The organism is Crenalkalicoccus roseus, from assembly GCF_004761865.1.
Lineage (GTDB): Bacteria > Pseudomonadota > Alphaproteobacteria > Acetobacterales > Acetobacteraceae > Crenalkalicoccus > Crenalkalicoccus roseus.
In genome coordinates this window covers 1-53,739 of the sequence record NZ_SJDM01000011.1, presented here as the reverse complement: position 1 = coordinate 53,739, position 53,739 = coordinate 1, and the positions used below count along the sequence as shown (strand labels likewise).

Here is a 53,739-nt window from a genome sequence, read left to right as displayed (position 1 = left end):
GGTCACGCCGCGGCGCGCAGCGTCTCCGCGCGTTCCGTGCGCACGCTGCGCACGCCGATCACCTGGCCAAGATTGCCGGCGACGAGATGGACCATGCCGGCCGGCATGGCGTGCAGCACGAGTTCGGCCCGCATCGCCTCGCCCTCGCGCACGGCCTGCACGGCATCGGGCGTCAGGTCGCGCTTGGCCAGGGGTTCGAGGAGGCGGCTCAACAGGCCGGGGAAGGCATCGGCGTGCACGAGGAAGCGGACGGGGACGAGGTCGGCATCGGTCATGGCGGCGGCTCCGGCGAGAGGCGGGGGTTTCGGGAAGGAACCCGGCAGCGCGGCGCGCGCCGCCAGCCCGCGGCGCGGCTCAGGCGGCCGGGCCGGTAATTCGCGCGGTGAGGAGCCGATCACGCAGCATGAGCGGAGTATAGGTGCCCGCCGCGGGGGAGGGAACCCCCGGCGTCACGGCCGCCCCGGCCAGCGCCATTCCGGCAGCCGGGCGAGGGGAAGGCGGGCGAGGCTCAGCACCCCCCCTTCCAGGGTCAGCGGCACCTCGGCCTGCGGCGGCCCGCCCTCGGGCGAGGGGCGCTGGATCAGGCGCAGCGCCATCCGCGCCGTGGCGGCGCCGGAAGGAGACAGCAGCCCCGAGGCGGCGGCGGCCTCGATCACCTGCGTCCCGCCGGCCAGGCGCAGCAGGCCCGCCCCCATCGGCTGCAGCGCCTCGTCGAGCGTCAGGGTGGCGGCGGCGGTGGCGGTGGCGGGGCCCCAGCGCAGGACAAGGCTGCGCAGCTCCAGCGTGCCGCCGCCGTCGCGCCAGGCCCCGGCGCGGTCGGCGGGGTGGCGGCCCGGCGGCACCGGCCCGCTCAGCGCCAGGTCGAGCTCCGCCCCCTGCACCACGCGCCCGAGCGCCGCGACGCCCGCGGGGGCGAGGCCGGGGGGCAGCGCCACCTCCTCGGCGGTGCCGCGCAGCGCGAGGGCGGGCTCGCCCTCGATCGCGGTGCTGCGCGTCTCCACCTCGAGCCAGGCGCGGCGCAGCTCCAGCGGCCCGGCGGCGGTGGCGAGGCGCAGCCGCTCCGCCTCCAGCGCCGCCTCGCGCGGCAGCACGTGGCGCTCGATGGGCATCGTCGCCCGCAGCCGGTCGGCGGCGAAGGGGATCTCGGCATCGCCGAGCCGCAGGCGGTGCCGGCCCGGCATCTCCACCACCAGCCGGTCGAGCCGAGGCAGGGTGAGGCGCAGGACGATGCCCTCGCTGCGCCAGTCCATCCCCCCCGGCAGGGTGGCGGCGGCGCCCTGCATGCGGAAGCCGGGCAGGGCGAGGGTGGCGCTGAACGGCCAGCCGCCGCGCTCCGCAGGGCCGTGCTCGATGCGCCAGCCCTGGGCGCGGCGCGCTTCGGCCCAGGCGGCGAAGCCCCGCTCCAGGCTGGTGGCCATGTGCCGCCACAGCACGGCATGGCCGGCGGCGGCGAGGGCGAGCAGCAGGGCGAGGCCGGTCAGGGCGCGGAGGGCCAGGCGGCCGGCGCGGCCCCGCGATGGCGGCTTGGCGGGCATGGTCGGCGGCGGTATAGGCCGGCCCGCGGACGGACGCGAATGCGCGGGGCGCGCCTCCGCTCCTCCCCCTTCGGGTCCGGGAAGGAGGCGGATCGGCGTTCATGCTTCATGAACGCGGCCCGGCGCAGCCTGCCCGCCCGAGATGCCCGACGCCACGCCCCTCCTGTCTGCCGACACGCTGCTGCCCCCGGCCGCGCCCGAGCTGGAGGCGGACGGGCACCTCTACGTGTTCGGCTACGGCTCGCTGATCTGGAAGCCGGGCTTCCCCTACACGGAGATGCACCCGGCCCTGCTGCGGGGCTGGCACCGCCGCTTCTGCCTGTGGAGCCGCCTCTATCGCGGCACGCCGGAGGCGCCCGGCCTGGTGCTCGGCCTCGACCGCGGCGGCGCCTGCCGCGGCGTCGCCTTCCGGGTGCCGGGGGCGGCCGCCGAGGCAGTGCTCGCCTACCTGCAGGAGCGGGAGATGCCGACGGCCGAGGCGGTGTACGAGCGACGCCTGCTGCCGGTGCGGCTGCTCGACAGCGGGCGGGAGGTGCGCGCCGTCGCCTTCGTCGCCAACCGGCGGCATCCCAGCTACTGCCGGCTCTGCCCGCAGGCCGCCGCGGCGGCGATCGCCCGCGGCGTGGGGCAGGCGGGGCCGAACCGCGACTATCTGTTGAATACGGTTGCGCATCTTCGCGCAATGGGGGTAAGAGATGCGGGCCTGGATCGCGTCGCGGCCCTGCTTCCGCCCGCGTAACCACCGGGTTTTTCCGACAATTTGTCCACAACCGGTCCGCCATGGCTGGGGACGCCGCCGGCGCGCCCTGTTGCGGCTTCCCTGCCTGCCTGGGCATGTTGCGCCGCCACAAGGGCCGCCCGAGGCAAATCTTTTGTATTCAATGACTTGTGTGCGGCGCGCGGCTGTGGATAGATTCCATCCCGCCCCTTCCGGCGGTGCGGAGTCCAGGGAATCGCAGGGACTTGCGGCCTGCCTCTCGCATGTGGACAAAGCCGCCGCGCGGCCTCATCCACGGATTTATCCACAGGCCTCGCCCCCCTTCGCGGCGGGCCCGGCGAGCAGGCGCTGCGATTCCTCCTCGATCGCCTGCTCGAGCCGCGTCATCAGCGCCTCCCGCGGCAGGCCGGGGGGCAGCGGAGGCAGGATCGACAGGGTGATGACCCCGGGGCGCCTGAGGAAGGCGCGCCGGGCCCAGTACAGGCCGCTGTCGGTGGCGGCCGGGATCACCGGCAGGCCGGTCGCCGCGGCCAGGGCGGCGATTCCCGGCTGGTAGCGCACCCGGGCACCGGGCGCGACCCGCGTGCCCTCGGGGAAGATGACGATCTGCCGCCCCTCCGCCGCCGCCTCCCGCCCGGCGCGGATCAGGTGGCGCATGGCGGCGGGCCCGGCCCGACGGTCCACCGCGATCATTCGCGCCTTGCGCGCGAGCCAGCCATAGACGGGCAGGTGCAGCAATTCGCGCTTGAGCACGTAGGCGGCGTCGGGCAGCAGGCCGAGCCAGACGATGGTGTCGAAGGCCGACTGGTGCTTGGCCGCGATCAGCGCCGCGCCGGTGCGTGGCAGGTGCTCCGCCCCCACCACCCGTACGCGGATGCCGCAGACCGCGCGCAGCAGCGCCAGCACCGCCCGCGACCACAGCCGCATCACCGCCACCACCGCCCGGCGCGGCGCCAGCAGCAGCGGCAGCGCCAGCACCGCGAGCGCGGCGCTGCCGAGATAGAAGGCCAGGTTGAACAGCGCCGAGCGGAGCCAGATCATCGCCGCAGGTTCCGGAAAAGCGCCCGCCGCGGGGCGAGGCATGGCAGGGGCGGGGCCGCCCGGGGGCGTGATATCGGCGCCGCGGGCTCCGGCACAGGGGGCCTCAGGCCGCGGGCGGCGGCGTGGGGAGGCGGCTCATCCCCGCCCAGGCGCCGAGCAGCTTCAGATACTCCCCCACCAGCAGCGACCAGGTGCGGGAGCGACCGACCGCCGCCGCCTCGCGCAGCGGCGGCGGCACCACCGGATGCGGCACCAGCACCGCCTCGGGCAGCGCGCGGCGCAGCTCCAGCATGGCGCGCGGCATGTGGTAGCCCGCCGTCACCACGCGGATCGAGCCCATCCCCTCGCGCCGCGCCCAGGCGGCGATCTCCGCCGCGTTGCCCCGGGTGCTGCGCGCCTCCCGCCCGAGCGCGACGCGTCCGGCCAGCGCCGCCGCCTCCATCCCGTGCGCGCGGGCGAGGTCGGCGAGGGTGGCGTCCGGATGCGCGCCCGAGACCAGCAGCCGCCGCGCCCGGCCCTCGGCGAGCAGGCGCAGCCCGGTCTGCACCCGCTCCGCGCCGCCGGTGAGCACGGCGATGCCGTCCGTCGGGCGCAGCGGGCTTTCCGGCGTCGCCGCGGCGGCGTCGAGGAACCAGAGGAAGCCGAGGCCGAGCAGCAGCAGGCCGAGCGCCCCCGCCCCCGCCAGCGCCCGCAGCGCGCGGCCGAGCGCGCCCCGGCGCCTCACGGCAGGCGTCGCAGCCACAGCCGCAGCGTCGCCTGCGCGGTCAGCCAGCCGAGCGCGGCGGAAAGGGGCGGCAGCAGGGCAAGCCAGGCCCAGGGCAGGCTGCCCCAGGGCAGGGTCCACAGCGAGGTCGCCGCCCGCCCGCCGAGCAGCGGCGCCGCCAGGTCGGCGAAGCCGAGCAGCAGCGGCACCGCCGCCAGCGTGCCGAGCAGCCCGCCCGTGCCCACGAGCAGCGCCGTCCGCGCCGCGAAGCGCCCGGCGATGTCGGCATCGGTGGCGCCGAGCTCGTGCAGGACGCCGATCGCCTGCCGCCGCGCCGCGATGCCGGCGCGTACCGCCACCGTCACCACCGCCACCGCGAGGCCGCCCACCAGCGTCAGCGCCGCGAGCGCCACCGCCTGCAGGCTGCGCGCCAGCGTCACCAGCCGCGCCACCCAGACGCCGTGCGCCTCCACCGCCCCCTCCGGCACCGCCTCGGCGATGCGCGCCGCCAGCGCCTCCGGCACGGCGGGCAGGGCGGCGAGGCGGAGCTCGATCACCACCGGCAGCGGCAGCGCCGGTGCCTCGCCGAGCCAGGGGCGGAGCAGGGCGGCGAGGCGCGCCTCGTCCATCGCCCGCGCCTCCGCCACCTCGGGCAGGGCGTCGAGCGCGGCGAGGGCGGCGCGGATCCGCGCCGCGGGCGTGCCGGCGGGAAGCTGCACCGTCATCGCCGCCGCCGCCCCCGCCTCCCAGCGCGCCGCGACCGCCGAGGCGCCCTGCGCGCCGGCCAGGGTCAGCGCCGCCAGCAGCACCATCGCCGCCACCAGCGCCGGCAGCACGCGGTCGGCGAGCGCGCGGCGCAGCCCGAGCGGATCGCGTCCGCGGCTGCGCCGTGGCGGCGCCAGGCGGCGCGGCGCCGCCGCGCCCGGGGGGAGGTGGCCGTCAGCCATGCTCGACGAGCCTTCCCGATTCGAGGCGCAGGCACGGCGCCGGGTAGGCGTCCACCAGCATCTCGGAATGGGTGGCGACGACGACGGTGGTGCCGAGCCGGTGCATCTCCCTCAGCAGCGCCAGCACGCGGTGCGCCTGCACCGCGTCGAGGTTTCCCGTCGGCTCGTCGGCGACCAGCAGGGCGGGGCGGATCACCACGGCGCGCGCGATCGCCACCCGCTGCTGCTCCCCGCCCGACAGGCGCGCGGGCAGCGCCTCCGCCCGTCCCTCCAGGCCGACCCAGCGGATCATCTCCGTCACGTCGGCGCGGATCTGCGCCTCCTGGTAGCCGGCGATGCGCAGCGGCAGGGCGATGTTGTCGAAGCAGGAGAGGTGCGGCAGCAGGCGGAAATCCTGGTGCACCACGCCGATGCGGCGCCTCAGGCGCGGCAGGGTGGCCCGCCGCGCCGAGGCGACGCGGAAGCCGAGCACCTCCACCTCGCCGCGCGTCGGGCGCAGCGCAAGCTGCATCAGCCGCAGCAGCGAGGATTTGCCCGCCCCCGAGGGGCCGAGCAGCCAGTGGAAGCTGCCCTCGGGCAGGGTGAAGGAGAGGTCGCGCAGCACCTCCGGCTCCCTCTCGTGCAGGCCAGTCGTGCCCGGGGCCGCGTAGCGCAGCCCGACGCCGGTGAAGCGCACCATGGGCGCGGACAATGACGCCGCGCGCGCGCCGCGCCAACCGGGTTCGGGGCGCTTGTCGCCGTTGCATGGCCGCCGCAGAGTGATGGCGCATGCGCATCACCTGCCCCGCCTGCGCCGCCGCCTACGAGGTGCCCGACCGGCTGGTCGGCCCCGGGCGGCGGCTGCGCTGCGCCCGCTGCGGCCACGAATGGGCGGCGCGGCCCGAGGCGCCGCGCCCGCCCGCGCCGGCGGAGCCGCCCCAGGCGCCGGCGCCGGACCGGCCCCGCCCGCCGCCGCACCCGCTGGCGCGGCGCGCGCCGCAGCCGATCGAGCCGCCCCTGCCGCCGCTCGGCGATGCGCCGCCGCGCGACCGGACGCTGGTGGTCGCCTGGGTGACGACGGTGCTGGTGGTGCTCGGCGCCGTGGTGGCGATCCTGCTGTTCCGCGCCGAGATCGTGACGCTGTGGCCGCCGGCCGGCCGGCTCCTGCGGTTCTGAGCGGGAAGACCCTGGCGTCGCCGTCGCATCCGGGGCAGAGGCTGCGGCCATGCGCCGGCTGCTGCGAACCCTCTGCCTCGGCCTGCTGCTGCCCGCCCTGGCGGCGGCGCAGGACCTCGCCGGCCATGGCGGCCCGGTGCGCGCCCTGCTGCCCCTGGCGGAGGGCGGGCGCCTCGCCTCGGCCGGATTCGACCATGCGGTGATCCTGTGGGACCCGGTCTCCGGCCGGGCGCTGCGCGTGCTGCGCTGGCACGGGGGGGCGGTGAACGCCCTCGCTCCCCGTCCCGGCGGCGGCTTCGCGAGCGGCGCCGAGGACGGGCGGATCGCCCTCTGGCCGCCCGGTGGGGCGGAGGCGCCGGAGCGGGTGCTGGAGGGGCACGCCGCCCCTGTCGCCGCCCTCGCCGCGGGACCGGACGGGATGCTGGCCTCCGCGGGGTGGGATGCGACGGTCCGCCTCTGGCGCCCGGACGGGACGGCGCGGGTGCTGGCGGGCCATGCCGGGCCGGTGAACGCGCTGGCCTGGCGCGCCGACGGGCGGCTGGCCAGCGCCGGCTACGACGGCACGCTGCGGCTGTGGGATCCGCGCCGGGAGGAGGATGCGGGCGAGGTGCTGGCCGCGCTCGGCCTGCCGCAGAACGCGCTCGCCGCCCTTCCGGACGGCAGCCTGGCGAGCGCCGGGGCGGACGGGACCATCCGCCTGGTCTCGCCGGAGGGAACGGTGCGCGACCTCGCCGCCGGCACGCGGCCGGTGGTGGCGCTGGCCGTGGCGCCGGACGGGCGGATGCTGGCCGCGGCGACGCTCGGCGGCACCGTGACGCTCTGGGCGCTGCCGGAGGGGCGGCCGCACCGCGCGCTGGAGGGGCCGGGCTTCCCGGTCTGGTCGGTGGCCTTCGCCCCCGATGGGCGCACGCTCTGGACGGGCGGGCAGGACCGGCTGGTGCGGCGCTGGGAGGCGGCGACGGGCGCGCCGCTCGGCCCGCTCGCCCCAGCGGCGGAGGAGGCGGCGCGGGAGGGGCTCGACCCGCATGGCGCGCATGTGTTCCGCGCCTGCGCCGCCTGCCACGCGCTGACCCCGGATGCCGGGCCGATGGCCGGGCCGCACCTGCACCGCCTGTTCGGGCGGCGCATGGGCAGCGTGCCCGGCTATCCCTATTCCGAGCGGCTGGCGCGGGGCGACATCGTCTGGACCCCGGAGACGGTGGCCGACCTCTTCACCCGTGGCCCGGACGTGGTGACGCCGGGCACCAAGATGCCGGTGCAGACGGTGGGCGAGGCGGAGGATCTGGCGGCGCTGCTCCGCTTCCTGGAGCAGGCGACGCGGTAGGGCCGGATCCCGCCCGCGCGACCTGCGCGCCCGCCGCTTCGCCGCTCCCACCTCTACGGATCAGGCGCCCTTGCCGGGCGGCTGAGTCACCGCTCCGGCGAGGAACGCCTCCGCGGATCAGGCGCTCGTGCGGCGAAGCCGGGCACGCGCCGGCGCCCGGGAGCGGATCGGCCGCATCCGCGGAGCCGCGCCACGGCGATGCGAGGCGGGGAACGCAGGCGCCGGGATGGGGAGGGGACTCAGCGCCGCTCCTGCCGGCCCTGGTAGCGCCCCTGCGCGTCGTAGCGGTGCGCGGTGCCGTCGCGCCGCTCCGTCCGGCCCTGGTAGCGGCCCAGGGAGTCGTAGTGGCGGGTGGTGCCGTCCCGCGTCTCGGACCGGCCCTGGTAGCGGCCCATGGCGTCATAATGGCGGGTGGTGCCCTGCCGTTCCTCGGCGCGACCCTGGTAGCGGCCCGTGGCATCGTAGAAGCGCGTGGTGCCGCCGCTCTGCGCCGCGGCGGGCGCGGCCAGGGCCAGCAGCAGCAGGGCGAGGCACGGGCGGGGCATGGCGGCAGGGTCGCGCCGCATCGTGGCGGCGCCATGGCGGCGGGGTCGCGCCGCATCGTGGCGGCGCCATGGCGGCGGGGTCAGGGCAGCAGGCGGTAGAGGGTGACCTCGCGCTCCTCGCGGTCCTCGAGTTCGCGGGTGGTCGGCACGCGGAAGCGGGCGAGCGGCTCCAGCCCCTCGCGCGGCAGGTAGGCGCGGCCGGGATCGGCCAGCCACACCTCGGCCCCGGCGGCCGCCAGGGCGCGCAGCCAGGGCAGGATGTGGCGGGCCATCGGCGCCTCATAGCAGACATCGCCGGCCAGCACCCGGTCCCAGCGGCAGGGGGCGCCCACCAGGTCGCCCTCCAGCACCGCGACGGAAGCGCCGTTCAGCGCCGCGTTCAGCCGGATGGCGGCGCAGGCCAGCGGATCTATCTCCGCCGCCTCCACCGCCGCCGCGCCGGCCCGCGCCGCGGCGATGGCGGCGAGGCCGCAGCCGGCGGCGAAGTCCAGCACGCGGTGGCCGGCGACGCGCCCCGGCGCGTCCAGGATCAGCCGGGCCATGGCCTGGCTACCCGGCCAGGCGAAGGCCCAGAAGGGCGGCGCCACCCCCTCCCGCGCCAGCCAGCCCTCGGTTGCCTGCCAGATCGGGGTGATCTCGGTGGCGAGGTGCAGCGCGAGTTCGGGCACCAGGGGGGCGCGGGCGATGGCGGTGTGCGCCCTGATGAACTCCGCCGCGCGGTCAGGGCCGGTGTGGCGGCTGTCCGCGCCGCGGGTCAAAGCCTGCCGACCAGGATCGCCAGCGCCGCCGCCAGCCCGACCTCGCGGTTGGCCTTGAACAGGCGCAGGCAGTGCGCGGGGTCGTGGATGTCGAGCGCGCGCACCTGCCGGGCCAGCAGCGCCGCCGGCAGCAGGAGCGCCAGGTAGAACCAGCCGTTCAGCCCCGCCACCCAGCCGGCAAGGGCGAGCAGCGCGACCGCCGTGGCGTAGCAGGCCGCGAGGAAGGGCCGCGTCCGCTCCCCGAAGCGCCGCGCGGTGGAGCGGATGCCGACCAGCGCGTCGTCCTCCCGGTCCTGGTGCGCGTAGATCGTGTCGTAGCCGAGGATCCAGGCGAAGGAGGCGGCGTAGAGCAGGGCCGCCTCCCAGCCCAGCGTGCCGGTCGCCGCGGCGGAGCCGAGCAGCGCCCCCCAGCCGAAGGTGATGCCGAGCACCGCCTGGGGGAAGTCGGTCACCCGCTTCGCCAGCGGGTAGAGCACCACCGGCACCAGCGCGGCCAGCCCGACCAGGATGGCGACGGCGTTGAGCTGGAACAGGATGGCGAGGGAGACCGCCCCGAGCGCGGCGAGGAAGGCCAGCGCCTGGCGCGGCGTGACGGCGCCGGAGGCGAGCGGGCGGCCCCGCGTGCGCTCCACCCGCCGGTCCAGCTCCCGGTCCCACAAATCGTTCACCACGCAGCCCGCGCCGCGCGTCACCACCGCGCCGAGGGCGAAGAGGAGGACGAGGCGCAGCCCCTCCGCCCAGGAGGGGGCGACGAGGGCGATGGCCCAGAGCCCAGGCAGGAACAGCAGCCAGGCGCCGATCGGGCGGTCGAGCCGCATCAGCAGCGCGTAGGGCCGCCAGCCCCGCGGCAGGCGGGCGAGGACGCCCTCGCGGATGTCGGTGTAGCCCTGCACGCGGTGTATAGAGCGGGCGGAAGCCGCCATGTCCATCCCGCGCCTCTACACCGACCAGCCGCTGGAGGCGGGCCGCGAGCTGCCCGCCTCGCCGGCCCAGGCCCACTACCTCGGCGGCGTGCTGCGCCGCGCGGCGGGCGATGCGGTGCTGCTGTTCAACGGCCGCGACGGCGAGTGGGCGGCGCGCATCGCCGCGCTGCGCAGGGACCGCGCCGTGCTGGTGCCGGAGCGCCAAACCCGCCCGCAGGCGCCGGAGCCGGAGCTGCGCCTGCTGCTGGCGGCGCTGAAGCGCGACGCCATGGGCTGGGCGGCGGAGAAGGCGACCGAACTCGGCGCCACGCTGATCCAGCCCGTGCTCACCCGCCGCAGCGTCGCCGACCGCGTCAACGCCGCCCGCCTCGCCGCCATCGCGCGGGAGGCGGCGGAGCAGTCCGAGCGCCTCGCGGTGCCGCGCCTGGCCGAGGCGCAGCCGCTGCACGCCGTGCTCGACGCCTGGGACGGCGCGCCGCTGCTGGTCGGCGCCGAGCGGCGGGGGGCGCCGCCCATCGCCGCGGCGGCGCAACGTCTCCGCCCGCCGCTCGCCTGGCTGGTCGGCCCGGAAGGCGGGTTCGAGCGGGCGGAGCTTGACGACCTCCTCCGGCGACCCTTTGTTTCGCCGGTCGCCCTCGGGCCGCGCATCCTGCGTGCCGAGACGGCGGCGGTCGCCGGCCTCGCCGTGCTGCAGGCGCTGGCCGGCGACTGGGCCACCCCATGACCCGCCGGGCGTTCTGCCCCTGACGGCGGCGCGAAACGGAAGGGCACATGTCCAATCCCGGCGAGGCGGATCTGACGCCCATCACCTCGGTGCGCCAGCTCGCCGAATGGTTCGCCGCCGGCAGCAAGCCGCGCGCGGCGTGGAAGGTCGGCACCGAGCACGAGAAGTTCGGCTTCCGCCGCGCCGGGCTGGCGCCGCCCGCCTACGAGCCGGACGGCATCCGCGCGCTGCTCGAGCGGATGCTGGCGCGCGGCTGGGAGCCGATCCTCGACCGCGGCAACCCGATCGGGCTGAAGCGCGGCGGCGCCGCGATCAGCCTGGAGCCGGCGGGCCAGCTCGAACTCTCCGGCGCGGTCTTCGCCGACCTGCACCAGACGCGGGAGGAGCTCACCGCGCATATCCGGGAGGTGCACGAGGCCGCGGCGCCGCTCGACCTCGGCTTCGCCCCGCTCGGCTTCCACCCGCTGGCGCGGCGGGAGGAGATGCCGTGGATGCCGAAGGGGCGCTACGCCATCATGCGCGGCTACATGCCGAAGGTCGGCTCGCTCGGACTCGACATGATGCTGCGCACCTGCACCGTGCAGGCCAACCTCGACTACGGCGAGGAGGCCGACATGGTGGAGAAGCTGCGCGTCTCCCTGGCGCTGCAGCCGGTGGCCACCGCGCTGTTCGCCAACTCCCCCTTCGCCGAGGGGCGGCCGAGCGGCTTCCGCAGCCTGCGGGCCCATGTCTGGACCGACACCGACCCCGACCGCACCGGCATCCCCGAGGTGGTGTTCGAGCAGGGCTTCGGCTTCGAGCGCTTCGCCGAATGGGTCCTCGACGTGCCGATGTACTTCGTGATGCGCGAGGGGCGCTGGCTGGACGCCGCCGGGGCGAGCTTCCGCGCCTTCATGGAGGGGCGGCTCGGCATCCTGCCGGGCGAGCGCGCCACCATGGGCGACTTCGCCGACCACGTGACCACCGTCTTCACCGAGGTGCGCCTCAAGCGCTTCCTGGAGATGCGCGGCGCCGACGCGGGCAGCCCGGCGATGCTGCTGGCGCTGCCGGCGCTCTGGGTGGGGCTGCTCTACGACGACGCGGCGCAGAAGGCGGCGGCCGCGCTGATCCGAGGCTGGACGGTGGAGGAGATGCGCGCGCTGCGCGCGGCGGTGCCGCGACAGGCGCTCGCCGCCCCGATCCGCGGGCGGAGCGTGCGCGACCTGGCCCGCGACATGGTGGCGATCGCGCGCGACGGGCTGCGCGCGCGCGGCCTCGGCGAGGAGGTGTACCTCGCTCCGCTCGACGAGATCGTGACCAGCGGCCTGACCCAGGCCGACCGCTGGCTGCACCTCTACGAGCGCGCGTGGGGCGGCGACGCGCGGCGGGCGCTGACGGCGGCGGAGGTGTGACGCCGCGCCCCCCCGGCCGCGGCGCGCGACCGCGGCGGGGGAAGCGTGGCCCGGGTCCTCACTGCGCGGCGAGGCGCACATCCTGCGGCCGGGTGAGCTCGTCCGCCCGCGCGGCGTGCTCGAGACCGCGCCGCATGGCCCAGACGTTGCGGAACAGCAGCAGCGGCACGATCGCCTGGTCGTCGATGGCGATGCGCATCGCGTCCTGCAGCAGCCTCTCGCGCCTCTCGTCGTCCATCTCCGCCATGGCGGCGAGCAGCGTGCGGTCGAATTCCGGGTTCGAGTAGCGGCCGCGGTTGACGGCGCCGAGGCCGCGCTCACGGTCGAAGGTGGCGAGGGTGGAGCGCAGCGCCGCCGAGGTCTCCCCGGTCGAGCTGCCCCAGGAGGCGTAGAAGGCCGAGAATTCCTGCCGCCCCGCCCTTCCGATGAAGGTGGTGAAGGGCATCGCCTCGATCTCGGTGCGCACGCCGATGCGCGTCCACATCTGCCCCACCGCCTGGATGGTGCGGGCGTCGTTCTGGTAGCGGTCGTTCGGCCCGTGCAGGGTGATGCGGAAGCCCTGCGGATAGCCCGCCTCGGCCAGGAGGCGCCGCGCCGCCTCCGGATCGGCCCGCGGCACCTCGAGGTCGGGCACGTGGCCGAACACGCCGGGGCCGACGAACTGCATGCTGGGGCTGGCATTGCCCTCCATCACCCGCTCCACGATGGCGTGGCGGTCTATGGCGAGGGAGAGCGCGCGGCGCACCCGCACGTCCCGCAGCGGGTTGCGCTCCAGCGGCCGCCCGTCCGGCCCCGCGACGAAGGGCGAGGGCCCGTCCCGCGAATGGTCGAGGGCGAGGAAGGCGTTGCGCAGGCTGTCGATCTCGGAGAGCACGATGCGCGGATCGCGCCTGAGCCGCGCGAGGTCCGCGCTCGGCACCTGGTCTATGAAGTCCACGTCGCCGGCGAGCAGCGCCGCGGTGCGCGCGGGGTCGCTCGTGATCATGCGGTATTCCACGCGCTGCCAGGACGGCCTCTCGCCCCAGTAGCCCTCGAAGCGCTCCATGACGATGCGGTCGCTCGGGCGGTGCTGCACCAGGCGGAACGGGCCGGTGCCGATCGCCGCGCGGCCGGCGTTGAAGTCGTCGGTGCCCGCACCCTCGTGCGTGCGGCGGCTGACCACCGCGATGCGCGCAAGGTCCACGAGCAGCGTCGGGTGCGGGGTGGCGGTGCGGATGCGCACCGTCAGCGGGTCCACCGCCTCCACCGCGCGGATCGCGCGCGTGTAGGTGACGAAGGAGCCGGGGCTGTTCACGATGGTCGGCAGCCGGGCGATGGTGAAGGCCACGTCCTCGGCTGTGAACTCGGCGCCGTTGTGGAAGCGCACGCCCGGGCGCAGCCGGAACTCCCAGGTGTCTGGCGCGACCACGCGCCAGCCTTCGATCAGGCCGGGCTGGATGCGCGCCTGGCCGTCCGCCTCGAGGAAGCGGCTGAACAGCGTCGCCGCCACCGCGTTGTTCGGGCCGACATTGTAGAAGTGCGGGTCGAGCGAGCTGACGATGGCGCCCACCCCCATGGTGAGCGTCTGCGCCTCCGCCGCCGGAACCGCGAGCGCGGCCGCCGCGATGGCGGCGGCGCCCAGTGCCTTACGCATGTCGTCCCTCCCGGTGTCGTTCCACCGCACGGCGGTGCGCGGGGCCTTTCGCCCCGCGGTGGCAGCCTACAGCGGATTGCCGGCAGAATGAACGCCCATCCGCCGCCCCATCGTTCCGGGGCGGCCAGGCGCGTCCGGGAAGGGAAGGCTGGGCGCTACTCGAAGCGGATGTTCGCCTCGCGGATCAGCCGCGCGTAACGCTCGGCGTCGCGGCGCAGCAGCGCGGCGGCGTCGGCCTGGGTGCCGCCGCCCGGGATGAAGCCGGCCTCGTGGATGCGCGGGCGCAGCGCCGGATCGTTCAGCGCCTTGTTCATCGCCCCGACCAGCCGCTCCACCACGGGGGCCGGCGTGCCCGGCGGCGCCATCAGCATGTACCAGACATTGGCGTCGAAGCCGGGGAAGCCGAGCTCGGCCACGGTCGGCACGTCCGGCAGCCAGTCCACCCGTTGCGGCATGGTCACCGCCAGCGCCCGCACGCGGCCCGCGCGGATGTGCGGGAAGTAGGTGGGAAAGGTGTCTATGGCGATGTCGATGCGCCCGGCCACCACCTCGTTCACCGCCTGGCCGGTGCCGCGGAAGGGCACGTGCGTCATCTCGATGCCGGCGGCGCGGCTGAGCAGCTCCGCCGCCAGGTGCTGCTGCGTCATCACGCCGGAGGAGGAGTAGTTCAGCCTTCCCGGGTTGGCCCGCGCCCGCTCGATCAGCCCCTTGAGGTCGCGGTCCGGGGAGCCGGCCGGCACCACCGCCACCAGCGGCACGGTCGCGGCCAGCGCCACCGGCATCTGGTCGCGGTAGATGTCGAAGGGCGGCGGGCGCATCTGCGGCGGCACCACGGCGGAGGCGCTGATCGTCGTCATCAGCAGGGTGTAGCCGTCGGGCTGGGCGCGCGTGAGGGCGGAGACGGCGACGGTGCCGCTCGCGCCCGGGCGGTTCTCCACCACCACCGGCTGGCCGAGATCCTGCTGCAGCGTCGGCTGCAGCATGCGCGAGATGATGTCGGTGCCGCCGCCGGGGGCGAAACCGACCAGGATGGTGACCGGCCGCGTCGGCCAGTCCTGCGCCCGTGCCCCGGCGGGGGTGAGGGCGGGGGCGGCGAGCAGCGCGGCGCTGCCGGCGAGCAGGTGTCGGCGGGTGATGGTCATGCGTTTCCTCGGTGGCGGGCCGGCGCGGGTCAGGTGCCGGTCCAGTTGGCCGGGCGGCGGGCGAGGAAGCTCTCCACCCCCTCCCGGAAGTCGTTGCTGGTGAAGCACATCGTCACCAGGTCGTCGCCCTGCACCTGGCGGGCGGCGAGGCGCAGGCGCCGCATCGCCTCCTTGGTGGCGCGGAGCGTCAGCGGCGCGTGGGAGGCGATGGTGCGCGCGAGCTCCGCCGCGCGGGCCTGCAGCGCGGCGTGGTCCGGCAGCACCTCGGAGACGAGGCCGATCGCCCGCGCCTCCTCCGCCTCGATCAGGCGGGCGGTGTAGACCAGCTCGATCACCCGCGCCGGGCCGATCAGCGCCGCGAGGCGGGCGTAGTTCGCCATGGACAGGCAGTTGCCGAGCGTCTTGGCGATGGGAAAGCCGATGCGGGCGTTGGCGGCGGCGAGGCGGATGTCGCAGACCGCGGCGATGCCCGCCCCGCCCCCGGTGCAGGCCCCGGCGATGGCGGCGATGGTGGGCTTCGGGCAGGCTTCCAGCGCCGAGAGGACGTGGTCGATCCGCTCCTCGTAGGCGAGCGCGTCCTCGGCGGTGCGGAACTCGGTGAACTGGGAGATGTCGGTGCCGGCGGCGAAGGCCTTCTCCCCGGCGCCGGTGATGACGAGGACGCGCACGGCGCGGTCCTCCGCCACCTCGGCGGCGAGGGCGCGCAGCCGCTCGTACATCGGGAAGGTGAGGGCGTTGCGCGCCTGCGGCCGGTTCAGCGTGACGAAGCCGATGCCGTCCCGCGCCTCGTAGAGCAGTTCCTCCATCGCCGTCCCTCCCGGATCCGGACGGGATAGGTGACGGGAGCGCGGGATTTGCGCAAGCCGTCTTGCGGCCCCGGCCCGTTGCGGCAATGTGGCGGGACGGCCCTGTCAGGGAGGGACCCATGCTGCCGCTCGCCCGCTTCACCGTGCTCGACCTCACCCGCGTCCGCGCCGGCCCCACCTGCGTGCGCCAGCTCGCCGACTGGGGCGCCAACGTCATCAAGATCGAGGCGCCGGAGGAGGTGGACACCGGCAGCGGCCTGGGCGGCGACCGCCACGGGCCGGACTTCCAGCACGTGCACCGCAACAAGCGCGGCATCACCCTGAACCTCAAGCACCCCGACGGCCTCGCCCTGTTCCGGCGCATGGTGGCGAAGGCCGATGTGGTGGTGGAGAACTACCGCCCCGACGTGAAGGACCGCCTCGGCATCAATTACGAGGCGCTGTCGGCCATCAACCCGCGCATCGTGCTCGGCTCGATCTCGGGCTTCGGCCAGGACGGGCCCTACGCGAAGCGTCCGGGCTTCGACCAGATCGCGCAGGGCATGGGCGGGCTGATGAGCGTGACCGGCCTGCCGGGCCAGGGGCCGGTGCGGGCGGGCATTCCCGTGGCCGACCTCTCCGCCGGCCTCTACTGCGCCATCGGCATCCTGGTGGCGCTGCTGGAGCGCGAGGCCACGGGCAGGGGCCGCTGGGTGCACGTCTCGCTGCTGGAGGCGATGGTGGCGATGATGGACTTCCAGGCCACGCGCTGGACCATGAAGGGCGAGGTGCCGCAGCAGGCGGGCAACGACCACCCCACCACCATCCCGACCGGCCTGTTCCGCACCAAGGACGGCGTGGTGAACATCGCCGGCGGCGGCGGCGAGATGTGGAAGCGCATCGTCGGCGTGCTCGGCATCGAGGAGCAGGCGAAGGACCCCGACATGGCGACGGACGCGCTGCGCTCGAGGAACCGCGCCAAGGTCAACGCCCTGATCCAGTCGGTGACCGAGACGCGCACCACCGCGGAATGGGTGCGCGCCTTCAACGAGGCCGGCGTGCCCTGCGGCCCTGTCTACACCATGGATCAGGTCTTCGCCGACGAGCAGGTGCGCCATCTCGGCCTGGCCTGGCCGGTGCCGCATCCGAGGCTCGGCGAGGTCACGCTGGTGCGCGCCCCGATGAACATCGTGGGCGTGGAGCCGCCGCGCCGGCCGACGCCCGAGCGCGGCGAGCACACCGCCGAGGTGCTGGCGGAGTTCGGCGTCACCGAGCAGGAGCTGAGGGAGCTGCGGGCGAAGGGCGCGGTGTGATGCGCATCGCCTCCGTCCGCGACGCGGTGGTGCCGATCAGCAGCGCCATCGCCAACGCCTACATAGACTTCTCGAAGATGACCGCCTCCGTCGTCGCCGTCACGGTGGAGGCGGGGGACGGGCGCAGCGCCACCGGCTACGGCTTCAACTCCAACGGCCGCTACGCGCAGCCCGGTCTGCTGCGGGAGCGCTTCATCCCGCGCCTGCTCGAGGCGCCGCAGGACGCCCTCGCCCGTCCCGATGGCGGGCTGGAGCCGGCCGGCGCCTGGGCGGCGATGATGCGGAACGAGAAGCCGGGCGGGCATGGCGACCGCAGCGTCGCCGTCGGCGTGCTCGACATGGCGCTGTGGGACGCGGCGGCGAAGCTCGAGGACGTGCCGCTGTGGAAGCTGCTCGCCGACCGCTATCGCGGCGGCCAGGCCGACGACGGCGCCTGGGTCTACGCCGCCGGCGGCTACTACTACCCCGGCAAGGGGGTGGAGGCGCTGGTCGAGGAGATGAAGCGCTACCTCGACCTCGGCTACGGCGTGGTGAAGATGAAGATCGGCGGCGCGCCCGGCACGCCGGTGCGCGAGGCGCTGAAGGAGGATGTCGCGCGCATCGAGGCGGTGCTGAAGCTGCTCGGCGGCGACGGCTCCCGCCTCTGCGTGGACGTGAACGGCCGCTTCGGGCTGCACGCGGCGCTGGCCTACGGCGCGGCCCTCCTCCCCTACCGCCTGCGCTGGTACGAGGAGCCGCTCGACCCGCTGGACTACGCCACCCACGCGACGCTCGCCGAGCACTACCCGCAGCCGCTGGCCACGGGGGAGAACCTGTTCTCCATGCAGGACGCGCGCAACCTGATCCGCCATGGCGGCCTCCGGCCCGACCGCGACGTGCTGCAATTCGATCCCGCCCTCTCCTACGGGCTGGTGGAGTATCTGCGCACGCTCGCGATGCTGCAGAGCCACGGCTGGTCGCCGCGCCGCTGCGTGCCGCATGGCGGGCACCAGTTCGCGCTGAACATCGCGGTGGGGCTCGGCCTTGGCGGCAATGAGAGCTACCCGGAGGTGTTCGCCCCCTTCGGCGGCTTCGCGGATTCGACGCCGGTGGTGGACGGCCGCATCCGCATGCCCGACCTGCCCGGCATCGGCTTCGAGGCGAAGGCGGATCTCTGGGCGGTGCTGAGGGATCTGTAGCGAATTGGCGCGGTTTCAGCGAAGCGTGCGTGCCTGGCCGTGCCGCCAGGCGAGATGGCAACCGTTCCAGCACCGTGCATCACGCCCAGTTCAGCCCGATCCACGCCCAACCTTCCATCATCCCGCGCGCTGAGCGCGTTGTGGGCGCTGGCAGCGACCGCAAGCACAAATCGCTCCATGCGCGAAGGGAGGGGGACCATGACCGATCAGGGGAATGCCGGCCCCGCCGAGGCGGCGGGCCCGGTCTTCGACAGCTACGTCATCGCCGCCACGCCCGCCGCCGTGCCGCCTGCGGGGGCGCGGCTGGCGCTGCGCCGCTCGGGGCCGCTCGGCCTCGCGCTGCACACGCGGGACGGCCGCCAAGTCGGGCTGCTGCCGCCGGCGGAGGCGGAGACGCTGCGCCGCTGCCTCGGCGCGGCGCGGCGGCTGCGGGCCTGGGTGCGGGCCGTGGTGCCCTGCCGCCTGCGGCCGCGCATCCTGGTGCGGTTCGAGGGCGGGTGACACTGTTACACTCCGGTACATTCCGGGAGGTTGGCAGGGGAAGAGGGGGGCGCCACCTCGGCGGTGGATCCTCGCTCCCTCGGTAGGGATGGAATGGAGATGACCGCTACACCCCCGGGCCTCAGGGCCGCGATCCTCGCGCTTCCCCTCGCCCTCGCGGCCGCCGCCTGCGCCCCCGTGGGGCCGGTGCCGACCGCGACGCTGCCGCCGGATGCCGTGACCGGCGCGGGCGACCCGACGCGCGCGGCGATCATCGGCACCGCCAGCGCCTTCTCCTCCCCCGACCGCCTGGCCGGCCGCCCGGCCGAGGCGGCGCGCGCGGTGGCGAATTACGAATACCTGGCGGTGGAGCTGCCGACGGGGCCGCGCTGGCGCGGCTTCACCGGCACGCTGGAGGGGCAGCTCCTGGAGGGGCGGGCGGAACTCCGCCAGGCTCTCGGCATCGCGCCCGACGCGCCACCGCAGGCGGTGATCGATTCCCTCTATGCCGCCTCCCGCGCGCTCAGCGCCGGCGATCAGGCGGCGGCGGAGCGGCTGCTGTCTCCCCCCACCTATCAGGGCGGCGGCGCGGCGACGCTGCAGCGCCTCGCCGCCCTGCCGCCGATGCCGCGGGTCAATGTCGCCGCCGCCGGCGCGGCCGGCGAGCTGCACCGCATGGACACGCAGGGCCAGTTCCGCAGCCAGGGCGCGGACAGCCCGGGCGGCGCCGGCTACCGCTAGGGGGCACAGGCGGCCTACCCCGCCTCCCCGCCCTGGCGCGCCCAGATGCCCATGCGGCTGTAGGGCGCATAGGGCGGGAAGGCGCCGATCGCCGTCATGTCCACCTCGACCAGCGAGGGGCCGGGCGTCGCCACCGCCTGCGCCACGGTCGGGCCGAGCTCCTCGGTCCGGGCGACGCGGAAGGCGGGCAGCCCGGCCACCGCGGCGAGCTTCTGGAAGTCCGGCCCCAGCAGGTCGCCGTAGAAGAAGCGGCCGTCCTGCAGCGCACCCTGGATGTGTTTGATGACGCCGTAGCCGCGGTCGTTCATCACCATCACCACCAGCTCCGCGCGTTCCTGCACCGCGGTCCAGAGTTCGGTCTGGTTCAGCGCGAAGCCGCCGTCGCCGACCATGGCGACGGCCTTGCGCCCCCCGCCGGCGAGCGCCGCGCCGATGCCCATGGGAAGGCCCGGCCCGATCGCCGCGCTCACCGGGTGCACCGCATCGCGCGGGCCGTAGACCGGGAAGATGCGGTTGCCCCAGGAGGAGTTGCTGATGGTGACGTCGCGCACCCAGAGCGCGTCGCGCGGCAGCGCCGCGCGCAGCCGCTCCGGGAATTCGGCATAGGGGCCGAGGGTCTCGCGGTACTCCGCCAGGGCGCGGCGGCGCATCTCCTGGAACTCGGCGGCGAAGCCGGGCTCCACCCGCATCCGCCCGCGCAGCCGCTCGGCAAGCGCCGCCATGGTCAGCGCGGCGTCGCCGCAGACGAAGGCCGCGCAGGGATAGGTGCGGCCCCGGGCGGCCGGGTTCACGTCCACATGGATCAGCGTCGAGGGCAGCTTCAGGGTGAAGTCCGCCGTCTCGTGCCCGCGCAGCCGGCTGCCCACCACCAGCATGGCGTCCACGTCGCGGTAGAATTCCTGCACGCGGGGGGAGCCGTTGCCGTGCATCCCGCCGAGCGTCATCGGATGGTCCTCGGGCACGATGCCGCGGCCGTTCCAGGAGCTGACGGCGCCGAAGCCGAGCTCCATCAGCCGCATCGCCTCCGCCCGCGCGCCCTTGGCGCCGTTGCCGAGCCAGAGCATCGGCCGCCGCGCCCGCGCCAGGATCTCCGCCGCCTCCTCCAGGGCCGCCGGATCGGGCGGCAGAGGCGGTGGCAAGGGCAGCGCCAGGGTGTCGAGGCCGGCGGGGCGGGGAATGGCGGTGCGCTGGACGTCGATCGGGATCTCGACGCTGACCGGCCCCATGGGCGGGGTCAGGGCCAGCGCCGCGGCACGGGTCAGCACGCCGAGCGCCTCCTCGGCCGCGCGCACCCGGAGGGCGGCCTTGCACACGGCGGCGAGCATCGCGGTCTGGCCCGGCAGGTCGTGGACCGTGCCCATGTCGCGGTCGAGGTGGCGCGTCGCGGTCTGACCGGTGATGTGCAGCACCGGGCTGCCGGCGAAGGAGGCCTCGGCGAGGCCCGGCACGGCGTTCGCCGCACCGGGGCCGGTCGAGGAGAACACCACGCCGAGATGGCCGGAGACGCGGGCGTAGGCATCCGCCATGTGCGCCCCGCCCATCTCGCCGCGCGCCATGACGTAGCGGATGGCGTTGCGCCGCCCGATGCCGTCCAGCATCGGGATGTTGTGCACCGAGACGATGCCGAAGCAGGTGGTGACGCCGATGCGGGCGAGGAACTCCGCCACCAGGTCGCCGACGTTGTAGGTGCCCTCGGCCATGCCGCTTCCTCCGCCCCTGTTCCCTGCCGGCACTGTGCCACAGGCGGCGGGGGATGCATTCCCCCCGGCCGGGTCCTGTTCAGGCCGGCTCCCGCGCGAAGCGCAGGTCGCGGGCGCGGCCGCCGCTGACCGAGAGCGCCTCGGCCCGCCCGGCGGCGTCGCGCAGCACCCGCCCGTCCAGCCAGCCCGGGAACAGCGTGCCCGGGACGTGCACCCGGAAGGCGTCCGGGGCGACGGGGGTGATCCGCCACGGCCCGGCGGAGACCAGCGGGCCGCGGACCCGCGCCGCCATCTCCCCACCCTCCGGCGCGATGCTCCACGCCGCGTCGAGCTCGGCGCAGCGCCAGGGGCCGGCGAGGTCGGCGGGCAGCGCCGCCCCCTCCGGGGCGCGGCGGAAGCGGGAGAGGGTGCCGGCGCTGGTCTCCACCACCAGCTCCCCGCCCTCGGGCGGGGCGACGAGGAAGGGGAAGCCGCCGCGGCGGGCGGTGAGGCGCCCGTCGCCCGTCGGCACCAGGGCGAAGGGGACGCCGTGCTGCACCGCCTGCAGCTCGCCCGCCCCGGTCAGGGAGAATTCGAGCGTGGTCGCGGTCTCCGGCTCGATCCAGCGCCCGAGCAGCGGCTCGAGCGCGGCGCGCGGCGGCGGGGCGGGGGCGGGGCGCACGCCGGGCAGCCCCTCCACCGCCGCGTCGAGGAGCTGCTGCGCCAGCAGGTGCGGATCGACGCCGCCATGGTTGGCGAGGGCGATCACCGTCAGCGACAGGTCCGGCACGCGCAGGAAGGCGCTGCGGAAGCCGGGCCACAGCCCGCCATGGTCCACGGTGCGCAGCCCGCGATACTCCCCCACCTCCAGGCCGCGCGCGTAGCGGTTCATCCGCCCGTTGGCGAAGGGCGCCTGCATCGTCAGCGCCTCGGCGAGGTCGCGGCCGATGACATGGCCCGTCGCCAGCGCCCGGTCCCACAGCGCCAGGTCCTCGACACAGGAGACGAGGCCACCCTCGCCGCCGAGGGGGAAGCCGTGCCGTGCCTGGACGAAGCCCCCCTCGCGCGGCAGGTAGCCGGTGGCGAGGCCGGGCACCACCGCTTCCGCCTCCGGCGTCAGGCGCGTGCGCGTCATGCCGAGGGGGAGGAGGATGCGCCGCTCCAGGAAGGCGCCGAGGGGCTCGCCCGCCACCCGCTCCACCACCTGGCCGAGCAGCAGGAAGCCGGTGTTGGAGTAGAGGAAGCGGCTGCCGGGCGGGAAGTTCAGCCCGCGCTGGCGGAGGATGGCGGCGAGGAGGTGCTCCGTGCCGCAGGGCTGCGAGAGGTCGGCCCCGCCCATGCGCATCAGCTCCAGCACGTCGCGCAGGCCGGAGGTGTTGCGCATCAGGTGGTCGAGGGTGATGCGGGCGCGGAGGTCGGGCAGCTCCGGCAGGTGGGCGCGGATGTCGTCCTCGGGAGAGAGGCGCCCCTCCCGCGCCAGCAGCAGGATGGCGGCGCAGGTGAACTGCTTGCTGACCGAGGCGATGCGGAAGCAGGTCTCCGGCCCGATCGGCACGCCGAGCTCGATGCTGGCCATCCCCGCGCCCTCGTGCAGCACCAGCGCGCCGCCGCGTACCAGGCCGAGGGCGGCCCCGGGCGCGCGCGCACCCTCGAAGGGGGCGAGCAGGCGCCGCGCCGCGCGGCGCAGCGCGAGCAGGCCGAGCTCCGCCATCAGTGCAGCCGCGGCGCCTTGAGGAAGGCGCGGCGGTCCGCCGAGCGCAGCACCACCTCCTGCATGCCGCCGTCGCGGGCGATGGTCAGCCGCACCCGGCAGCCGGCGTTGCCCGAGGCCCAGACGGCGCGCCACAGCCCGGGCAGGTCGCCGATGCGGGTGCCGCCCACCGCCACCACGCGGTCGCCCTCCTCGAGTCCCGCCTGCTGCGCCGGGCCGTTGCGCGCCATGGAGCTGACCACCACGCCGGTCTCGTCCTCGGTGGCGTAGAGGCCGAGCCAGGGCCGCGCCGGCCGGTTCACCCGCCCGTAGGCCAGCAGGTCGTCGAGGATCGGCGGCAGCAGGCTGGCCGGCACCACCATGTTGAGATCGATGCGCCGCCCCTTGCCGTCCTGCTGCTGCATGACGAGGGAGCCGATGCCGAGCAGCCGGCCGTCGCCCCCGATCAGCCCCGCCCCGCCCCAGGAGGGGTGGGCGGGGGCGGTGAAGATCGCCTCCTCCAGCAGGTATTCCCAGTAGCCGGCGAATTCCTGCCGCGCCGCGACGGTGCAGCGCAGCGCGTGCCTGCGCCCGCCGGCGCTGGCCAGCACCGCCGCATCACCGGGCCGCGGCGCCTTGCCGTCCTCCAGCTTCAGCGCCGGCAGGTTCAGCCGCCCCAGCGCCTGGATCAGGCCGAAGCCGGTCTCGAAGTCGTAGGCGAGGGCGTGGCCGGGAACGGCGCGGCCGTCATGGGTGGTGAGCCAGATCGTCTCCGCCTCGGTCACCAGGTAGCCGATGGTGGCGACCAGCCCGTCGGAGCGGATCACCACCCCGCTGCCGATCCGCTCCGTGCCGAGGGTCTGCGCCGTGAAGCCGTCCGGCGGGATCATCGCCTTCACGCCCACCACGGCGGTCAGGGCCTGGTCGAGGTCGAAGCCGTAGTCGGAGGGATCCGGCTGCAGCTCCGGCGGGATCTCCCATTCGCTGGTGTCCATGCCTTGCGGGTCCGCTCCGACGGTCTGGCTGATGGGATGGCTGGAACGGGCAATATCGGGCGGCGGGGCCGCTTCGCCAACGTCGGCCGGCGCCGGGGCGTGGCGGCGCCGGCCGGCCTCCGGCACAATCGCGCGGCGGTTGAGGGCGGGATGGCGATGACGGAGGCGGTGGTGGTGCTCGGCGCGGGAGGGCACGGGCGGGCGCTGATCGAGCTGCTGCGCGACCTGCCCGCCTATGCCCCGATCGGCGTGGTGGACGCGGCGCCGCGGGCGGAGGCGGTGCTCGGCCTGCCGGTGCTCGGCACCGAGGCGGCGCTGCCGGGGCTGCGGGCGGCGGGGATCCGCCTCGCCGTGGCGGCGCTCGGCGAGAACGCGGCGCGGCGCGCGGCGGCGGCGCGCCTTGCCGCGCTCGGCTTCGCGCTGCCGGCGCTGGTGCATCCCTCGGCGGTGCGGGCGCGCAGCGCCGTGGTGGAGGAGGGGGCGGTGGTGCTGCCGCGCGCCGTGCTCGGCGCCGGCGTCCGCATCGGGCGGCTCGCCATCGTCAACAGCGGCGCCGTCGTCGAGCACGATGCGGAGGTGGGCGAGGCGGCGCATGTCGGCCCCGGCGCGGTGCTGCCCGGCGGGGTGCGGCTGGGGGAGGGGGCGCTGGTCGGCGCCGGGGCGTGCTGCCGCCCCGGCGTGGCGATCGGCGCCGGCGCCGTGGTCGGGGCCGGCGCGGCGGTGGTCGGGGACGTGCCCGAGGGGGCGGTGGTGGGCGGCGTGCCGGCCCGGCCGCTGCGCCCGACGGCTTGACCGCGCCCCGCGCGGCCCCATCTGCCGGGCGGGCGTGGACGACCTCGCCCGTTCATCATTCCGGTGGGGACGACCCTGCCACGGACCCGAGGGAGGCTCCGTGATGGCCTGGGTCGTCCTGCTGCTGGCCGGCCTGCTGGAGATCGGCTGGGCAGTCGGGCTGAAGTATTCGGCGGGCTTCACCCGCCTCGTGCCGTCGCTGCTGACGGCGGGGAGCATGGCGCTCAGCCTGCTCCTGCTCGGCCTGGCGCTGCGCACCCTGCCGCTCGGCACCGCCTACGCGATCTGGACCGGCATCGGTGCCGCCGGCACGGCGCTGCTCGGCATCCTGCTCTTCGGTGAGGCGGCGACGCCGGCGCGCCTCGCCTGCATCGGCCTGATCCTCACCGGGATCATCGGCCTGAAGCTGGCGGGCTAGAAGATTTTCCGTTCGGCCTGGCTCACGGCGAATGCCCTGGCTCATTGGGTGTGCGAGCCTCTTCACCCGTTCAGGTGAGGCCACCTGAACAGGATCCGCTCCAGGACGGATCGCAGACGGCCGGAAGCGCGGTTTCGCCCCAGGAGGAGGCGGCGCTCCGTCCCGCGCCGGGCGCGCGTTCAGCCCTCCGCCACGCGGTTGCGCAGGCGGCCGATGCCGTCGATCTCGCACTCCACCACGTCGCCGGGCTGCAGCGTCCGCGGCGGCTGCATGGCGTAGCCCACGCCCTCCGGCGTGCCGGTCAGCACCACGTCGCCGGGCTTCAGGGTGAAGCCGAGGGAAAGCTGGTGGATGATCTCCTTCACGTCGAAGATCATCTTCGAGGTGTGGCTGTCCTGCCGCTTCTCTCCGTTCACCCAGAGGCGGATGCCGGTGGCGAGCGCGTCCAGCTCGTCCGCCGGCACGATCCAGGGGCCGAGCGGGCAGGAGCGGTCGAGCGACTTGCCCTTGAACCACTGGCCGTGGCGGCGCTGCAGGTCGCGCCCCGTCACGTCGTTGCCGATGGTCCAGCCGAACACGTGGTCGAGCGCCCGCTCCCGCGGGATGTCGCGCCCCTCCCGGCCGATGACGAGGGCGAGTTCCACCTCGTAGTCGAGCCACCGCGTCACGCCGGCGTGCGGCGGGATCGTCTCCTCCGGCCCGATCACGCAGTCCGGGGCCTTGGTGAAGAATTGCGGGTATTTCGGCACCTCGGACTGGGTGATGCCGCGGGTGCGGTCGCCCTCCGCCACATGGTCCATGTAGTTGCGGCCGACGCAGAACACGTTGCGCCGCGGCCGGGGGATGGGCGCGAGCAGCCTGACCGCCACCAGCGGCAGCACCGCGCCCGGGGGCGGCTGCGCGGCGAGGCGCTTCGCCTGCGCCCAGGCCTCCGGCCCCGCCTCGATCAGCCCGACCATGTCGGCGGCGGCGGCGAGGCCGGCGGCGCAGAGGTCGAGCACGCGGCCCTCCTCCAGCACGGCGCCGACACGCGGCCCCTGGGCGTCGGCGATGGTGGCGAGCCTGGTCATGAGGCGATCCCTCCCTCGGTGTCGCCGCGCAGCGGAGCGCGGCGGCGGGAGGCTGGCAAGCCCGGCCGACGGCCGGCAGCGCCGCCGCTGCGCTTGGCGCGACGGTTTCAATCGACGCATTCGATGCATTCGACGAAAAAAAAACCGTTTCCATCCATCGCCACCCGCACCTAGCCTCCCCGCGGCATCCAGGGGAGGACCAGGATCATGGACACGAATCAACCGAGCGGCCCGCTGAGCTGCCCGATGAAGAAGCCGGCCGCGCTGCGGTCCCTCCTCGGGAGGACCAACCGCGACTGGTGGCCGAACCAGCTCCCGCTCGACATCCTCCATCAGAAGGGTCGCACCGGGAACCCGATGGGCGATGACTTCGACTATCGGAAGGAGTTCCTGTCCCTCGACTACGCGGCGCTGAAGCGGGACCTGCACGCGCTGATGACCGACAGCCAGCCCTGGTGGCCGGCGGATTACGGGCATTACGGCCCGTTCTTCATCCGCATGGCCTGGCACAGCGCCGGCACCTACCGCACCGGCGACGGCCGCGGCGGCGCCTCCTCCGGCGCGCAGCGCTTCGCGCCGCTGAACAGCTGGCCCGACAACGCCAACCTCGACAAGGCGCGCCGCCTGCTCTGGCCGATCAAGCAGAAGTACGGCCGCAAGATCTCCTGGGCCGACCTGATGATCCTGGCCGGCAACGTCGCCATCGAGTCGATGGGCGGGCCGGTCTTCGGCTTCGGCGGCGGGCGCGAGGACGTGTTCGAGCCCGAGAAGGACATCTACTGGGGCTCCGAGGAGCAGTGGCTGGGCGACACCCGCATCACCGAGGAAAAGGTGCTCGAGAGCCCGCTCGCCGCGGTGCAGATGGGCCTGATCTACGTCAATCCCGAAGGCCCGGGCGGCGTGCCGGACCCGGTCCAGTCGGCGCGCGACATCCGCGAGACCTTCGCCCGCATGGGCATGAACGACGAGGAGACCGTCGCGCTGACTGCGGGCGGCCACACCTTCGGCAAGTGCCACGGCGCCGGCGACCCCAAGAAGATCGGCGCCGAGCCCGAGGGCGCCGACATCGCGCTGCAGGGCCTCGGCTGGCAGAGCGGCCATGAGAGCGGCTTCGGCGACCACACCATCACCAGCGGCCTCGAGGGCCCGTGGACGCCGAACCCCATCAGGTGGGACGGCGGCTACTTCCACATGCTGCTCGACTACGAGTACGAGCTGGTGACCAGCCCCGCCGGCGCCAAGCAGTGGCAGCCCATCAACCCGAAGCCCGAGGACATGGCGCCGGGCGCGCACAGCCCCGACCGCCGGGTGCCGACGATGATGACCACCGCCGACCTGGCGCTGAAGGTGGACCCGAAGTACCGCGCGATCGCGGAGCGGTTCCGCGCCAACCCGGACGAGTTCGCCGACGCCTTCGCCCGCGCCTGGTTCAAGCTGTGCCACCGCGACATGGGCCCGAAGGCGCGCTACCTCGGCCCCGAGGTCCCGGAGGAGGACCTGATCTGGCAGGACCCGATCCCGAAGGCGGACTACGCGCCGATCGACGCCGCCGACGTGGCGGAGCTCAAGCGGAGGATCCTCGCCTCCGGCCTCACCGTCGCCGAGCTGGTGGCGACGGCCTGGGCCTCGGCCTCGACCTACCGCGGCTCCGACCACCGGGGCGGCGCCAACGGCGCGCGCATCCGCCTCGCGCCGCAGAAGGACTGGGAGGTGAACGAGCCCGAGCGGCTCGCCAGGGTCCTCAAGGTGTACGAGGACATCAAGGCCGGGTTCGACGCCACGGCCGGCGGCGGCAAGAAGGTCTCGATCGCCGACCTGATCGTGCTCGGCGGCTCGGCCGGGATCGAGAAGGCGGCGAAGGAGGCCGGCCACGACATCGAGGTGCCCTTCACCCCGGGCCGCACCGACGCCACCGCCGAGCAGACCGACGCCGAGAGCTTCATGCCGCTGGAACCCAGGGCCGACGGGTTCCGCAACTACCTCCAGGTCTCCTTCAACGTCCCGACCGAGGAGCTGCTGATCGACCGCGCCCAGCTCCTCGGGCTGAGCGCGCCGGAGATGACCGTCCTCGTCGGCGGCCTGCGCGTGCTCGGCGCCAACCACGGCGGCAGGAAGGAGGGCGTGCTCACCGACCGTCCGGGCCAGCTCACCAACGACTTCTTCGTCAACCTGCTCGACATGGGCACGGCGTGGAAGCAGGTGGACGGGCACGCGGACGAGGTCTTCGTCGGCACCTGCCGCAAGACCGGAGAGGAGAAGTGGACGGCGACGCGCACCGACCTCGTCTTCGGCTCCAACTCCCAGCTCCGGGCGCTGTCGGAGGTCTACGCGTCCGCCGATGCGGGGCGGAAGTTCGTGGATGACTTCGTCGCCGCCTGGACCAGGGTGATGAACGCCGACCGCTTCGACCTCCTGGCCCGGGCCTGACCGCTCCGGCGGCCGCCGCGGCGTTCCGGCGCCGCGGCGGATCCCCGGCGGCGCGGGAGGTGGCGGGCGGTCAGCCCAGCGCCACGTCCAGCCACCCCCGACCGTCCATCCGCGCCGCATCGCCGGGGCGCAGCAGCACGGTGGTGGTGGCGCTCTCCACCAGCGCCGGCCCCTGCACCGCCTGGTCCGGCGCCAGCGCCTCGAAGCGGAACACCGGCGCCTCCGCCACCCCCTCCTCCAGCCAAACGCGCCGGCGCGCCACCGGCTCGGCACGCGCCGCGGCGGGGCGCGCCGCGACGGGGGGCTGCGGCAGGCGGCCCACCACGGCCACGCGCGCATTCACCAGCACCACCTCCTCCCCCGGCAGGTCGTAGGTGAAGAGGGCACGGTGGCGGGCGTGGAAGGCGGCGCGGAGCTGCCCGGCGAGATCCGGCCCGTCCCAGGCGATGCCGTCCAGCGGCACCGCCACCTCGAACACCTGCTCGCCATAGCGCATGTCGGCGCCGCGCAGCGCCGTGACCTCGCCACTGTACCAGCCCTCCATCCGGGCGCGGCCCTGGCGCTCCAGCCGCTCGAACAGGGCGCGGAGCTCGGCGTCCTCCGGCATGCCGCCGGCGCCGATGACGCTCTGCGAGACCTCGTAGCGCAGGTCGGACTGCAGCATCCCCCAGGCGGAGAGCCCCGCCGCGAACAGCGGCACCACGGCGCGCCTGAGGCCGAGCTCCCGCGCCACGGCGGTGGCGTGCAGCCCCGCCGCGCCGCCGAAGCCGAGCAGGGCGAAGCCGCGCGGGTCCACGCCGCGCCGCACCGTGGCGACACGCACCCCATCGGCCATGCGCGCGTTCACCAGGCGGTGGATGCCGGCGGCGCACGCCTCCGGCGCCAGGCCGAGGCGCGCCGCGAGCCCCGCCACCGCGCGCTCCGCCGCCGCCGCGTCGAGGCGCTTGCGGCCGCCGAGGAAGTTCGCGGGGTCGAGGTAGCCGAGCACCAGGTTGGCGTCGGTGACGGTGGGCTCCGTGCCTCCCTGGCCATAGCAGGCGGGGCCGGGGACGGCGCCGGCGCTGCGCGGCCCCACCTGCAGGGTGCCACCCGGGCCGAGATGCGCGATGGAGCCGCCGCCCGCGCCGAGCGTCACGATGTCGAGGCTCTCCAGCGCGATCCGCTCGCCCCCGACGCTGCGGCCGCGGCCGAGCGCCGCCTCGCCCCCCGCCACCAGCGCGATGTCGGTGGAGGTGCCGCCCATGTCGAAGGTGACGAGGTCGCCGCCGAGCCCCTGCCGCGCCAGCGCCACCGCCGCGGCCACGCCGCCCGCGGGGCCCGAGAGCGCCGTGCCGACGGCGAGCCGCGCCGCCTCCTCCACCGGCGCGACGCCGCCATGGGAGAGGATGACGAAGAGCGTGCCCCGGTATCCCGCCTCCTCCAGCCGCCCCTTGAGCCGCGCCAGGTAGCGCGACACCGCCGGCCCGACATAGGCGTTCACCGCCGTGGTGGAGAAGCGCTCGAACTCCTTGATCTGCGGCAGCACCTCGGCCGAGCAGGTGACGTAGGCGCCGGGCAGCGCGCGCGCCACCGCCTCCGCCGCCGCCTGCTCGTGCGACGGGTCGCGCCAGGAATGCAGGAAGCAGATGGCGACCGCCTCCGCCCCCGCCTCGCGCAGCCGGGCGATGGCGGTGTCCAGCGAGGCGGCGTCGAGCGGCGTCTCCACCCCGCCATCGGCGCGCAGCCGCTCGCGCACCGGCAGGCGCAGCGAGCGCGGCACCAGCGGCTCGGGCGCGGGCAGGCGGAGGTCGTAGCGCTCCGGCTTCAGCCCCTCGCGCATCTCGATGACGTCGCGGTGACCCTCGGTGGTCAGCATCGCCGCCTTCGCGCCCCGGCGCTCCAGCAGCGCGTTGGTGGCGACCGTGGTGCCGTGCACGATGCGCTCGGTGCGCCGCAGCAGCTCCGCCAGCGTCAGGCCGAGCGCCTCGGCCAGGTTGCCGAGGCCGGCGATCACGCCCTCGCTCTGGTCGGCGGGCGTGCTCGGGGCCTTGGCCAGCGTCTCGGTGCCGTCCGCGGCGATGCCGACCACGTCGGTGAAGGTGCCGCCGACATCCACGCCGATGCGGTACGCATCGCTGCGCATCCGATTCAGCTCTCCGCGCCGTTCGGCGCCCCGACCATCGGATGCGGGCATCAGACGTAGCCCTCCCGCGCGTCGCGCTCCCGCAGCGCGGGGTCGCGCCGCTCCGGCGGGCCCCAGCCGCCGCCGCCGCCGGCGCGCACATGCAGCCGGTCGCCGGGCGCGACCGCGATGCCGACCTCCTTGGTGCGCAGCACGCGCTCGGTGCCATCCGCGTGGCGCAGCACGTAATGGTGCGGCGCGCCGTCCCGCCCGCCCAGGATGCCGGCGGCGCCGTGGCGGGCGCCGTCGCCCGCGGTGTTGGCGCGGCAGGGGCCGTCGCTCTCGACGCGCAGCACCAGCTCGCCGCCGAGGCCCCCGCGGTGCTGCCCGTCCCCGGCCGAGCCGGGGAGGAACTCGTGCCGCTCGAAATGCAGCGGGAAGCGCGCCTCGGCCATCTCGACGCTGCCGAATTTCAGCCCGCCGGCGGAGTGCCACTCCCCCGCGGTGGACCAGCCATCGCCGCCCGAACTGCCGCCGCCGCCAGGGCGGGCGTGGAACATGTGCCAGACGAAGGAGCGGCCCGGCCGGCGCGCGTCGCGCCCGGTGATCGCCACACGGAAGCGACGCCCCCAGCCGCCCATGGCGCGCTCCGGGCAGCAATGCTGCATGGCGCGGATGATCGCCTCCACGATCTCGTTGCTGCAATGGCTGGTGCACATGGTCACCGGCGCGCCCTCCCGCGCCCAGACGATGGTGCCCTCGCGCGCGATCACCTCCAGAGGGCGGAAGGCGCCGTCGTTCTTCGACACCTCGGGGTCGAGCAGGAAGGCGAAGGCCATGGCGACGGCGCTCCGCATGTTGGCGTAGGAGGAGTTGACGAAGCCCGTCGCCTGCGGGTCGGAGTCCGAGAGGTCCACCCGCAGCCCGTCGCCGCGCTTGGTGACGCGGGCGCGGATGGCGATGTCGGTGCGCCCGAACCCGTCATCGTCGAGGAAGGCCTCGCCGGTCCACTCGCCGTCCGGCCAGGCGGCGACGATGCGCCGCGCATGCGCCTCCGACAGGTCGAGGATGGCCGAGACCGCCGCCTCCATCGCCTCCGCCCCGTGCCGCGCGAGCAGCGGTGCGAGCCGCGCCTCGCCGAGCCGCGCGGCGCCGATCATCGCCATCAGGTCGCCGCGCACGTCGCGGGCGAGGCGCGTGTTCGTCACCAGCATGCGCAGCAGGTCCTCGCGCAGCCCGCCGCCCTCCCCCAGCCGGATCGGCGGGATGCGGATGCCCTCCTGCCAGATCTCGGTGGCGCCCGGGTTGTAGCCGCCATGGGTGGCGCCGCCGACATCGGTGTGGTGCGCCCGCACCACCGACCAGAAGCGCAGCGCGCCTTCCCCGAAGACCGGCAGCACGATCGTCAGGTCCGGCAGGTGGCTGCCGCCATGGTAGGGGTCGTTCAGCAGGAAGGTGTCGCCCGGCCGGACCTGCCCCGCGAAATCCTCCGCCACCGCCCGCGCCGCCCAGGGCATGGCGCCGACATGGACCGGGATGTGGTCCGCCTGCGCCACCAGCCGGCAGCGCGAATCGCACAGCGCGATGGAGAAGTCGCGCGAGGAGTTCAGGATCTGGGAGTAGGAGGTGCGCAGCATCGCCTCCCCCATCTCCTCCACGATGGCGCGCAGGCGCGCATCCAGCACGGCGAGGGTGACGGGGTCGGGCGGGGCAGGGGGCTTGGCGTCTGGCATGGCGGGGGACGGTCGGGCGCCGGGCCGGAGGCGTCAAGGCCGCCCTTCCCGTGATAAAGGGGAGGGAACCCCTCCATCGGAGGCGCATGCGCACCCGCCCGCCCCCCCAGGCCCCCGCCGCGCCGCCGCGCCCCGCCGCGCCGCAGGCGGGGTGGCGGCATGGCGCGCCGCGCGCCCTCGGCGTGCCGCTGCTCTTCCTGGCCGCGTCGCTGCTGCTGCGCGCCATCGCCTTCGTTCCCGCCGTGGTCGATACCGATGAGGGGCTCTACATCGTCCAGGCGCGGGAATGGCTGCGCGGCGGCTGGCCCTTCGTCGCGGTGTGGGACATGCACCCGGTCGGCGCCCCGGCCCTGTTCGTGCTGGCCTTCCTGCTGTTCGGCGAGAGCATCGCCGCGGTGCGGCTGCTCGGCGCGCTGTGCGTGGCCGCCACCGCCTGGGCGCTGTACGGCGTGGTGCGCGCCGGCGGCGGGCCGCGCGCCGCCGCCATCGCGGCGGGGCTGCTCTACATCGCCTACAGCCTGCATCTCGGCGGCATGGCGACGAATACGGAGCTGCTCTTCGCCCCTCTCGTCGTGGCCGCGATCGCCATCGGCCTGCGCGCGGCGCGGCGGGCGCTGATGGCGGGCGAGGCGCCGCGGTGGCGCGACCTCGTGGCGATGGGCCTGCTGATCGGGGCGGGCTTCGCGGTGAAGCCGGTGGTGGCGCCGGAGGGCTGCCTCGCCTTCGCGCTGCTCACCTTTCCGGCGCTGTGGCGGGGCGCCCTGCCGCCGTGGCGCTTCCTGGCGATGGCGGCCGCCTATGCCGGGCTCTGCCTGCTGCCGACGGCGCTGTTCGGCCTCGCCTACCTGCTGCGCGGGGAGTTCGCGGCCTTCCTGGACGGCTCCTTCCTCGCGCCCTTCCGCTACGCGATGGGCCGCATCGCGGCGGGGGAGGCGGCGCGGCTCAGCCTGGTGGCGGCGCTGATCCTCGCCTGGCCCTTCGCGCTGGCGGGGCTGGCCGCCATGCGCTGGGCCGCGCGGCGGGGAAGGATGGGGCGGCTCGTCCGCACGGGGCTGCTGTGGCTCGCGGTGGCGAGCCTCGCCATCATCGGGCCGGGCTACTTCTTCCAGCACTATTTCCTGATCTGGCTGCCGCCGCTCTGCCTGCTGGCCGGGCTCGGCGCCTGGCGGCTGGCGCGGCTGGCGCGGCCCGCCCTGGCGCGGCCGGCCTTCGCGCTGGCAATCGGCGCCGTCATCGCCGATGCCTGGCTCGGCGCCTTCGTGCCGCGCTTCTACCAGGGCACCGGCTATGTGCGCCCCGACCCGGTGCGGGAGGTGGGCCGCGCCGTGGCGGCGGAGATCGTGCCGGGCGATGCCATCTTCGTCGCCAACTACCATCCCGTGACCTACTTCCTGGCCGGGGCGGAGGTGCCGACGCGCTTCGTCTTCCCCGCCCATCTCACCGGCTCTTTCGCGCGGGTGGCGGATGTGGACACCGATGCCGAGCTGCGGCGGGTGCTGGAGGAGCGGCCGCGTGTCATCGTGGTGGACCGCGGCTGGTGGTGGACCATCCGCCCCGCCGCCGCGGCGATGATCACGGCTGCCCTGGCCGAGGGCTACGAGCTGGCCGCGACGGTGGCGGAGGAGCGCGGGCCGGTGGAGGTGTGGCGGCGGCGGTAGGCGGGTTCCGCGCGTCGCCGGTGCTTGATCGCGAATCCGATACGGTATCGCCCTTCGCATCCGGGCTGCTGAACGAGCGCTGCCCGGGAGGCGAGCCACGCTGGCGGCCCGTCGCCCGCAACGCCCCGGCCAGCCCGTTGTGGCGCGTCATCAGGCGCCTCGGCGTCGCGCCGCTGCTTCCGGAGCGTGCCGCCGCCCTGATCCGGCGCGAGACCCTGGCCCTTTCGCTGGCGCGCCGGGTCTGCTGAGGGGGCACGCCCAGGCCCTGTCCCAGCCGCCGGCCCCCTGACGCGTTCTTGTGACCATGGCGGTCCGGTTCGGGCGTTATGTGACGCGAAGCTTGATTTGAGATTGCCGCCGCATGAATCCCTCCGTTCTCGCAGCCTCCTCCCTGTCGCACCAGCCGTATCACGCCGCGACGGGGCCGGGGCGGGGGGCTTTCGGCCCGGCCGCCTGGGTGCTGCTGGCCCTCGCCGCCGCGGCGGCGACGGTGTTGAAGCTGTCGCTGCTGCCGCTGCTCAACAGCGACCTGACCCACTACGTGGTCCCGTGGCTGCAGCACATCCGCACCCACGGCCGCGCCGCGCTCGGCGACGTGTTCACCGACTACGCGCCGGGCTACACCTATTTCCTCTGGGCCGGCGTCGCGGTCGCGCCGGCCCTGCCGGATGTGGCGCTGATCAAGGCGATCTCGATCCTGGCCGATGCCGCCATGGCCGCCTTTGCCGGCCTGCTCGCATGGCGTGTCGGCGCCGACCCGCAGCGCGGTGCCTGGGCGGCGGCGGCGGTCCTGATGCTGCCGGCCGTGGTGCTGAACAGCGGCGCCTGGGGGCAGAGCGACGCCATCTGGTGCGCCTTCATGCTGGCCGCCCTGCTCTGCCTGCTGGGCGGCAGGCTCGCCGCCGCCTGCCTGCTCTGGGGATGCGCGCTGGCGCTGAAGCCGCAGGCGGTGTTCCTCGCGCCGGTCCTCGGCGGCGTGCTCCTGGCGCGGCGGCGCCTGTGGCTGCTGCCGCTGGCGGCGCTCCCCTACGTCCTCGCCTCCCTGCCGATGATCCTGGAGGGGCGGCGCTGGACCTCCATCTTCGCCGTCTATGCCTCCGCCGCCCTCTTTCCCCGCCAATTGTCGAGTTCGGCCCCCAACCTGTGGTCGTGGCTCCCCCCCGATGCGGGAACGCCGGCGATGCTGGTGGGGATCGCCGCGGGCGCGGCGGTGGGCTTCCTGATCCTGCTCTCGGTGCTGCGGCTGGACCGCCGGCGGGACCCGCTGGGCCTGCTGGCCGCGGCAGCCTTCGCCTGCACCGTGCTGCCCTTCCTGCTGCCGAAGATGCACGACCGCTACTTCTACGGGGGCGAGATCCTGGCGGTGGTGCTGGCGCTGCTGCGCCCCGGCCTGCTGCCGGCGGTGGTGGCCGGGCAGACGGCGGCGCTCCTGGCCTATCAGCCGATGCTGCTCGGCTTCCATGGCTGGCGCGTGCCTGTGGGCGCGCTCTTCAACCTTGTGGCGGTCGTCCTGCTCGGCCTGGCCTGGCTCGCCGCATGGCGCGGCGGACCCCTCCGCCGGCTTGGCATGGCGGGAGAGGGGTTCGCATCGCTCCCGTGCCGGCGCATGATCGCCCCCGAGGCAAGGGGGGACGGAAGGACATGACGGATCTGACCGTGCTGGCCGAGGGGCTGCGTTTCCCGGAGGGGCCGGTGGCGATGCCGGACGGCTCCGTGCTGCTCGTGGAGATCGCCGCCGGGCGCATCACCCGCGTCGCCGCGGACGGGACGAAGACGGTGGTCGCCACGCCGGGCGGCGGGCCGAACGGCATCGCCCTCGGGCCGGGGGGCAGGATCTACTGCTGCAACAACGGCGGCTTCGCCTGGCACGAGGAGCCGGGGATGCTGCGCCCCGTCGCGCCGGCGCCGGACTACAGCGGCGGACGGATCGAGGTGATCGACCCCGCCTCGGGCGCGGTGCGCGTGCTCTACGAAGGCTGCGGGGAACACCGGCTGAAGGGGCCGAACGACATCGTCTTCGCCCCCGCGGGCAGCCCGGGCGAGGGCGGCTTCTGGTTCAGCGACCTCGGCAAGGTGCGGGCGCGGGACCGCGACCATGGCGGCGTGTACTGGGCCGCCGCCGACGGCAGCCGCATCGTCGAGGCCGCCTATCCCATCTTCGGCGGCGCCAACGGCATCGGCCTCTCCCCCGACGGCCGCACCCTCTACGTGGCGGAGACCGAGACCGGCCGTCTCTGGGCCTGGCCGGTCGAGGGGCCGGGCGTGCTGCGCAAGGAGCCCTGGCCCTCCACCAGCGGCGGGCGGATGCTCTGCCAGTTCCCGGGCTACCGGCGGCTCGACAGCCTGGCAGTGACCGCCTCGGGGAACATCTGTGTCGCCACGCTGGTCAGCGGGGAGATCACCACCGTCTCCCCCGAGGGCGAGATCCTGCGCACGGTGCGGATGCCGGAGCGCATGCCGACCAACATCTGCTTCGGCGGGCCGGACATGCGCACCGCCTATGTCACGCTGTCCCTGACCGGCCGGCTGGTCTCTCTGCCCTGGGACGAGCCGGGGCTGCGCCTGCCCCACGGCTGAGGCGCCCCCCGGTTGGCACCGGGGCGGGCGCGGCCCATCATGGGGGCGAGCGGGCGCGAGGGAACGCCCGCCGGACCGGGAGGAGCAACCAGACCATGGCAACGACCCGTCGCCGCCTCGCCGCTGCGGCGGCGCTGGCCCTTGCGGCGCCGGCCGCGTGGGCGCAGGCCGCCTGGCCGGCGGGACGCCCCATCCGCCTCGTCGTCGGCTTCCCCCCGGGCGGCTCGGGCGACTTCATCGCCCGCGTCCTCGCCGAGCCGCTCGCCGAGGTGCTCGGCCAGACCATCGTCGTGGACAACCGCCCCGGCGCGGGGTCGAACATCGCCTCGGAGCACGTCGCGCGCTCCGAGCCGGACGGCCACACCCTGCTGCTCGGCGGCAATTTCAGCCATGCCGTGAACCCGGCCCTGTACCGGCGCGTGCCCTTCGACCCGGTGGCCGACTTCACCGCGGTCACGCGGCTGACCGACCTGCCGACCATCATCGCCCTGCGTCCGGAGCGCGGCATCGCCACCCTGGCGCAGCTCCTGGAGCGGGTGCGGGCCGAGCCGGGGCGGTGGAACTACGCCACGCCCGGCAACGGCACGCCCTCGCACCTCGCCGGCGCCATGCTGGCCAATGTCGCGCGGCTGGACCTGACGCACGTGCCCTTCCGCGGCGGCGCGCCCTCCCTGCAGGCGGTGTTGGCGGGCGACGTGGAGATCCTGATCGGCACGCCGCCGGTGGTGCTGCCGCAGGTGCGCGCCGGGCGCCTCGTCGCCCTCTGCCTGACGACGCGGCGGGAATCGCCGGTGATCCCGGGCGTGCCGGGCACCGAGGCGGCGGGGCTGCCCGCGCTCGACATCGGCGGCTGGTGGGGGCTCTGGACCCCGGCCGGCCTGCCGGCGCCGATCCGCGCCCGCCTGTTCGAGGCGACGACGCGCATCCTCGCCCGCCCCGCCGTGCAGGAGCGGCTGGCGCAGGAGGGGCTGCAGGCCCTGCCCTCCGCCTCGCCCGAGGAGTTCGACGCCTTCCTCCGCCGCGAGATCCCCTTCTGGGCGGAGGTGGTGCGCATCGCCGGGGCGAGCGTCGAATGACGCGGCCCGGCCTCCACCAGTGGCCCGCGCAGCAGCGCGTGCGCCACGGCACCCCGCTGGCCGAGGCGCTGCCGCCCGAACTCGCCGGCGCCGGGCGGGTGGTGCTGGCGACCACGCGCTCCCTCGCCGGCGGCCGCGTGGTCGCCGCGGCGCGGCGGGCGATCGGGGCGCGGCTCGTCGCCACCCATGCCGCGATGCGCGCGCACAGCCCGGTCGAGGACGTGGCGGCGCTGGCGCGGCTGCTCGCGGAGAAGGCCGCCGATCTCGTGGTGGCGGTCGGCGGCGGCTCGGTGATCGACGGCGCCAAGGTCGCCTGCTTCGGCGCCTGGCGCGGCCTCGGCGAGCCGGCGGCGATCCTCGCCGCCGCCGTCTCGCGCGACGCCGCGCCCGGCGGATGGGACGGCGCGCCGCCCTCGCCGCGCATCGTCGCGGTGCCGACCACGCTCTCGGCCGCGGAGTTCGCGCCCCATGCCGGCGTCACCGACCTCGCGGCGGGGCGCAAGCACCGCTTCCTCGACCCCTTCATGGTGCCGAAGGCGGTGGTGCTCGACCCGGCGGCGACGCTGGAGACGCCCGAGGCGCTGCTGCTCTCCTCCGGCATCCGCGCCCTCGACCACGCGGCGGAGCGCTGGTGCTCGGCGGCGCCGCAGCCCTTCTCGGACGCGGTCTCGCTGCAGGCGATGCGGATGCTGGCCGAGGGCCTGCCGGCGGTGCGGCGCGACCCGGCCGACCTCGCCGCGCGCGCCGCCTGCCAGCAGGCGGCCTGGCTTTCGGTGATGGGTGGCTGGGCCGGCGTGCCGGTCGGGGCGAGCCACGGGCTCGGCTACATCCTCGGCGCCGCGCGCGGGGTGCCGCACGGCATCACCTCCTGCCTCACCCTGCCGGCGGTGATGCAATGGAACGCGCCGGTGAACGCCGCGCGGCAGCGCGAGGTCGCGCGCCTGTTCGGCGGGCCGGGGGAGGAGGAGGCGCACGCGGCGCTGCGCCGCTTCATCGCCGGGCTCGGCCTGCCGGTGCGGCTGGCCGAGGTCGGCATCGCCGCCGCCGAGATCCCGGCGCTCGCCGCGCGCTGGCAGGGCGACGCGCCGATCGCCACCAACCCCCGCCCGGTGCGCGGGGCGGCGGACCTCGAGGAGATCCTGCGCCTCGCCGCGTGAGGGCGGGCGAGCGCCCGGTATCAGTCCAGGCGGATGTTCGCCTCGCGCACCAGCCGCGCCATGGTCTCGCGCCCCTCGCGCACGAAGCGGGCGAATTCCTCGGGCGGGCTGCCGACCGGCTCGGCGGCGAGCTGCGCCAGCCGGCCGCGCACCTCCTGGTCGGCAAGCGCGGCGGACAGCGCCTCGTAGAGGGCGCGCACCACCGGCTCCGGCGTGCCGGCGGGGGCGAACAGCGCCACCCATTCGCTGATCTCGATGCCCGGGAAGCCCTGCTCGGCGAAGGTCGGCACCTCGGGCCGCACGCCGACGCGCCGCGCCGCCAGCACGCCGAGGAAGCGGGCGCGGCCGCCATCCACCACCGGGCCGGCGGAGAGCGCGGTGATCAGCGCCGAATCCACGTTGGCGCCGGCGAGCGCCCGCGCCGCCTCCGCGCCGCCGCGGAACGGCACGTGCAGCAGCTCGATCCCCGCCTGCTGCATGAACTGCACCAGCGCGAGATGCGCCGCGGTGGCGTTGCCCTGGGTGCCGACGCTGATCGCGCCCGGCCGCGCCTTCGCCGCCGCCACGTAGTCCTGCAGGCTGCGCGCCGGGAAGTCCTGCGCCACCGCCAGCACCTGCGGGAAGCTCGTCACCAGGCTGATCGGGGTGAAGGCGGTGGCATAGTCGAAGGCGAGGCCGCGCATCAGCGCGGGGTTGACGATGTGAGAGGAGGCGTCCCAGAGCAGCGTGTGCCCGTCGGGCTGGGCCTGCGCCACCACATGGCCGCCGAGCGCGCCGCTCGCGCCGGTGCGGTTCTCGACCACGAAGGGCTGGCCGAGCCGCTCGGCCATTTTCGGCGTGATGGTCCGGGCCGCGGAATCGGCGGCGCCGCCGGCGGCGAAGGGCACGATCAGGCGGATCGGGCGGCTCGGCCGCCAGGGGGCCTGGGCGCGCGCCAGGGCCGGCGCGGCGAGAGTGGCGCCGAGGGCGAGCAGGGTTTGGCGGCGCGTGGTGCGGGTCATGCTGGTCCTCCCGGTCAGGAGCGGCGCAGATCGGCCCGGTCCGCGCCCGGCGTCAAGCGGGCCGCGGCGCCCTCCGGCACTTTCCGTTCGCCCCGGCTTGCGGCAAACGCTCTGGCCCATTGCATGGGCCAGCCTCTTCCCCCGTTCAGGCGGGCTCACCCGAACGGGATCCGCCCTAGCGCCCGCGGAACACCGGCGCGCGCTTCTCGACGAAGGCGCGCGCCGCCTCGCGGTGGTCCTCGGTCTCGCGGCAGCGGGTCATGTGGAAGGCCTCGGCGTCGAGCAGGTCGGCGAGCCGCCCCTCCTCCGCCACCCTGGCGTTGCGCTTCATGTAGCCGAGGGCGATGCGCGGCCCGGCGGCGATGCGCGCGGCGAGCGCCAGCGTCTCCCGCTCCAGCGCGGCGTCCTCGACCACGCGGTTGGCGAGGCCGAGCGCCTCGAGCCGCGTCGCGTCCAGCATCTCGGCGGTGAAGTAGAGCTCCCGCGCCCGCGCCGGCCCGACCAGGCGGTTCAGGAAGTAGGTGCCGCCGAAATCGCCGGAGAAGCCCATCCTCGCGAAGGCCGTGGTCATGCGCGCCGAGGTGCCGGCGACGCGCAGGTCGCAGGCCAGCGCCAGCGACATCCCCGCCCCGGCGGCGACGCCGTTCACCATGGCGATGGTCGGCTTCGGCCCCTCGTGCAGCAGCCGCACCATGTCCATGCGCGCGCGCAGCGCCGCCGCCTTCTCCTCGAAGCTGCCGAGGTTCTTGGCGCCGGAGGCCATGGCCTTCACGTCGCCCCCGGCGCAGAAGGCGCGGCCCGCGCCGGTGAGCACGATGCAGCCCACCTCCGGGTCGGCAAGCGCCTGGCGCAGCGCCGCCTCCAGCCCTCGCATCATCGCGGGCGTCAGCGCGTTCAGGCTCTCCGGCCGGTTCATGGTCAGGATGGCGACGCCCCGCTCGGTGCGGCTCAGCAGCTCCTCATCCATGGTCCGTCCCTCCCTCGTTCCGGCCTCGCTTCGGACAGCGCCGGGATGCTAGGATGGATTGATGCGTTCGCCCAGGATGTGGCCCCTGCTGCTCGCCCTCGTCCTTGCCGGCTGCGGCGAGACGCCCTGGAGCGGGCTGCGCGCCTCCCTCTCCCCGCCGGCGGCGCTGCCGGCGATCGGGGTGCCGGAGGGGCCGGCGCTGCGCCTCACCCTCGGCGGGCGTGCCAGCCACGCCGCGCTGCTCCAGGAACTCGGCGAGCGGCGGCTGTGGCGCACCGATTCCGGCTTCGTGGTGGCGACCGACGGGGCGCGGGTGGTCGCCACCTCCGGCCTTGCGGAGGTGCTGGCCGCCACCCGCTTCGAGGGGCCGGACCCGCTCGCCCACCCCGCCGCGCTGCTCGGGCGCGGCGCGGCGGCGCGGCGGCTGGTGGACCTGATGCGCGCCGACCGCGACCCCAAGGGCATGCGCTTCGGCGTCGAGATCGAGTGCCGCCTGCGTGCCTTCCCCACGGCCGAGGCCGGGCTGCTGCTGGTGGAGGAGCGCTGCCGCGGCGGCGGCAGGGGCGGCTTCACCAACCGTTTCTGGGTGGAGGAGGAGGGCGGGGCGGTGCTGCGCTCCGAGCAGTGGATCGGCCCGGGCCTGCCGCCGCTGGTGCTGGAGCCGCTCGGCATCGCTTCCTGAAGACGCCCCGGTGGAGTGATCCCGGCAGCCGCTGCCCGGGCTGGTGCCCGCCACAAGGCCTGGATCGTATCGCAAGCGCAGGAAACGCCTTGCGGCGTGGTTCCGCCCGGCCGGCAGCGGGCTCCCGCCATTTCCCGGGCCCGGGACCTGCCGTCCCCGCCGGCCGGCCATGGGAACCGCGCGCCTTGCGCGCGCCCGCCCGCAGATGCGCTATGCTCGGCCGGAAGGAGGAACGCCCCATGGACGGCACCGCCACCCGCCGCACGCCCGCCGCCGGCGATCACCTGCGGGCGCTCTACGCCGAGATGCGCCCGCACAGCCTGCACCCGCTGTGGGAGGTGCTCTCGGCCCTCGTCACCCCCGCGCCGCGCTCCGCCGCCCGCCCGCACCGCTGGCCCTACGCCCCGGCGCGGGACTTCCTGCTGCGCGCGGGCGCGCTGATCAGCGCCGAGCAGGCGGAGCGCCGCGTGCTGATCCTGGAGAACCCCGCCTTGCCGGGCAGCTCCGCCGTGGTGCCGAGCCTCTATGCCGGCCTGCAGCTCATCCTGCCGGGCGAGGTCGCTCCCTGTCACCGTCACACGCAATGCGCGCTGCGCTTCGTCCTGGAAGGGGAAGGCGCCTACACCGCGGTGGACGGCGAGAAGGCGGTGATGCGCCCCTTCGACCTGGTGCTGACGCCGAACTGGCAGTGGCACGACCACGGCAACCCCTCCGACCGCCCGATGATCTGGCTGGACGGGCTCGACATCCCCACTGTCCGCTTCTACGAGGCGAGCTTCGCCGAGCGGCTGGAACGGCCCTCGCACGACGAGACCCTCGCCCCCGGCGACAGCCTGCGCCGCTACGGGCGCAACCTGCGCCCCATGCGCGGCACCGCTGCCGACCGCCGCCCGCCCGGCCAGCCGCTGTTCCACTACCCGCACGCCGAATGGCGCGAGAGCCTGCTGGCCCTGGCCGCGGCCGAGGCGCCCGACCCGCATCTCGGCCATGCGATGGAGTTCGTGAACCCGGCCGATGGCGGCCCGGTGATGCCGACCATCGCTGCGCATCTCCGCCACCTGCCGGCCGGTTTCGAGACGGCACCGCGCCGCAGCACCGACGGCACGGTGTTCGTGGTGGTGGAGGGAAGCGGCACGGCGCTGGTGGAGGGAGAGGAGCATCCGCTCGAGGAGCGGGACCTGCTGGTCGTGCCCTCCTGGCACGCGCTGCGCCTGCGGGCGCGGACGCGGCTGATCCTGTTCGCCTATTCCGACCGCGCGGCGCAGGAGAAGCTCGGCCTGTTCCGCGAGCAGCGCCTGCCGGCCTGACGGGCCGCTCGCCCCGCCTGCGCAACGGCGGGGCGAACCGGCCCCTTCCGGGCGCGTTCCCGCCACGACCAGCGAGGGACCCAGCCATGTCCGATACGAGCCGCGCCGCCAGCAACAAGGACCGCCTCGACCGCACCTCCGACCAGGAGGTGGAGGAGGCGGTGAAGGACACCTTCCCCGCCAGCGACCCCACCTCGGCCACCGCCTCCTCGGGCGCGGCGCGCGCCGTTCCCCCGGAGACGCTGCTGCGCGAGGCGCCGCCCCGCCCGGCCGACGACGCGGTGACGCTGAGCCAGCGCTTCTCCAGCGCGGAGGCGGCCAAGCTCGCGCTCGAGACCCTGGTGCGCGAGGGGCCGCTCGACCGCGACTGTGCCGAGATCCGCCACCAGGGCGAGGCCGCGACGCTGGAGGTGAAGGCGCCGCGCGCCGAGGCCGCGCGCCTCGAGGCGCTGCTGCGCCGGCAGGGCGGCGCGGGCTGAACCGCCCGCCCTTGCGGCGCCTACTGCGCCTGCAGCCCGCCGTCGAGCACGGTGACGCGCGCGACCGCGCAGCGGTCGAGGCCGGCGAGTTCCGCCGCGCGGCCATCCACCCAGACGATGCGCAGCGCCGCCTGCCCGGGGCCGCCGGGCAGGCGCAGCGCGACCGTGCCGCCGGGCGGCAGCTCGCCGGCGGAGAGCAGGCTGGCGCCCCAGCCGGCCTGGCCATCCGCGGCGAGGTAGAGCTGCTCCACCGCCCGCGAGGAGGCGTTCGCCACCGGCACCTCGCGCGGCGGGCAGGCCCCCCGGCCCGGCCCGGCGGGGGCGCAGGCCGTGGCCAGGACGAGCAGCGCGAGGGCGGGCAGGGCGGCCCTGGCCATGCCGCGGCTCAGGCCGGGTCCACCGGCGCGGGCGGCACCCCACCGGCCTCGATCGCCTCGCCTGCCAGCAGCAGCAGGTCCTCGCGGTAGCGCCCGGCGACGAGCTGCACGCCGACCGGCACGGTGCCGACCAGGCCGGTCGAGACGGCGAGGCCCGGCAGGCTGAGCAGCGGCAGGCCCACCTGCGGAAGCTGCGCCGCCAGGATGCGCGCGAAGCCCTCGAAGCTCTCCACATCGCTGTTGTCGCGGAAGGGCAGCTCGCCCGAGACCGGCATCAGCACCACCGGGAAGCGCTCCAGGAACAGCAGCCATTGCCGGAGCAGGGTGGCACGGCGCTGCAGCGCGTCCTGGAAGGCGAAGAGGTCGGGGGCGGGGCAGAGCCGCTCCATGTAGCCATAGACGGCGAGCGCGTCGGGATCGCCCTCCTGCGCCAGGGCGGCGTTCTGGCCGCGCCGCGTCTCGGCGAGCCAGAGCAGGGCCTGGAGGTCGGCGGGCTCCTTCAGCGGCGGGGTGTTCCCCACCTCCTCCACCGTCCAGCCGGCGGCCTCCAGCCGGCGGGCCGCGTCGCGCAGCGCCGAGGCGACCTCCTGCTGCACCGCCATGCCGTCGGGGGCGATGCAGAGCGCGGCGCGCCGCGGCGCCGGCGGACCCTCGAGCGGCGCCGGCGTCCACCACGGGTCGCGCGCATCCGGCCGCGCCATGGCGGCGAGGGCGAGGCGGAGATCGGCGATGGTGCGCGCGATCGGCCCGGAGACGGCCATGAGCTGCGGCCCGATTCCCCGCTCCGCCCCCGAGGGGTTCCAGGCGGCGATGCGGCCGATGGTCGGGCGCAGCCCGTGGATGCCGCAGGCATAGGCGGGGTAGCGGATGGAGCCGCCGATGTCGGTGCCGTGCCCGACGGCGCCGATGCCCGCCGCCGTTGCCGCCGCCGCGCCGCCCGAGGAGCCGCCGGGGGTGATGGCGGGGTCGCGCGGGTTGCGCGTGTGCCCGTGCAGCGCGTTGCGCGTGAACCAGCGCAGCGAGAAGGCGGGGGTGTTGGTGCGGCCGATGATGACGGCGCCGGCGCGGCGCAGGTTGCTCACCACCGGGCTGTCGTGCTCGGCGATCAGGTCCTTCTGGAGGCGCAGGCCGTTGGTGGTGGCGAAGCCCTTCTGGTCCACGTTCACCTTGACGGTGACGGGCACGCCGGCCATCGGCCCCGGATCCTCCCCGCGCGCGAGCGCGGCGTCCACCGCGGCGGCGGCTTCGAGGGCCTGCTCCGGCATCGCCTGCACCACCGCGTTGATGCGGGGGTTCACCGCGTCGAGCCGGGCGAGGGCGGAGCGCGTGGCCTCGGTGGCGGAAACGTCGCGCGCGCGGATGCGCGCCGCGAGTTCGGTGGCGGAGAGGCGCCAGAGCTCGGTCATCGGGCAGGGTCCGGCAGTGTGGGTTGCGGAGGATGGCGGCCGCCCGGCGAGGCGTTCAGGGGCCGATCGCCACCAGCGCCGCGCCCGCCGCGATCAGCGCCACGCCGAGCCAGTGGGTCGCGGAGAGCTGCTCGCCGAGCAGGACCACGCCGAACAGCGCCACCAGCACGACGGAAAGCTTGTCGATCGGCGCCACGCGCGCCGCATCCCCGAGCTGCAGCGCGCGGAAATAGCAGAGCCAGGAGGCGCCGGTGGCAAGCCCCGAGAGGATCAGGAAGAGCCAGGTGCGGCGCGCCACCGTCTCCGGCGCCTGCCAGGCGCCGTTGACGGTGACGATCAGCGCCGTGACGCCGAGGATGACCAGGGTGCGGACGAAGGTGGCGAAGTCGGAGTTCACCCCGCCGACGCCGATCTTGGCGAAGATCGCCGTCAGCGCGGCGAAGCCGGACGAGGCGAGCGCCCAGGCGAGCCAGGACTGGCCGAGCATGCGCGCCCCCCTCCCTCATCCCGGCAGCCCCAGCACGTTCTTGCTGAGGATGTTGCGCTGGATCTCGTTCGAGCCGCCGTAGATCGTCGCCGGCCGCGCCTGGATGAACAGGCCGCCGATGTTGAGGTCCCGGTTGCCCTCCATCGGGTCCATCAGCCCGGCATTCTCGCCGGCGATCTCCAGCATGGTGTCGGTGATGCGCTGGAACAGCTCGGTCTGGATCACCTTCAGCATGGAGACGTCGGGGCCGAGCGCCTCGCCGCGCCTGAGCTTCGCGACATAGACGCCGTAGAGCGCCTTCAGGTCCTCGAGGTCGAGGCGCAGCCGCGCGTAGCGGTCCTGGAACGCCTCGTCCTCCCACACCCCCACGCGCTCGGCGAGCAGCCTGAGGCGGGAGAGGGCGTAGGCGGACTGGCGCGGCGCGCCGATGAAGATGCGCTCGAAGCCGAGCAGCGCCTTGGCCATGTCCCAGCCCCGGTTGGGCTGGCCGACCAGGTTCTCCTTCGGCACGCGGACATTGTCGAAGAAGACCTCGCAGAACTCGTCGTGCATCTCGAGGTTGATGATCGGCCGCACGGTGATGCCGGGCGTCGTCATGTCCACCAGCAGGAAGGAGATGCCCTCCTGCTTCTTCGCCTGCTTGTCGGTGCGCACCAGCAGGAAGATCCAGTTGGCGTCGGTGGCCAGCGTGGTCCAGATCTTCTGGCCGTTGACCACGTAGTGGTCGCCCTCCAGCACCGCCTCGGTGCGCAGCGCGGCGAGGTCCGAGCCCGCGTTGGGCTCGGAATAGCCCTGGCACCAGATGTGCTCTCCGCTCAGGATCTTCGGCAGGAAGCGCCGCTTCTGCTCCTCCGTGCCGTACCTGATCACCAGCGGGCCGAGCATGACGATGCCGTGGTCGGGCGTGCGCGCCACGCCGTGGCGCTCGTACTCCTCGGTCAGGATGATCTGCTTGATCGGGCTGAGGCCGAGGCCGCCGTGCTCCTTCGGCCAGCCGGGGCAGAGCCACCCCTTCTCGGCCAGGCGGTGGTACCACTCCTTGCATTCGTGCCAGTGCAGGCGGTGCGGCGGGTTGCGCAGGTGCTCCGGGTAGTTCTGGCGCAGGAACTCGCGCACCACCTGGCGGAAGTGCTCGTCGTCGAGGCTGTCGAGCTGCTCGGGGGGCGGGATGGCGATCGCGTCCATGGCGTCAGGCTCCCTTGAATCGCGGCGCGCGCTTGCCGAGGAAGGCCTCGCGCCCTTCCCGGAAATCCTCGGTCAGGAACAGGGTGGACTGGAAGTGGCGCTCATCCTCCAGCGCCCGGTCGAGGCCCTCGCCCAGGATCTGCTTGGTCAGCGCCATCGGCGCCGGCGCCTGCTCGGCGAGGAAGCGCGCCTTCTCGAGCGCCGAGGCGAGGGCGTGGCCCTTCGGCACCACCGCATCCGCCAGGCCGATGCGCTCCGCCTCCGCCGCCGAGAGCTGGGTGTGGTAGAGGAACATCTGCCGCGCCCGCCCCTGGCCGATGCGCGCGGGGAGCGTGAAGGGCAGGCCGAGATCCGGCATCAGCCCGATGCGGCCGAAGCCGGCGCCGAAGCGCGCATCCTCCGCCGCCACGATGGTGTCGCAGGCGCAGGCGAGCGAGAGGCCGGCGCCGACGCAATACCCCTCCACCGCCGCCACGATGGGAAGCTGGCCCGTCACCATCAGCCGCACCAGCGCGTGGGAGCGGCGCATCCTCTCCCGTCCCGCCAGCGCGTCCTCGATGTCCATGCCGGAGATGTCGCCGCCCGAGCAGAAATGCCCGCCCGCGCCGGTCAGCACCACGGCGCGGATGCTGCGGTCGCCGAGCGCGCGCTCCAGCGCCCGCAGCATCGCCGTGCGCAGCGGCATGGCCAGCGCGTTGCGCCGCGCCGGATAGTCCATGGTGAGGACGAGGACGGCGCCCTCGCGCTCCTCGCGCAGGCGCATCTCCGCGGTGTCGCTCATTCCTCGCCCTCCGGCGCCGAGGCCATGAAGCGGCGGCGGTGCAGCGCGGCGGAGCCGTACTGGTTCGCCAGCACCATCGCCTTGCGCAGATAGAGGCCGACATCGTACTGGTCGGTGTAGCCGATGCCGCCATGGAGCTGGATGCACTGGCGCTGCACCAGCATCGCCGCCTCCGCCGCGCGCGCCTTGGCGCGGGAGACGGCGGCGCGGCGCGCGTCGCCGGCCGCGCCCGCATCCAGCGCCGCGGCGGCGGCCTCGACCGAGGCGCGGGTCAGCGCGATCTGCATCTTGAGGTCGGCGGCGCGGTGCTGCAGCGCCTGGAAGGTGCCGATGATGCGGCCGAATTGCTGGCGCGTCTTCAGGTAGTCGAGCGTCATGGCGAAGGCGCGCTCCATGCCGCCGAGCAGGTAGGCGGCGGTGGCGAGCGCCGCCTCGTCGAGCGCCGCCTCCAGCGCCGCGCCGACATCCTCGGCGAGCTTGCTCGCGCCGCCGAGGTCGGGCCGCAGCGTGCCGTAGTGGCCGCCATCCTGGGTGCGCTCGGTCGCGAGGTCGGCGCCCGCCGCGGGCTGGGCGTAGAGGGCGAGGCGCCCGCCCTCGCGCACCGGCAGCAGGAACAGCTCGGCCCCCGCCGCCATGGGCAGGAAGCGCCGCGGCGCGTCCGGCGCGCCCGGCGCCTCCAGCGTGTCGGCGCGCTCCTGCCAGGCGGTCAGCGCCACCCGCTCGCCGGCGAGCAGCGCGGGCAGGTGCTCCGCGTCGCCGGCGGCGGCGAGCAGCGCGGCGGAGAGCGCGCAGGGGATCAGCGGCTCCGGCACCAGGCCGGCGCCGAGCTCCTCGGCCAGGGCGCACAGCTCGCCGAGGCCGAGGCCGGCGCCGCCCTGCGCCTCCGGCACGCGCAGGCCGATCCAGCCCATCTCTCCCATCTGGCGGAGCACGCCGCGGTCGAAGCCGGGCTCCTGCCAGCGCAGCTCGCGCACGCGCCTCAGCTCGCCGCCGGGCGGGACCACCGCGGCGGCGCTGTCGCGGATCATGCGGATGGATTCAAGGCGATCGCCGTCGTCCAGCGCGGCACTCATCGGGACGTCTCCTGTCGGCGGGGCGGGCGAGGCCCCTTGGGGCGTTCAGCTCGGGCGGTGCAGCTTCGCGCCCGACTTCGCCTGCAGCATGTCGAAATCCACCCCCGGCGCCATCTCGCGCACCACGAAGCCCTGGCCCGGCACCACGTCGAGCACGGCGAGGTTGGTGTAGACGCGGGTGACGCAGGCAAGCCCGGTCAGCGGGTAGCTGCAGCGCTCCACCAGCTTCGGCCGCCCGTCCTTGGTGGTGTGCTCCATCAGCACCCAGAGGCGGCGCGCGCCGGCGGCGAGGTCCATCGCCCCGCCCACCGCCGGCGCGGTGTCGTTCACGCTGGTGGCCCAGTTGGCGAGGTCGCCGTTCTCCGCCACCTCGAAGGCGCCGAGCACGCAGAGGTCGATGTGCCCGCCGCGGATCATCGCGAAGCTGTCGGCGTGTCCGACGAAGGAGGCGCCCTTCACCAGCGTGATCGGCTGCTTGCCGGCGTTGATCAGCCAGGGGTCCTCCTCGCCCTCCGCCGGCGCCGGGCCCATGCCGATGACGCCGTTCTCGGACTGGAAGATCACCTCGCGCTCGGGCGGGACGTGGTTCGCCACCAGGGTCGGGATGCCGATGCCGAGGTTCACGCACCAGCCTTCCGGGATGTCGTGCGCGGCCTTGCGGGCCATCTCTTCGCGGCTGAAGGGCTTCATCCGTCCGTCTCCTCTCGCGCCGAAGGCTAGACCCAGGGGGCGCCGCGGTCCACCTGCACCACCCGGTCCACGTAGACGCCCGGGGTGCCGATCATGTGCGGGTGCAGCTCGCCCAGCTCGCGGATGTGCTGCACCTGGGCGACGACGAGGTCCGCCGCCGTCGCCATCACCGGGTTGAAATTGGCGCCCGAGCCCCTGTAGGTGAGGTTGCCCCAGCGGTCCGCCTCCCAGCCCTCGATCAGCGCCACGTCGCCCCTCAGCGCCGTCTCCATCACGTACTGGCGCCCGTTGAACTCCCGCGCCTCCTTGCCCTGCGCCAGCGGGGTGCCGACGGCGGTGGCGGTGAAGAAGGCGGGGATGCCGGCCCCGGCGGCGCGGATCCGCTCGGCCAGCGTGCCCTGCGGCACCAGCTCCAGCTCGATCTTCCCCTCGCGGTACAGCGTCTCGAACACCACGGGGTCCGAGGAGCGGGGGAAGGAGCAGACGATCTTGCGCACCCGGCCGAGCTCCATGAGCTTCGCCACGCCGACCCGCCCGACGCCCGCGTTGTTCAGCACGCAGACCAGGTCCTTCGCGCCCTGCTCGATCAGCCCCTCGATCAGCGCGTCCGGCTGGCCGACCGAGCCGAAGCCGCCGATCAGCACCACGGAGCCGTCCCTGACGCCCTCCAGCGCCTCGGCGATGGACCGCACGATCTTGTTGATCATCCGCAACTCCTCCCGAACCGGGGAGGGACCTACCGGCCCGCTTCCCGGCCGTCCAGGGGGCCGCGCCGCAGGCCGCGGCGCGGCGTCAGGCGCCGGGTGTCAGGCGAAGCGGAACAGCCCGTTGCTGACCACCACCTTGTCGCGCTCCACGACGCGGGCGCGGAAGGCCGCCCCGCCCTCCTCGCGCCAGATCTCGGTGCGGATCGTCTCGCCGGGGAAGACGGGGGAGGAGAAGCGCACCTCCATCCGCCCGAAGCGGGCCGTGTCGTAGTCGCACAGCGTGCGCAGCAGCGCGTGGCAGACCACGCCGAAGGTGCAGAGGCCGTGCAGGATCGGGCGCGGGAAGCCGGCCGCCTGCGCCACCTTCGGGTCGATGTGCAGCGGGTTGAGGTCGCTGTTCAGCCGGTAGACCAGCGCCTGCTCCGGCCGCGTCGGAAGGTCGAGCGAGAGGTCCGGCGCGCGTTCCGGCTCCGGATGCGGCTGCCTCACCGGGCCGGAGGGGCCGCCGAAGCCGCCGTCGCCGCGCAGGAAGGAGGTGGAGGTGAGCGTCGCCAGCCTCTCGCCCGTCCGCGCGTCGATCACCTCGCGCTCGGAATACATCAGCGCGCCCTTGCCCGCCCCGCGGTCCACCAGGCCGGTGACGCGGGAGCGGCCGATGATCTCGCCCTCGGTCGGCAGCGGGCGGTGCAGCACCAGCCCCTGCTCGCCGTGCACGATCCTCACCCAGTCGAGGCCGGTGTCCGGGTTGCGCGACCAGAAGCCGGGCGAGCCGAGCACCACCGGCATCGAGGGCATCACCTTCAGCCGCGGCTCGTAGAGGAAGTCGAGCTGGCGCTCGTCCATCGGGTCCTGCCCGAGGCCGATCGAGAAGTTGTACAGCGCCACGTCCTGCCAGCGCAGGGTCTGGCGCACCTCCGGAATCGGGTAGTTCAGCAGCTTCTCGTAGACGATCGGCATCTCAGTGGCCCTCCCCCGCGAGTTCGATCACCGCATCCGCCGCGTGGCAGCCCTGCCCCTCCGGCAGCACCAGCATCGGGTTCACGTCCACCGAGGCGAGCCGCGGCCCCGCCGCCACGGCGAAGGCGGAGAGCGCGGAGAGGGCGCGCGAGAGCGCCGCCAGGTCGGCCTTCGGCCGCCCGCGCGCGCCGTCGAGCAGCGGGAAGCCCCTGAGGCCGCGGATCATCCGCTCCGCCTCCGCCGGATCGAAGGGGCAGCGGCGGAAGGCGACGTCCTTCAGCACCTCGATGAAGATGCCGCCCAGGCCGACCATCGCCACCGGCCCGAACACCGGGTCGCGGTGGATGCCGAGCGCCATCTCGACGGCGCCCCTGATCTGCTTCGCCACCAGCACGCCCTCGATGCGCGCCGCCGGCGCGTGCCGCCGCGCGCGTTCGAGCAGCGTGGCGAAGCCCTGCCGCACGCCCTCGGCATCCGCCACGTCGAGCAGCACGCCGCCGATCTCGCTCTTGTGCAGGATGTCGGGCGAGAGGATCTTCAGCACCACCGGGTAGCCGATCTCCTCGGCGGCGGCGACGGCGGAGACGCTGTCGGAGCAGGCGTGCTCCGGCACCGCCGGCACGCCGGCCTCCGCCAGCAGCGCCTTGGCCACCGCCTCGGAGGGCGTCGTCTCCGGCAGCGCCACGCGCGGCAGCGCCACCTCCGGCCGCGGCCGCGCGGCCTCCGCGAAGGCCTCGCCGAACCGCCCCATGGCGGCGATGGCGTTCACCGCGCGCGAGGGATCCTCGAAGCAGAGGAAGCCGTCCTGCTCGTACTCGCGCACCTTGCCGGGCGCGAGCATGGACATCACCCACAGCCGGTCGGGGAAGGCGGCGCGCACGGCGCGCATCTGCTCCTGCAGCCTCGGCCCCACGCTGCGCCCGGCGGCGGTCTGCGACCAGAAGGCGAGGATCGAGGCATAGCCGCCGTCCCGCGCCACGCTCTCGGCGAATTTCCCGATCAGGGAGAGGTCGTTCGTCACCTGCGCCGTGCAGTCCACCGGGTTGCGCGGCGCGCAGAAGGGCACGAGCTCGCGCAGCCGCGCCTGCGCCGCCTCCGGCATCGGCGGCATCTCGACCCCGGCGGCCTCGGCGGCGTCGGAGATCAGCACCCCCGCTCCGCCCGAGACGGTGAGCACGCCGAGCGTGTTGCGCGCCGGGTAGATGCGCCGCGTCGCCGCGTAGGCGAAGTCGAGCATCTCCTCGGTGGTGCGCGCGCGCACCACGCCGAACTCGTCGAGCACCGCCTGCGTCACCGCGTCGTCGCCGGCGATGGAGGCGGTGTGCGAGCGCGCCGCCTGGCCGCCGAGGCGCGAGCGCCCGACCTTCATCATCACGATCGGCTTGCGGTTGCGGCGGGCGAGATCCAGCGCGGCGAGGAAGCGCTCGCTCTCGCGGATCCCCTCGGCATAGGCGCAGATCACCTCCACCTCCGGCGCCTGCGCCATCCAGCCCAGCACGTCGCCGAGCGCGACCTCGGCCTCGTTGCCGGTGGTGATGCAGGCATTGGTGCCGAGGCCGCGGTCGAGCGCCGCGGCGAAGACATGGGTACCGTAGGCGCCGGACTGCGAGGCGATGCCGATCGGCCCCGGAATCGGCCAGCCCTTCTCGAAGCTCGCCGTGAAGGTGCCGAAGAACCCGACGGGCGCGTTGAACAGGCCGAGGCAGTTGGGACCGAGGAGGCGCATGCCATGCCGGGCGGCGGCCTCCGTCAGCCGCCGCTGCGCCGCCTCCCCGGTCTCGTCCACCTCGGCGAAGCCGGCGGTGAAGACGATGACGGCGCGGCAGCCCCGGGCGCCGAGATCCTCCACCGCCTGGATCGCCAGCTCCACCGGCACGGCGATGATGGCGACGTCCGGCGCCTCGGGCAGGTCGGCGACCGAGGCGAAGGCGGGCAGGCCCTGTACGGTCTTCCGCTTCGGGTTCACGGGCCACAGCCCGCCCTGGAAGCCGCGCGACTTCATGTAGGCGATCGGCCGCCCGCCGATGCGGGCCGGCTCGTCCGAAGCGCCGATCACCGCGACGGAACGGGGCCGGACCAGCGGATCGAGGCTGGCGAAGCGCGCGGACGGCCCCGGCGCGGCGGGCTCGGCGGGCATGGACATCTCCCCCTCGTGCTCAGGCGGCGCAGCCTGAGGGAGGCGCGCCGGCCCGGCAAGGGGGGGTGGAGGCTACTCCTCCTCCTCGTCCCATCCCTCCTCGCCGTCCTCCTCGTCCCATTCCTCCTCGTCCCCGTCCTCCTCTTCCTCCTCCTCGTCCCATTCCTCCTCGTCCCCGTCCTCCTCTTCCTCCTCCTCGTCCCACTCCTCCTCGTCCTCGTCATGGTCGCCGCCCGGGGGCAGGGCGCGGAGCGGGACCGGCGCGGCGCCGGAGGAGGCCGGGAGCGCGGCCAGCCAGGGGCAGGCGCTGTCGGCCAGCGGGTTCAGGGGGTGCGGCATGTGGGCTCTCCGTTCTCTCCGCCTGCCGGGCGTGGCGGGCTGGCTGATTGGCGCAGATAAGCCGCCCGGGGCGCGCCTGCGTAACGCATGAGGGCGGATCGCGGACGATTGGAAGATGCCGCCTGCCGCGGGAAGGGGGAACTGCACTGGCGCCGCTTCCGCCCGGCCGTGCCCGCAGCCCCGCCCCCTTGCTTGCGCGACAGGTCACGCTTCCGGCCGATTCCCGGCCCTCCGCGGGCTGCTCCAGGGGGCGGGCGCGTGTCCCGCCGGCCCTGGGAGCGGATCGCGGAGGGCCGGAGCCGTTGCCGCGATCACGGCCGAGTGGATGCGGCCCTGGCCCGCCGGCTCAGCCCTGCACGTCGGGCGAGAGCACCATGCAGCCGCCGCGGCTGCGCAGCCGCTCGCAGAGCTGCTGGGCCGAGGCCTGGGAGAGGCCGGTCACCCGCGCCCGGTAGAGCGGGGTGCGGCCCTGCATGATCCGCTGCACCTCGGCGCGGCTGCCGAGCACGCCGGCGGCGTTGCGCGCCGCGTTGGCGGTGCTGCGGGCCAGGTTCTCGCTCGAGAAGGCGCCGACCTGCACCGCCCAGGCGCCGGTGGCCGCGGCGACCGCCGGGCGCAACGCCCCCGGCAGGGTCGAGGCCTGGGCGCTGGCGACCAGGCCGAGGCTGCGCGCGGGCGCGGCGGTGCGTGGCGCGGGCGGGGCGAGGCTTGCGGCCAGCGCCGTGCCGCCGGCCGCGCGCGGGGGCGGGGCGGGG

General features: G+C 75.1%; 52 protein-coding genes. 20 read left to right on the top strand and 32 right to left on the bottom strand.

What is annotated here, in order from left to right; all coding sequences use genetic code 11:
* Positions 1 to 2: 2 nt before the first annotated feature.
* Both ET526_RS10525 and ET526_RS10520 read right to left on the bottom strand, forming a co-directional pair.
* Complete coding sequence (locus tag ET526_RS10525) at positions 3 to 275, bottom strand: hypothetical protein (RefSeq protein WP_135467652.1); 273 nt, start codon at positions 273 to 275, stop codon at positions 3 to 5.
* A gap of 174 nt (positions 276 to 449) precedes the next feature.
* Positions 450 to 1,535, bottom strand: a complete 1,086-nt coding sequence (locus tag ET526_RS10520) for a DUF2125 domain-containing protein (RefSeq protein ID WP_135467651.1) — start codon at positions 1,533 to 1,535, stop codon at positions 450 to 452.
* 142 nt (positions 1,536 to 1,677) lie between these two features.
* Between ET526_RS10520 and ET526_RS10515 the strand changes: the two genes are divergently transcribed.
* Positions 1,678 to 2,274 carry a gamma-glutamylcyclotransferase gene (locus tag ET526_RS10515; RefSeq protein ID WP_135467650.1) on the top strand — a complete coding sequence of 199 codons (597 nt, stop codon included), beginning with the start codon at positions 1,678 to 1,680 and terminating at the stop codon, positions 2,272 to 2,274.
* 279 nt (positions 2,275 to 2,553) lie between these two features.
* Here the strand turns inward: ET526_RS10515 and ET526_RS10510 are convergent, their stop codons facing one another.
* The 4 genes from ET526_RS10510 to ET526_RS10495 form a co-directional block, all read right to left on the bottom strand.
* Positions 2,554 to 3,294 (bottom strand): lysophospholipid acyltransferase family protein, encoded by a 741-nt coding sequence (locus ET526_RS10510; protein WP_135467649.1) that lies wholly within the window; start codon positions 3,292 to 3,294, stop codon positions 2,554 to 2,556.
* Positions 3,295 to 3,397: 103 nt separating this feature from the next.
* Positions 3,398 to 4,018, bottom strand: coding sequence for a YdcF family protein (locus tag ET526_RS10505; RefSeq protein WP_240048350.1), 621 nt, complete (start codon positions 4,016 to 4,018; stop codon positions 3,398 to 3,400).
* Complete coding sequence (locus ET526_RS10500; RefSeq protein ID WP_135467648.1) at positions 4,015 to 4,944, bottom strand: cell division protein FtsX; 930 nt, start codon at positions 4,942 to 4,944, stop codon at positions 4,015 to 4,017. Before ET526_RS10500 ends, ET526_RS10505 begins: the two co-directional genes overlap by 4 nt.
* Positions 4,937 to 5,623: a cell division ATP-binding protein FtsE gene (locus tag ET526_RS10495; protein ID WP_135467647.1), complete on the bottom strand. Its 687-nt coding sequence runs from the start codon at positions 5,621 to 5,623 to the stop codon at positions 4,937 to 4,939. Before ET526_RS10495 ends, ET526_RS10500 begins: the two co-directional genes overlap by 8 nt.
* 89 nt (positions 5,624 to 5,712) lie before the next feature.
* Here ET526_RS10495 and ET526_RS10490 point away from each other — a divergent pair, with 89 nt between their 5' ends.
* Together ET526_RS10490 and ET526_RS10485 are read left to right on the top strand one after the other, a co-directional pair.
* Positions 5,713 to 6,099: a zinc-ribbon domain-containing protein gene (locus tag ET526_RS10490; RefSeq protein ID WP_135467646.1), complete on the top strand. Its 387-nt coding sequence runs from the start codon at positions 5,713 to 5,715 to the stop codon at positions 6,097 to 6,099.
* Positions 6,100 to 6,148: 49 nt separating this feature from the next.
* A complete protein-coding gene (locus ET526_RS10485; RefSeq protein WP_135467645.1) occupies positions 6,149 to 7,423 on the top strand; it encodes a hypothetical protein in 1,275 nt (424 codons plus the stop codon).
* Between the two features lie 239 nt (positions 7,424 to 7,662).
* Here ET526_RS10485 and ET526_RS10480 read toward each other — a convergent pair whose 3' ends face one another.
* The 3 genes from ET526_RS10480 to ubiA form a co-directional block, all read right to left on the bottom strand.
* A complete protein-coding gene (locus ET526_RS10480) occupies positions 7,663 to 7,968 on the bottom strand; it encodes a type IV secretion protein Rhs (RefSeq protein ID WP_240048349.1) in 306 nt (101 codons plus the stop codon).
* Between the two features lie 80 nt (positions 7,969 to 8,048).
* Positions 8,049 to 8,726, bottom strand: coding sequence for a class I SAM-dependent methyltransferase (locus ET526_RS10475; RefSeq protein ID WP_135467643.1), 678 nt, complete (start codon positions 8,724 to 8,726; stop codon positions 8,049 to 8,051).
* On the bottom strand, positions 8,723 to 9,655 hold the full coding sequence (gene ubiA, locus ET526_RS10470) for a 4-hydroxybenzoate octaprenyltransferase (protein WP_135467642.1): 933 nt from the start codon (positions 9,653 to 9,655) through the stop codon (positions 8,723 to 8,725). Before ubiA ends, ET526_RS10475 begins: the two co-directional genes overlap by 4 nt.
* On the opposite strand from ubiA, the gene ET526_RS10465 reads away from it, so the two are divergent.
* Both ET526_RS10465 and ET526_RS10460 read left to right on the top strand, forming a co-directional pair.
* Entirely contained in the window at positions 9,648 to 10,373 is a 726-nt protein-coding gene (locus ET526_RS10465) for a 16S rRNA (uracil(1498)-N(3))-methyltransferase (RefSeq protein WP_135467641.1), read from the top strand. The genes ubiA and ET526_RS10465 overlap by 8 nt on opposite strands.
* Positions 10,374 to 10,420: 47 nt before the next feature.
* Positions 10,421 to 11,764, top strand: a complete 1,344-nt coding sequence (locus ET526_RS10460) for a glutamate--cysteine ligase (RefSeq protein WP_135467640.1) — start codon at positions 10,421 to 10,423, stop codon at positions 11,762 to 11,764.
* Positions 11,765 to 11,822: 58 nt separating this feature from the next.
* Here the strand turns inward: ET526_RS10460 and ET526_RS10455 are convergent, their stop codons facing one another.
* From ET526_RS10455 to ET526_RS10445, 3 genes are all read right to left on the bottom strand, one after another.
* Complete coding sequence (locus ET526_RS10455) at positions 11,823 to 13,397, bottom strand: ABC transporter substrate-binding protein (RefSeq protein WP_135467639.1); 1,575 nt, start codon at positions 13,395 to 13,397, stop codon at positions 11,823 to 11,825.
* Between the two features lie 155 nt (positions 13,398 to 13,552).
* Complete coding sequence (locus tag ET526_RS10450; RefSeq protein WP_135467638.1) at positions 13,553 to 14,539, bottom strand: Bug family tripartite tricarboxylate transporter substrate binding protein; 987 nt, start codon at positions 14,537 to 14,539, stop codon at positions 13,553 to 13,555.
* A 29-nt stretch (positions 14,540 to 14,568) separates the two neighbouring features.
* Entirely contained in the window at positions 14,569 to 15,345 is a 777-nt protein-coding gene (locus ET526_RS10445) for an enoyl-CoA hydratase (protein WP_135467637.1), read from the bottom strand.
* A gap of 119 nt (positions 15,346 to 15,464) precedes the next feature.
* Between ET526_RS10445 and ET526_RS10440 the strand changes: the two genes are divergently transcribed.
* The 4 genes from ET526_RS10440 (at position 15,465) to ET526_RS10425 (ending at position 19,036) form a co-directional block, all read left to right on the top strand.
* Positions 15,465 to 16,637 (top strand): CaiB/BaiF CoA transferase family protein, encoded by a 1,173-nt coding sequence (locus tag ET526_RS10440; RefSeq protein ID WP_135467636.1) that lies wholly within the window; start codon positions 15,465 to 15,467, stop codon positions 16,635 to 16,637.
* Positions 16,637 to 17,815 (top strand): enolase C-terminal domain-like protein, encoded by a 1,179-nt coding sequence (locus ET526_RS10435; protein WP_135467635.1) that lies wholly within the window; start codon positions 16,637 to 16,639, stop codon positions 17,813 to 17,815. Before ET526_RS10440 ends, ET526_RS10435 begins: the two co-directional genes overlap by 1 nt.
* Positions 17,816 to 18,013: 198 nt before the next feature.
* Positions 18,014 to 18,316: a hypothetical protein gene (locus tag ET526_RS10430; protein WP_135467634.1), complete on the top strand. Its 303-nt coding sequence runs from the start codon at positions 18,014 to 18,016 to the stop codon at positions 18,314 to 18,316.
* Between the two features lie 99 nt (positions 18,317 to 18,415).
* Entirely contained in the window at positions 18,416 to 19,036 is a 621-nt protein-coding gene (locus ET526_RS10425; RefSeq protein ID WP_135467633.1) for a hypothetical protein, read from the top strand.
* 14 nt (positions 19,037 to 19,050) lie between these two features.
* Here ET526_RS10425 and ET526_RS10420 read toward each other — a convergent pair whose 3' ends face one another.
* The 3 genes from ET526_RS10420 to ET526_RS10410 form a co-directional block, all read right to left on the bottom strand.
* Positions 19,051 to 20,736: a thiamine pyrophosphate-binding protein gene (locus ET526_RS10420; protein WP_135467632.1), complete on the bottom strand. Its 1,686-nt coding sequence runs from the start codon at positions 20,734 to 20,736 to the stop codon at positions 19,051 to 19,053.
* 79 nt (positions 20,737 to 20,815) lie between these two features.
* A complete protein-coding gene (locus tag ET526_RS10415; RefSeq protein WP_135467631.1) occupies positions 20,816 to 22,426 on the bottom strand; it encodes a serine hydrolase domain-containing protein in 1,611 nt (536 codons plus the stop codon).
* Positions 22,426 to 23,400: a S1C family serine protease gene (locus tag ET526_RS10410; RefSeq protein WP_135467630.1), complete on the bottom strand. Its 975-nt coding sequence runs from the start codon at positions 23,398 to 23,400 to the stop codon at positions 22,426 to 22,428. The genes ET526_RS10415 and ET526_RS10410 overlap by 1 nt, the downstream gene beginning before the upstream one ends.
* A 150-nt stretch (positions 23,401 to 23,550) precedes the next feature.
* Here ET526_RS10410 and ET526_RS10405 point away from each other — a divergent pair, with 150 nt between their 5' ends.
* Both ET526_RS10405 and sugE read left to right on the top strand, forming a co-directional pair.
* The gene (locus ET526_RS10405; protein WP_158295555.1) at positions 23,551 to 24,192 is read left to right on the top strand and encodes a NeuD/PglB/VioB family sugar acetyltransferase; all 642 of its coding nucleotides are present in this window, start codon (positions 23,551 to 23,553) and stop codon (positions 24,190 to 24,192) included.
* Between the two features lie 103 nt (positions 24,193 to 24,295).
* Entirely contained in the window at positions 24,296 to 24,610 is a 315-nt protein-coding gene (gene sugE / locus ET526_RS10400) for a quaternary ammonium compound efflux SMR transporter SugE (protein WP_135467628.1), read from the top strand.
* A gap of 179 nt (positions 24,611 to 24,789) precedes the next feature.
* On the opposite strand, the gene ET526_RS10395 is transcribed toward sugE, so the two are convergent.
* Positions 24,790 to 25,680, bottom strand: coding sequence for a fumarylacetoacetate hydrolase family protein (locus ET526_RS10395; RefSeq protein ID WP_135467627.1), 891 nt, complete (start codon positions 25,678 to 25,680; stop codon positions 24,790 to 24,792).
* A gap of 207 nt (positions 25,681 to 25,887) precedes the next feature.
* On the opposite strand from ET526_RS10395, the gene katG reads away from it, so the two are divergent.
* Positions 25,888 to 28,107: a catalase/peroxidase HPI gene (gene katG / locus ET526_RS10390; protein WP_135467626.1), complete on the top strand. Its 2,220-nt coding sequence runs from the start codon at positions 25,888 to 25,890 to the stop codon at positions 28,105 to 28,107.
* Positions 28,108 to 28,177: 70 nt separating this feature from the next.
* Here the strand turns inward: katG and ET526_RS10385 are convergent, their stop codons facing one another.
* Together ET526_RS10385 and ET526_RS10380 are read right to left on the bottom strand one after the other, a co-directional pair.
* Positions 28,178 to 30,229, bottom strand: a complete 2,052-nt coding sequence (locus ET526_RS10385; RefSeq protein WP_135467625.1) for a hydantoinase/oxoprolinase family protein — start codon at positions 30,227 to 30,229, stop codon at positions 28,178 to 28,180.
* Positions 30,230 to 30,279: 50 nt separating this feature from the next.
* Positions 30,280 to 31,941: a hydantoinase B/oxoprolinase family protein gene (locus tag ET526_RS10380; protein WP_135467624.1), complete on the bottom strand. Its 1,662-nt coding sequence runs from the start codon at positions 31,939 to 31,941 to the stop codon at positions 30,280 to 30,282.
* A gap of 86 nt (positions 31,942 to 32,027) precedes the next feature.
* Here ET526_RS10380 and ET526_RS10375 point away from each other — a divergent pair, with 86 nt between their 5' ends.
* The 5 genes from ET526_RS10375 (at position 32,028) to ET526_RS10355 (ending at position 38,409) form a co-directional block, all read left to right on the top strand.
* The gene (locus ET526_RS10375) at positions 32,028 to 33,599 is read left to right on the top strand and encodes an ArnT family glycosyltransferase (RefSeq protein ID WP_135467623.1); all 1,572 of its coding nucleotides are present in this window, start codon (positions 32,028 to 32,030) and stop codon (positions 33,597 to 33,599) included.
* A 361-nt stretch (positions 33,600 to 33,960) separates the two neighbouring features.
* Positions 33,961 to 35,244 carry a hypothetical protein gene (locus ET526_RS10370; protein ID WP_135467622.1) on the top strand — a complete coding sequence of 428 codons (1,284 nt, stop codon included), beginning with the start codon at positions 33,961 to 33,963 and terminating at the stop codon, positions 35,242 to 35,244.
* Positions 35,241 to 36,176 (top strand): SMP-30/gluconolactonase/LRE family protein, encoded by a 936-nt coding sequence (locus ET526_RS10365; protein ID WP_135467621.1) that lies wholly within the window; start codon positions 35,241 to 35,243, stop codon positions 36,174 to 36,176. Before ET526_RS10370 ends, ET526_RS10365 begins: the two co-directional genes overlap by 4 nt.
* 95 nt (positions 36,177 to 36,271) lie before the next feature.
* A complete protein-coding gene (locus ET526_RS10360; RefSeq protein ID WP_135467620.1) occupies positions 36,272 to 37,252 on the top strand; it encodes a tripartite tricarboxylate transporter substrate binding protein in 981 nt (326 codons plus the stop codon).
* A complete protein-coding gene (locus ET526_RS10355; protein WP_135467619.1) occupies positions 37,249 to 38,409 on the top strand; it encodes an iron-containing alcohol dehydrogenase in 1,161 nt (386 codons plus the stop codon). Before ET526_RS10360 ends, ET526_RS10355 begins: the two co-directional genes overlap by 4 nt.
* A gap of 20 nt (positions 38,410 to 38,429) precedes the next feature.
* Here the strand turns inward: ET526_RS10355 and ET526_RS10350 are convergent, their stop codons facing one another.
* Positions 38,430 to 39,410, bottom strand: a complete 981-nt coding sequence (locus tag ET526_RS10350) for a Bug family tripartite tricarboxylate transporter substrate binding protein (RefSeq protein ID WP_135467618.1) — start codon at positions 39,408 to 39,410, stop codon at positions 38,430 to 38,432.
* A gap of 175 nt (positions 39,411 to 39,585) precedes the next feature.
* Complete coding sequence (locus ET526_RS10345) at positions 39,586 to 40,377, bottom strand: enoyl-CoA hydratase (protein WP_135467617.1); 792 nt, start codon at positions 40,375 to 40,377, stop codon at positions 39,586 to 39,588.
* A 61-nt stretch (positions 40,378 to 40,438) separates the two neighbouring features.
* On the opposite strand from ET526_RS10345, the gene ET526_RS10340 reads away from it, so the two are divergent.
* The 3 genes from ET526_RS10340 to ET526_RS10330 all read left to right on the top strand — a co-directional run bounded on the left by ET526_RS10340 (position 40,439) and on the right by ET526_RS10330 (position 42,845).
* Complete coding sequence (locus ET526_RS10340; protein WP_135467616.1) at positions 40,439 to 41,059, top strand: YjbF family lipoprotein; 621 nt, start codon at positions 40,439 to 40,441, stop codon at positions 41,057 to 41,059.
* Between the two features lie 239 nt (positions 41,060 to 41,298).
* Positions 41,299 to 42,366: a gentisate 1,2-dioxygenase gene (gene gtdA, locus ET526_RS10335; RefSeq protein WP_135467615.1), complete on the top strand. Its 1,068-nt coding sequence runs from the start codon at positions 41,299 to 41,301 to the stop codon at positions 42,364 to 42,366.
* Positions 42,367 to 42,452: 86 nt separating this feature from the next.
* A complete protein-coding gene (locus ET526_RS10330) occupies positions 42,453 to 42,845 on the top strand; it encodes a hypothetical protein (RefSeq protein WP_135467614.1) in 393 nt (130 codons plus the stop codon).
* A gap of 20 nt (positions 42,846 to 42,865) precedes the next feature.
* On the opposite strand, the gene ET526_RS10325 is transcribed toward ET526_RS10330, so the two are convergent.
* The 12 genes from ET526_RS10325 to ET526_RS10270 all read right to left on the bottom strand — a co-directional run.
* Entirely contained in the window at positions 42,866 to 43,222 is a 357-nt protein-coding gene (locus tag ET526_RS10325) for a hypothetical protein (protein WP_135467613.1), read from the bottom strand.
* 8 nt (positions 43,223 to 43,230) lie between these two features.
* Positions 43,231 to 44,628: an amidase family protein gene (locus ET526_RS10320; protein WP_135467612.1), complete on the bottom strand. Its 1,398-nt coding sequence runs from the start codon at positions 44,626 to 44,628 to the stop codon at positions 43,231 to 43,233.
* A gap of 55 nt (positions 44,629 to 44,683) precedes the next feature.
* Positions 44,684 to 45,115 (bottom strand): EamA family transporter, encoded by a 432-nt coding sequence (locus tag ET526_RS10315; protein WP_135467611.1) that lies wholly within the window; start codon positions 45,113 to 45,115, stop codon positions 44,684 to 44,686.
* 15 nt (positions 45,116 to 45,130) lie between these two features.
* Positions 45,131 to 46,300: an acyl-CoA dehydrogenase family protein gene (locus tag ET526_RS10310; RefSeq protein ID WP_135467610.1), complete on the bottom strand. Its 1,170-nt coding sequence runs from the start codon at positions 46,298 to 46,300 to the stop codon at positions 45,131 to 45,133.
* A 4-nt stretch (positions 46,301 to 46,304) separates the two neighbouring features.
* Positions 46,305 to 47,081, bottom strand: coding sequence for an enoyl-CoA hydratase/isomerase family protein (locus tag ET526_RS10305; RefSeq protein WP_135467609.1), 777 nt, complete (start codon positions 47,079 to 47,081; stop codon positions 46,305 to 46,307).
* On the bottom strand, positions 47,078 to 48,154 hold the full coding sequence (locus ET526_RS10300) for an acyl-CoA dehydrogenase (protein ID WP_135467608.1): 1,077 nt from the start codon (positions 48,152 to 48,154) through the stop codon (positions 47,078 to 47,080). The genes ET526_RS10305 and ET526_RS10300 overlap by 4 nt, the downstream gene beginning before the upstream one ends.
* Positions 48,155 to 48,199: 45 nt before the next feature.
* Entirely contained in the window at positions 48,200 to 48,844 is a 645-nt protein-coding gene (locus ET526_RS10295; RefSeq protein WP_192898682.1) for a 3-oxoacid CoA-transferase subunit B, read from the bottom strand.
* Positions 48,845 to 48,870: 26 nt separating this feature from the next.
* On the bottom strand, positions 48,871 to 49,551 hold the full coding sequence (locus tag ET526_RS10290) for a 3-oxoacid CoA-transferase subunit A (RefSeq protein WP_135467607.1): 681 nt from the start codon (positions 49,549 to 49,551) through the stop codon (positions 48,871 to 48,873).
* 99 nt (positions 49,552 to 49,650) lie between these two features.
* On the bottom strand, positions 49,651 to 50,508 hold the full coding sequence (locus ET526_RS10285) for a MaoC family dehydratase (protein WP_135467606.1): 858 nt from the start codon (positions 50,506 to 50,508) through the stop codon (positions 49,651 to 49,653).
* 1 nt (position 50,509) lies between these two features.
* Complete coding sequence (locus ET526_RS10280) at positions 50,510 to 52,645, bottom strand: acetate--CoA ligase family protein (protein WP_204623594.1); 2,136 nt, start codon at positions 52,643 to 52,645, stop codon at positions 50,510 to 50,512.
* Between the two features lie 72 nt (positions 52,646 to 52,717).
* Entirely contained in the window at positions 52,718 to 52,984 is a 267-nt protein-coding gene (locus ET526_RS21520; protein WP_192898681.1) for a hypothetical protein, read from the bottom strand.
* A gap of 346 nt (positions 52,985 to 53,330) precedes the next feature.
* A partial coding sequence (locus tag ET526_RS10270; protein ID WP_135467604.1) for an SPOR domain-containing protein occupies positions 53,331 to 53,739 on the bottom strand: 409 nt, incomplete at its 5' end.

What these genes read in the sequence shown, in the direction of transcription:
- ET526_RS10525 (WP_135467652.1), bottom strand. Translation starts at nt 275, where the DNA reads ATGACCGATGCCGACCTCGTCCCCGTCCGCTTCCTCGTGCACGCCGAT.
- ET526_RS10520 (WP_135467651.1), bottom strand. Translation starts at nt 1,535, where the DNA reads ATGCCCGCCAAGCCGCCATCGCGGGGCCGCGCCGGCCGCCTGGCCCTC.
- ET526_RS10515 (WP_135467650.1), top strand. Translation starts at nt 1,678, where the DNA reads ATGCCCGACGCCACGCCCCTCCTGTCTGCCGACACGCTGCTGCCCCCG.
- ET526_RS10510 (WP_135467649.1), bottom strand. Translation starts at nt 3,294, where the DNA reads ATGATCTGGCTCCGCTCGGCGCTGTTCAACCTGGCCTTCTATCTCGGC.
- ET526_RS10500 (WP_135467648.1), bottom strand. Translation starts at nt 4,944, where the DNA reads ATGGCTGACGGCCACCTCCCCCCGGGCGCGGCGGCGCCGCGCCGCCTG.
- ET526_RS10495 (WP_135467647.1), bottom strand. Translation starts at nt 5,623, where the DNA reads ATGGTGCGCTTCACCGGCGTCGGGCTGCGCTACGCGGCCCCGGGCACG.
- ET526_RS10490 (WP_135467646.1), top strand. Translation starts at nt 5,713, where the DNA reads ATGCGCATCACCTGCCCCGCCTGCGCCGCCGCCTACGAGGTGCCCGAC.
- ET526_RS10485 (WP_135467645.1), top strand. Translation starts at nt 6,149, where the DNA reads ATGCGCCGGCTGCTGCGAACCCTCTGCCTCGGCCTGCTGCTGCCCGCC.
- ET526_RS10480 (WP_240048349.1), bottom strand. Translation starts at nt 7,968, where the DNA reads ATGCCCCGCCCGTGCCTCGCCCTGCTGCTGCTGGCCCTGGCCGCGCCC.
- ET526_RS10465 (WP_135467641.1), top strand. Translation starts at nt 9,648, where the DNA reads ATGTCCATCCCGCGCCTCTACACCGACCAGCCGCTGGAGGCGGGCCGC.
- ubiA (WP_135467642.1), bottom strand. Translation starts at nt 9,655, where the DNA reads ATGGACATGGCGGCTTCCGCCCGCTCTATACACCGCGTGCAGGGCTAC.
- ET526_RS10460 (WP_135467640.1), top strand. Translation starts at nt 10,421, where the DNA reads ATGTCCAATCCCGGCGAGGCGGATCTGACGCCCATCACCTCGGTGCGC.
- ET526_RS10455 (WP_135467639.1), bottom strand. Translation starts at nt 13,397, where the DNA reads ATGCGTAAGGCACTGGGCGCCGCCGCCATCGCGGCGGCCGCGCTCGCG.
- ET526_RS10450 (WP_135467638.1), bottom strand. Translation starts at nt 14,539, where the DNA reads ATGACCATCACCCGCCGACACCTGCTCGCCGGCAGCGCCGCGCTGCTC.
- ET526_RS10445 (WP_135467637.1), bottom strand. Translation starts at nt 15,345, where the DNA reads ATGGAGGAACTGCTCTACGAGGCGCGGGACGGCATCGGCTTCGTCACG.
- ET526_RS10440 (WP_135467636.1), top strand. Translation starts at nt 15,465, where the DNA reads ATGCTGCCGCTCGCCCGCTTCACCGTGCTCGACCTCACCCGCGTCCGC.
- ET526_RS10435 (WP_135467635.1), top strand. Translation starts at nt 16,637, where the DNA reads ATGCGCATCGCCTCCGTCCGCGACGCGGTGGTGCCGATCAGCAGCGCC.
- ET526_RS10430 (WP_135467634.1), top strand. Translation starts at nt 18,014, where the DNA reads ATGACCGATCAGGGGAATGCCGGCCCCGCCGAGGCGGCGGGCCCGGTC.
- ET526_RS10425 (WP_135467633.1), top strand. Translation starts at nt 18,416, where the DNA reads ATGACCGCTACACCCCCGGGCCTCAGGGCCGCGATCCTCGCGCTTCCC.
- ET526_RS10420 (WP_135467632.1), bottom strand. Translation starts at nt 20,736, where the DNA reads ATGGCCGAGGGCACCTACAACGTCGGCGACCTGGTGGCGGAGTTCCTC.
- ET526_RS10415 (WP_135467631.1), bottom strand. Translation starts at nt 22,426, where the DNA reads ATGGCGGAGCTCGGCCTGCTCGCGCTGCGCCGCGCGGCGCGGCGCCTG.
- ET526_RS10410 (WP_135467630.1), bottom strand. Translation starts at nt 23,400, where the DNA reads ATGGACACCAGCGAATGGGAGATCCCGCCGGAGCTGCAGCCGGATCCC.
- ET526_RS10405 (WP_158295555.1), top strand. Translation starts at nt 23,551, where the DNA reads ATGGCGATGACGGAGGCGGTGGTGGTGCTCGGCGCGGGAGGGCACGGG.
- sugE (WP_135467628.1), top strand. Translation starts at nt 24,296, where the DNA reads ATGGCCTGGGTCGTCCTGCTGCTGGCCGGCCTGCTGGAGATCGGCTGG.
- ET526_RS10395 (WP_135467627.1), bottom strand. Translation starts at nt 25,680, where the DNA reads ATGACCAGGCTCGCCACCATCGCCGACGCCCAGGGGCCGCGTGTCGGC.
- katG (WP_135467626.1), top strand. Translation starts at nt 25,888, where the DNA reads ATGGACACGAATCAACCGAGCGGCCCGCTGAGCTGCCCGATGAAGAAG.
- ET526_RS10385 (WP_135467625.1), bottom strand. Translation starts at nt 30,229, where the DNA reads ATGCGCAGCGATGCGTACCGCATCGGCGTGGATGTCGGCGGCACCTTC.
- ET526_RS10380 (WP_135467624.1), bottom strand. Translation starts at nt 31,941, where the DNA reads ATGCCAGACGCCAAGCCCCCTGCCCCGCCCGACCCCGTCACCCTCGCC.
- ET526_RS10375 (WP_135467623.1), top strand. Translation starts at nt 32,028, where the DNA reads ATGCGCACCCGCCCGCCCCCCCAGGCCCCCGCCGCGCCGCCGCGCCCC.
- ET526_RS10370 (WP_135467622.1), top strand. Translation starts at nt 33,961, where the DNA reads ATGAATCCCTCCGTTCTCGCAGCCTCCTCCCTGTCGCACCAGCCGTAT.
- ET526_RS10365 (WP_135467621.1), top strand. Translation starts at nt 35,241, where the DNA reads ATGACGGATCTGACCGTGCTGGCCGAGGGGCTGCGTTTCCCGGAGGGG.
- ET526_RS10360 (WP_135467620.1), top strand. Translation starts at nt 36,272, where the DNA reads ATGGCAACGACCCGTCGCCGCCTCGCCGCTGCGGCGGCGCTGGCCCTT.
- ET526_RS10355 (WP_135467619.1), top strand. Translation starts at nt 37,249, where the DNA reads ATGACGCGGCCCGGCCTCCACCAGTGGCCCGCGCAGCAGCGCGTGCGC.
- ET526_RS10350 (WP_135467618.1), bottom strand. Translation starts at nt 39,410, where the DNA reads ATGACCCGCACCACGCGCCGCCAAACCCTGCTCGCCCTCGGCGCCACT.
- ET526_RS10345 (WP_135467617.1), bottom strand. Translation starts at nt 40,377, where the DNA reads ATGGATGAGGAGCTGCTGAGCCGCACCGAGCGGGGCGTCGCCATCCTG.
- ET526_RS10340 (WP_135467616.1), top strand. Translation starts at nt 40,439, where the DNA reads ATGCGTTCGCCCAGGATGTGGCCCCTGCTGCTCGCCCTCGTCCTTGCC.
- gtdA (WP_135467615.1), top strand. Translation starts at nt 41,299, where the DNA reads ATGGACGGCACCGCCACCCGCCGCACGCCCGCCGCCGGCGATCACCTG.
- ET526_RS10330 (WP_135467614.1), top strand. Translation starts at nt 42,453, where the DNA reads ATGTCCGATACGAGCCGCGCCGCCAGCAACAAGGACCGCCTCGACCGC.
- ET526_RS10325 (WP_135467613.1), bottom strand. Translation starts at nt 43,222, where the DNA reads ATGGCCAGGGCCGCCCTGCCCGCCCTCGCGCTGCTCGTCCTGGCCACG.
- ET526_RS10320 (WP_135467612.1), bottom strand. Translation starts at nt 44,628, where the DNA reads ATGACCGAGCTCTGGCGCCTCTCCGCCACCGAACTCGCGGCGCGCATC.
- ET526_RS10315 (WP_135467611.1), bottom strand. Translation starts at nt 45,115, where the DNA reads ATGCTCGGCCAGTCCTGGCTCGCCTGGGCGCTCGCCTCGTCCGGCTTC.
- ET526_RS10310 (WP_135467610.1), bottom strand. Translation starts at nt 46,300, where the DNA reads ATGGACGCGATCGCCATCCCGCCCCCCGAGCAGCTCGACAGCCTCGAC.
- ET526_RS10305 (WP_135467609.1), bottom strand. Translation starts at nt 47,081, where the DNA reads ATGAGCGACACCGCGGAGATGCGCCTGCGCGAGGAGCGCGAGGGCGCC.
- ET526_RS10300 (WP_135467608.1), bottom strand. Translation starts at nt 48,154, where the DNA reads ATGAGTGCCGCGCTGGACGACGGCGATCGCCTTGAATCCATCCGCATG.
- ET526_RS10295 (WP_192898682.1), bottom strand. Translation starts at nt 48,844, where the DNA reads ATGAAGCCCTTCAGCCGCGAAGAGATGGCCCGCAAGGCCGCGCACGAC.
- ET526_RS10290 (WP_135467607.1), bottom strand. Translation starts at nt 49,551, where the DNA reads ATGATCAACAAGATCGTGCGGTCCATCGCCGAGGCGCTGGAGGGCGTC.
- ET526_RS10285 (WP_135467606.1), bottom strand. Translation starts at nt 50,508, where the DNA reads ATGCCGATCGTCTACGAGAAGCTGCTGAACTACCCGATTCCGGAGGTG.
- ET526_RS10280 (WP_204623594.1), bottom strand. Translation starts at nt 52,645, where the DNA reads ATGCCCGCCGAGCCCGCCGCGCCGGGGCCGTCCGCGCGCTTCGCCAGC.
- ET526_RS21520 (WP_192898681.1), bottom strand. Translation starts at nt 52,984, where the DNA reads ATGCCGCACCCCCTGAACCCGCTGGCCGACAGCGCCTGCCCCTGGCTG.